This is a genomic window from Hymenobacter edaphi, assembly GCF_003258365.1.
Taxonomy (GTDB): domain Bacteria; phylum Bacteroidota; class Bacteroidia; order Cytophagales; family Hymenobacteraceae; genus Solirubrum; species Solirubrum edaphi.
The window spans coordinates 743,381-801,051 of record NZ_QHKM01000001.1; the positions used below are offsets into that span (position 1 = coordinate 743,381).

Below are 57,671 nucleotides of genomic sequence, written 5' to 3' on the forward strand. Positions count from 1 at the left end.
GGCCACGCGGCGCACGAACTGCCCGCCCAGGGAGCCGTCGACCACGCGGTGGTCGTAGGAGTGCGAGAGGAACATGAAGTGGCGGATACCAATCAAATCACCCTGGGGCGTCTCGATAACGGCGGGCTTCTTCTTGATGGCGCCCACGGCCATGATGGCCACCTGCGGCTGCATGATGATGGGCGTGCCCATCACGTTGCCGAAGGAGCCCACGTTCGACAGCGTGTAGGTGCCGCCTTCCAGGTCCTCGGGCTTGAGCTTGTTGGCCCGGGCGCGGGCGGCCAAATCGTTCACGCGCTTGGTCAGCCCGTTCAGGTTCAGCTGGTCGGCGCCGTGAATCACCGGCACGATGAGGTTGCCGGAGGGCAGGGCCACGGCCACGCCCACGTTGATGTCGCGCTTCTTGATGATGTAGTCCCCGTCGACCGACACGTTGATGTTCGGGAAGTCCTGAATGGCGCGGGCAATGGCCTGCACGAAGATGGGCGTGAAGGTGAGGTTTTCGCCCTCGCGCTTTTTGTAGGCGTCCTTGTGCTTGTTGCGCCAGTTCACGATTTCGGTCACGTCGGCCTCCACGAAGGAGGTCACGTGCGGCGAAATCCGCTTGGAATCGACCATGCGCTGGGCAATCATCTTGCGCATGCGGTCCATTTCAATCAGCTCCTGCCCGCCCGAAACCGAGGGCGCGGGCTTGCTGGCCGGAGCCGCGGCAGGCTTGCTGGCGGGAGCGGCCGGAGCGGCTGCCGGAGCCGCTTGCTGGGGCGCGGGGGCGGCCTGCGGAGCCGGAGCAGCCGCGGCCGGAGCCGGCTGCTGGCCGCGGCCCGCTACGAAGTCGAGAATATCCTTCTTGGTGACGCGGCCGCCCTGGCCGGTGCCGGGCAGGCGCTCCAGGTCGCTCATCGAAATGCCTTCCTCGCGGGCAATGTTGAGCACCAGCGGGGAGTAGAAGCGGCCGGGCTGGGCCTCGCCGAGCTGCGCGCCGCCGGCATTGGCCGCGGCAGCCGCGGCGTTGGGCACGAAGGGCACGGCCTCGGCGGCCTGGGCTTCTTCGGCAGCGGCCGGAGCGGCAGCGGGCGTCTGGCCGTTGGAGGCCGCGGCAGCATCGGTTTCGACGATGGCAATGGGGGCGCCCACGGCTACTACCTGACCTTCCTCCACCAGAATCTGCTGCAGCACGCCGGCGTGAATGGCGGGTACCTCGGTGTCCACTTTGTCGGTGGCCACTTCCAGCACCGATTCATCCTGCTCAATGGTGTCGCCCACCTGTTTGAGCCATTTCAGGACGGTGCCTTCCATGATACTTTCGCCCATTTTGGGCATCACCATTTCCACTCGTGCCATGCGGAGGTTGCTTTGAAGAATTCGGGGGTGGGAAAGGAAGCTTGGTCTGTTCGGGGTGAATATCGGCTGGGGAGGCCGAAATCGGGGCCAAAGGTAGCGGATTTGCCAATTGCGGCGTAATCGGACCCGAACACTTGTTAGGCAAAGGCAAAAAAAACCGGTAGCGCGGGCTTGGCTACGCCTTCCTGCGGTTCAGCCCGCGGCCGTCAGGAGCCAACCGACGATTTCATTCACGCGGACGCGAACCAAAGCCCGCGCTACTTTTGCTCCGGCAGATGGCGCCGCACCATATCCAGCGCCACGGTGCTGATGTAGCTGATATTCAGCTCCCGGCCGCGGTTGATGCTCACTTTGCGGGCCACCGTCCGGTGCTCATCGGCGTAGGCCAGCCAGAACGTGCCCACGGGCTTTTCGTCGGTGCCGCCGCCGGGCCCGGCAATGCCGCTGGTGGCCACCGCCACGTCGACGCCCAAGCTGCGGCGCAGGCCCTCGGCCATTTCGCGCACCGTCTGTTCGCTCACCGCCCCGAACTGCTCCAGCGTATCGGGGCTGACACCGAGCTGGTTGATTTTGACCTGATTGGAATAGGCCACTACCGAGCCCAGGAAATAGGCCGAGGAGCCCGGCACGCTGGTCAGCCGCTGGGCCAGGGTGCCGCCGGTGCAGCTTTCGGCCGTGCCGATGGTCAGGCCGCGCTCCTGCAGCAGCCGGCCCAGGGCCGCTTCCAGCGGGACTTCACCCTCGGCGTAGAGGTAGGGGCCGAGGAGGGCGCGCACGGCCGGCAATTGGGCTTCCAGGCGGCCGCGCAGGTCGGGTTGGCCGTCGTCGGTGGCGGTCAGGCGCAGGCGCACGGCCCCGAACGACGGGAGGTAAGCCAGCTTCATGTTCGGGGGCAGCTGGTTTTCCCAGGCGGCAATCTGCTCGGCCAGAAACGACTCGCCCTGGCCCACCGTCTGCAGCACCGCGTGCTCAATGGGCGGTACCTGGAACTGCTCTTTTAGCTTGGGCAGCACGTGGGTGCTCATCAGGTGCTTCATCTCGAAGGGCACACCGGGCATCGAGACGAACACCACGCCATCCTGGCCGTCGAACCACATGCCGGGGGCAGTGCCCACGGTGTTGCGCAGCGGGGTGCAGGCCGTGGGCAGGTAGGCCTGCTGGCGGTTTACTTCCAGCATGGGCCGGTTGAAGCGGGCAAAAATGGCCTCCACGTCGCGCAGGCTGGGTTCGTAGAGGGCCAGCTCGGAGTTGAAGTACCGGGCCAGCACGTGCTTGGTCAAATCGTCCTTGGTCGGGCCGAGGCCGCCGGTCAGCAGCACCACCTGGGCGCGCCCGCGGGCCTCGTCGAGGGCACGCACGATTTCCGCGGCCTGGTCCGACACGGAGCTGATCTGGCGGATGCGCAGGCCGATCTTGCCCAGCTCCTGGCCCATCCAGGCCGAATTGGTGTCGACGACCTGCCCGTAGAGCAGTTCGTCGCCGATGGTGATGATTTCGACGGCTGGGGTGTGGGGCATAAAGAAAGTGGGAGGGAAGCAAATTCGGCGCAATTTGCGCACGGCGTTTGTAAGACCGCGCCGCGCGGCTTTGGTTTGCCGATTCCCAGCCTTTCCCGCCGCATTCACCCGCCTTTTCTCCACTTTTCCGCATGAACGCACCCCGTCTTTCCACCTTCCTGCTGGCCCTGGGCCTGCTGACCGCCGCTTCGACTGCCGCCGAGGCCCAGACCACCAAGAATACCACGACCACCACGGCCAAGAAGACCACGACGACGGCCAAGAAAACCACGCCCGCCAAAAAGACCACGACCACCAAGCCGGCCACCAAAACCACCACGACCAAGGCCGCCACCACGACCACCAAAACCACCCCGGCCGCGCCGGCAGTGGCCACGCCGCCCCCGCTGACGGCCGACGAAGCCACCGCCGCCGTGAAGGAGGCGTTGAACCTGAGCATCACCCGCGCCCTGGAAGCCGGGGCCGCGGCCGACGGTTTCAACGCCAACTCCGACATCCGCATTCCGTTTCCGCCCGAGGCCGAGCTGGTCAACACCACCCTGCGCAGCCTGCGCATGGGCACGGTTATCGACAAGTTCGAGGTGCAGATGAACCGCGCGGCCGAAGCCGTAGCCGCCAATCCGCAGGCCCAGACCATCCTGGCCGGCGCCGCCCAGCGCTACTCCGTGGCCGACGGGCTGGGCCTGGTCAATACCCGCGAGAGCCGCCAGATTGCCACGCAGTTCAAGACCCAGCAGCTGGCCCAGGTGCAGCAGGAGCTGCGCCCCCTGGTGGACGCCGCCCTGGAGCAGACCGGCGCCAAGCAGGCCTACGGCGAGCTGATGCTGCGCTACAAGAAAGTGCCGCTGATGACGCCCATCACCACCAACCTCACCGACTACACCACCGGCAAGGTAGCCGAAGGCCTGTTCACGCTCGTGGCCGATGAGGAAAGCCGCATCCGCCTGAGCTCCTCGGCCCGCAGCACCGACACGCTCAAGCGGGCTTTCGGCCAGCAGTAGGCGAGAGAACCGCGCCGTTGGTCGATTTTTTGGTCCGGTTTCTGCCTTCGGCCGAACCGAAACCGTGTTTTGGGTTTTACTACTGCTATGAAGAACTTTCGCTCCGTTGCCCTGCTCACCGCCGCCCTGGCCCTGGCCGCCGTTTCGGCCCAGGCCCAGATCAAGCTGCCCGGCCTGGGCACCATCAAGCTGCCCTCGACCACCAAAACCACCACCGGCGGCTCGGTGACGCAGCAGGAAGCCGCCATGGGCCTGAAAGAAGCCCTGACCCAGGGCATCAGCAAGGGCGCCGACCAGGCCTCCAAGCAGGACGGCTTCTACCTCAACAGCCTGATCCGCATTCCCTTCCCGCCCGATGCGCAGCGCGTGGCCACCACCCTGCGCACCATCGGCCTGGGCTCGGAGGTCGACAAGTTTGAGCTGGCGTTGAACCGCGGTGCCGAGCAGGCCGCCATCAAGGCCAAGCCCATCTTCATTTCGGCCATCAAGAGTCTGAGCTTCTCCGACGTGTGGAACATCCTCACCGGGCAGAAGGACGCGGCCACGCAGTACCTGAAGCGCACCACCACCACGCAGCTGGTGTCGGCGTTTTCGCCCATCATGCAGCAGGCCCTCGATCAGACCAGCGCCACCAAGTACTACACCGGCCTGGTGACGCGCTACAACCAGATTCCGCTGGTGAAAAAGGCCAACCCCAACCTGAACGAGTACGCCACCGGCAAGGCCGTCGACGGCTTGTTCACGCTCATTGCGCAGGAGGAAGCCAACATCCGCGAAAATCCGGTGGCCCGCACAACGGAGCTGCTCAAGAAGGTATTCGGCAGCAAGAAAAGCTGAATGTAGTGCCTATTGCCTGGTGCTTGGATCTGGCAACGAAAAAGGCCCGCTGGAATAGTCCAGCGGGCCTTTTTGCTTTCAGAAGCTGCCTGGGGGCTAGGCGCTATGCACTCAGCACCGAGCACTAAATCCTAGAAGTCGTCATCGTCGTCGCGGCCACCGCGGCGGCTGCGGCGCTGGGCTTCGTAGCTGTCCTCGTCGTCGAGGCCCAGGTCGTCGTCATCGTCGTCCAGGGTGCCGTAGCGGTTGGAGCCTTCCGGGTCTTCCTGGGCTTCGGCGGCCGAGAATTCGTCTTCGGTCAGGTTGGCCAAATCCAGCGCCTCGTCGTGCGAGGAGCCGGTGTCGCGCCACATCAGGTAATCGGCGTACTTGGCGCCCAGGGAGTCTTCCGCGGAAGCACCCTTGCGGCCGCCGCTGCGAGCCGACTTGGCGCCGGCCGGGGGAGTATCCAGCTCGTCATCGTCACCGAGCAGGTCGTCGTCGTCGTCGAAGTCGTCGTAGCTTCTCATGTGAGGGGGTAAGGTAAGAAGTTAAAGCAGTGGCAAAAGTAGGCGCTGGAACCGAATCAAGGCCGAATTAAGCCCGCAAACGCAGGCAGTAGGAACGGGGTTACAAGGATTTTTAAGCCAAAATCATGGAATGATTTTTGGGCCGCGGCCGTGCTCAATTGCCCAGATTGAGCAGTCGAATCTTCTCGAATTTAAGCAGAAACCGGCCATGCTCCGCCTAGCGGCGCGGGGCAAAATCCGTCACCGTCAGGCGCTCCTGGCAGAAGGCGTATTCCTCCTCCACGTTGCTCGACACCAGCACCAGCCGGCCCGCCACGGTGGCCGCCACGTGCTCGTGGTACCAGGCCACGCCGGCGCGGTCGAGGTTGGTGGTGGGCTCGTCGAGCAGCAGCAGCGGCGCCTCGGCGTACAGGGCCAGCCCAAGCTTGACGCGCTGCTTCATGCCCGAGGAAAAGTCGCGCAGCAGCTTGTGGCGCGCGTGCGGTAGCTGCAGCCGCTCGATGAACTGCGCCGCCGACAGCCCGGCCCGCAGCGGGCGGAAACGCGCGTGGAACTGCACCAGCTCGGCCAGGCTCAGCTCCTCAATCAGCTCCAGCGCGGGCGCGCACAGGGCCAGGTGCCGGGCCACGTCGTCGGGCCGCACGGCCTGGCCCCCAAGGGCGTAGTGCAGCTCCCCGGCCGAAGGCAGGGTGTAGGCCGCCAGCGTCTGCAGCAGGGTGCTTTTGCCCGAGCCGTTCGGGCCCAGCAGGGCCACGGCCGTGCCGGGACGGAACGTGCGGGTCAGGTCCCGGAAAATCCAGTCGCGGCCGAAGCGTTTGCCCAGCCCCCGGGCCTCAATCTGCACCGTTGCCGTTGCGCGAATAGCCCTTCACGATGCCGCGCGAGGAGTTGCGCACGAAGTTGACCACCTCGTCGCGCTCGGGGGAGGGCGGCAGTTCCAGCTCGATCTTGTCGAGGGCGTCGCTGGTGTTCAGCCCGCTCATGAACAGCAGGCGGAAGCACTGCTGAATCTGCAGGATGGCCGACTCGGAGAAGCCGCGGCGGCGCAGGCCCACCGAGTTGACGCCGGCGTAGGTCAGCGGCTCGCGGCCCACTTTGATGAAGGGCGGCACGTCCTTGCGCACCAGCGAGCCGCCGCCCACGAAGGCGTGCTGCCCGATGTTGACGAACTGGTGCACGGCCGAGGTGCCCCCCAGAATGGCCCAGTCGCCGATGACCACGTGGCCGGCCAGCTGGGTGGTGTTCGACAGGATGCAGTTGTCGCCCACCACGCAGTCGTGGGCAATGTGCACGTAGGCCTGCAGCAGGCAGTTGGCGCCCACCACGGTCTTCATGCGGTCCACGGTGCCGCGGTTAATCGTCACGCACTCCCGAATGACGGTGTTGTCGCCGATGTGGGCGGTGGTTTTTTCCCCCGCGAACTTGAGGTCCTGCGGAATGGCGCTGATAACGGCGCCGGGGAAAATCTTGACGTTTTTGCCGATTCGGGCCCCCGCCATGATGGTGACGTTGGGTCCAATCCAGGTGCCTTCCCCGATTTCGACATCGTGCGCAATGGTGCTGAAGGGCTCCACCACCACGTTCTGGGCAATGCGGGCTTCGGGGTGAATGTAGGCGAGGGGCTGGGTCATTGGGTTGAATTAATAATTAAGAATTAATAATTAAGAATTGCGGCAAACGGCGCCAGCTGGCATATTTGCAGCTAATTGACAGTCAGGGAGAAACCGCCAATTATTCATTCTTGATTATTAATTATTAATTCAAAAACTTAGGCGTCTTTCCGGACGATGCTGGCCGACATTTCGGCCTCCATCACCACTTTACCGTTCACGAAGGCCTGCCCGCGCATCTTGGCTATGCCGCGCTTGATGGGCGACACCAGCTGGCACTTGAAGATGATGGTGTCGCCGGGCTTCACCATGCGGCGGAAGCGGCAGTTCTCGATGCCGAGGAAGTAGGTCCAGTAGTTTTCCGGGTCGGGCACGGTGTGCAGCACCAGGATGCCGCCGGTCTGGGCCATGGCCTCGATCTGCAGCACGCCGGGCATCACCGGGTTGCCGGGAAAGTGGCCGGGGAAGAACGGCTCGTTCATCGTCACGTTCTTCACGCCCGTCACCGTGGTGGCGTCGAGGTGAATGATCTTGTCGATGAGCAGGAAGGGGTAGCGGTGGGGCAGCGTCGCGGCTATCTGGTTGATGTCCAGCACCGGCGGCCGCGAAGGGTCGTAGTGCGGCACCGGGGAGGAGTCCACCTCCAGCATCTTCTTCTTGATCTTCTTGGCGAAGGCCACGTTGGCCGCGTGGCCGGGGCGGGCCGCCAGGATCTGGCCTTTCAGCGGGCGGCCCACCAGGGCCAGGTCGCCCACCACGTCGAGCAGCTTGTGGCGGGCCGGCTCGTTTTTGTGGCGCAAATCCACGTTGTTGAGGATGCCTTCCTTCTTGACGGCCACCTTGGGCTTGCCCAGCATGGTGGCCAGCTCGCCCAGCTCCTCCTCGCTCACCACGCGGTCGACCACCACAATGGCGTTCGACAGGTCGCCGCCCTTGATCAGGTTCGACTTGTAGAGCGCCTCCAGCTCGTGCAGAAAGCAGAAGGTGCGCGAGGCGGCAATATCGTCGGCAAACTGCGTGATGTTCGTGAGCGAGGCGTGCTGCGAGCCGAGCACCGGGGAGTTGTAGTCCACCATCACCGTCACGCGGTAGTCGTTGAGCGGCAGGGCGGCCAGCTCCACGCCGCGCGAGTGGTCGACGAAGCGGATTTCGTTCGGGATTTCGAAGTAGTTGCGCAGCGCGTTCTGCTCCTCCAGGCCCACCGTCTGCAGCGCCTCGATGAAGGGCAGCGACGAGCCGTCCATGATGGGCGGCTCGGGGCCGTCGAGCTGGATCAGCACGTTGTCGATCTGCAGGCCCACCAGGGCGGCCAGCGTGTGCTCCACGGTGTTGACGCGGGCGCCGTTCTGCTCAATCGTAGTGCCCCGCGAGAGGTCCACCACGTTGTCCACGTCGGCGTCGACGGTGGGCTGACCGTCCAGGTCGATGCGCTGGAACTTGAAGCCGTGGCCCACCGGAGCCGGGCAGAAGGTCATGGTGGCCTGAACGCCCGTGTGCAAGCCCACGCCGCTCACGGTGACCGGGGCCTTAATCGTATGCTGTTTGTCGAACATGATGTCAGTAGGGAGTTGCCAGTTGTTAGTTGCCAGTTGCCAGTTCGTGACATCAAGGGCCGCTAAGCCCCGACAACTGACAACCCCCAACTGATAACTGCCAACAATCGGCCCGCAAAGCTATGACTTTTCCGCCGCGTCTGGCTTCTCCTGGGCGCGTTCCAGCTTCAGCAGGCGGCGCTCCAGGTCCGGCAAATGCCGAAATACGGCGTTGGCCCGCAGCGAGTCGCGCAGGTTGAAGGCCGGGGCCCCCTGCAGGAAAGTGCCTTCCTCCTTCACCGATTTGCCCACGCCCGACTGCGCCGTGACGGTGGTGCGGTCGGCCAGGGTGAGGTGCCCGGCCAGGCCCACCTGGCCCGCCAGCACGCAGTAGTTGCCCACTTTGGTGGAGCCCGAAATACCCGACTGCGAGGCCACGACGGTGTGCCGACCGATTTCCACGTTGTGGGCAATCTGCACCAGGTTGTCGATTTTGGAGCCTTCCCGGATGATGGTCGAGCCCATCGTGGCGCAGTCGATGGTGGCGTTGGCGCCGATGCTCACGTTGTCTTCCAGCACCACGTTGCCGATCTGCGGAATGGGCCGGTAGGAGCCATCCGGCTGCGGGGCGAAGCCGAACCCGTCGGAGCCGATGACCGCGCCGGCGTGAATGACGCACCGGGCGCCGATGACGGTGTCGGCGTAGATTTTGGCCCCGGCGTAGATAATGGTGCCCTCGCCGATGCGGCACCGGTCGCCGATGGTGGCGTGGGGGAAGATGAGCACCCCGCGGCCGATCTGGCAGTTGTCGCCCACGTAGCTGAAGGCGCCGCGGTAGCCCTCGTCGCCGATGGCGGAGCCCGGGCCCACGAAGCTGGGCTGCTCCACGCCGCGCTTGCCAGCGCGGGTGAATTGCTGGTAGAACTCCAGCAGGGCGGTGAAGCCCAGGTAGGGGTCGTCGACGCGGATGAGCGCGGCCGTCACTGGCTGCTTCAGCTCCAGCGTGCGGCTCACGATGACGGCCGAGGCGCCCGTGGAGTAGAGGTGGGGCTCGTACTTGGGGTTCGACAAAAACGCAACGGCGCCCGCGCGGGCTTCTTCGATTTTGGCGAGCCGGTCGACGCGCAGGGTGGCGTCGCCCTCCACCGTGCCGTTCAAAACGCCCGCAATCTGGCCTACCGTGAATTCCATAGGCGGCAAAAGTATCTGGTTTTTGGTTGTGGGAGGCTTGGTTTGCGGTTTCACATGGTAAACCGAGCAGGGTGGGCGGCGCGGGTGGCAGTCATTGCGAGGCGCAGCCGAAGCAAGCCGTCCTCCAGTAGCACCGCCAAAAAATACCGGCTAACCAAGAAGCCGCAGAACGCAAACAGTAACTGCAGTTTCGGGCGGTGCTGGTTTCGGGGGCCGCGGGGAAAGATTGACTACGTCTTCCTGCGGTTGCTTCGCTTTGCTCGCCAGGAGCGGCCGGTGCCACCGTCGTTCTTCCGCGCAAGGCCGGCGGAGCAGGCTGCCGCTACGTCCCGGTAATTTCCTTGGGGTAGCAGACGTAGTATTTCTCCACCCGCGTGCTCAGGGAGCTGATATTCGGCAAATCAGATGCCTGGGCCACGTCGATGACGTGGCCGCGCTTGGTGAGCACGTTGATGGCGTCGTCGCCGGAAGTGTCGTAGGCGTGGTTGCTGATGCGGCCGGCAATCATGAGCAGGGCCGCTTCCTCCATCGGCAGACGGAAATGCTCGGCAATCAGCTCGGTGATGCCCAGCTTGAAATCCGCGTCGAGCGGCTGGTTGTCGAGCGTGATTTTGAAGAGGCGGCGCTCCAGCAGGCTGTGGGCCAGAAACGACAGCACGAAATCCGGGTGCGCCGCCCAGCTTTTCACCGCCGACCAGATATCCGTGTCGTCGAGCCGCACGAAGCGCTGGATGATGGCCGGGTCGTCCTCGAAGTCGAGCATGCGCACCGGGTTCAGCAGGAAGTAGCTCAGCTCGGGCGAGGCCGGCACCAGCACGCCCGCGCGGGCCAGGTCGCGGGCCCGCTCCATCAGGCGGATGACCATCTGCTCGGCCGACGTGACGGCCTTGTGCATGTACACCTGCCAGTACATCACGCGGCGGCTCACCAGGAAGTTTTCGATGCTGTACACCGCCTTTTCCTCCAGCACCAGCCGCTCGTCGGGGCTGATGGTGAGCATCTTGATGAGGCGGTCGGCGCCGGGCTGGCCCTCCTTCACGCCCGAGTAGAACGAGTCGCGGTTGAGGTAGTCGAGCCGGTCCATGTCCAGCTGGCTGCTGACCAGCTGGTGGAAGAACGGCCGCGGGTAGGAGCCCTGGAAGATGTCGATGGCCAGCTGCAAACGCCCGCCGAACTCCTGGTTGAGCAGCTCCATCAGGTGCAGCGAAATCCGCTCGTGGGGCACGTCCTCGAACAGGGCGTGCTCCAGGGCGTGGGAAAGGGGGCCGTGGCCGATGTCGTGGAGCAGGATGGCAATCTGGGCCGCCTCGCCTTCCTGGGCGGTGATGCGCACGCCCTTGTCCTTGAGGGTGCGCAGCGCCAAGGACATCAGGTGCATGGCGCCCAGGGCGTGGTGAAAGCGCGTGTGCAGGGCGCCGGGGTACACAAAATCCGTCAGGCCGAGCTGCTTGATGCGCCGCAGCCGCTGAAAGTAGCGGTGCTCGATGAGGTCGAAGATCAGCTCGGTCGGGACGCTGACGAACCCGTAAACCGGGTCGTTCAGGATTTTTCGCTTGTTCAAGGGCGCGGAAAGGAGTTTGGGGGCCGAAAAGTAGTCGGATTCAGTGGTACGGAAAGCACGGGCGCCGGGTGGGGGCGAAAAAAGCCGCGCGGCGCCGTAGCAGCCGGTGTGGGCGAGAAAAGCCCGGCGTTGGTCGATGGATCAGCTACATAGCGCGGGCTCTATGCAACCCTAACCCCCGGTTTGGGGTTAGCTTCTGGCGAAGCCTGACGGCCTTTCGTGCCGGCGCCGCATCATAAATCGGCCCTGATACGTTAGGTTGCGCACCGCTAAACCGGCGGCGCGTGGGGGCTTCGCCTGCCGCAAGTGGCCTTCGCACGCCACACTTCCTCTCAACCCGAACTACACTGCATGCAACGTTACAGCATCCTCTGGGCCGACGACGAAATTGACCTGCTCAAGCCGCACATCCTGTTTCTGAAGGAGCGGGGCTACGACGTGACGGGCGTCAACTCCGGCGCCGACGCCATCGACGAGGTCCAGGAGAAAAACTACGACCTCGTGTTCCTCGACGAGAACATGCCCGGCATCACCGGCCTCGAAGCCCTGGCCGAAATCAAGGCCGCCAAGCCCACGCTGCCGGTGATTATGATTACCAAGAGCGAGGAGGAGCACATCATGGAGGAAGCCATCGGCTCCAAGATTGCCGACTACCTCATCAAGCCCGTCAACCCGAACCAGATTCTGCTGTCGGTGAAGAAGGTGCTCGACAACAAGCGCCTCGTCTCCGAGAAAACCAACAGCTCCTACCAGCGCGACTTTCGGCAGCTGGGCATGCAGCTCTCCGACCGGCTGAGCCCCGCCGAGTGGGCCGACGTGTACAAGAAGCTGACCTACTGGGAGCTGGAAATCAACGAGACGGAGGGCAAGAGCATGGCCGACGTCTTCAACATGCAGAAGGACGAGGCCAACACCTACTTCGGCCGCTTTATCACCGAGAACTACGAGGACTGGGTGAACGGCGACGACAAGGACGCCCCGCTGATGTCGCACCAGCTGTTCAAGGAGCGCGTGTTTCCCTTGATGAAGCAGACCGGCGACACCCCGGTGTACTTCGTGCTCATCGACAACCTGCGCTACGACCAGTGGAAGGTGCTGGAGCCCATCATTGCCGAAATGTTCACGGTGGACACGGAGGAAATGTACTACTCGATCCTGCCCACCACCACGGCCTACGCCCGCAACGCCATCTTCTCGGGCATGATGCCCGGCGAGATTCAGAAGAAGTACCCGAACCTGTGGGTGTGGGACGACGACGACGAAGGCAAGAACCTGCACGAGGCGGAGTTCATGGAAATCAACTTCCAGAAAAACAACCAGAAGCAGAAGTTCAGCTACAACAAGGTCACCAACCTGCAGGCGGGCAAGGACCTGCTGGGCAAAATGCCCAACCTGCACAACAACTACAAGCTGAACGTCATCGTCTACAACTTCGTGGACATGCTCAGCCACGCCCGCACCGACATGGCCATGATCCGGGAGCTGGCCGCCGACGAATCGGCCTATCGCAGCATCACCCGCTCGTGGTTTCTGCACTCCCCGCTCTACGAGATGCTGCAGGTCATTGCCGACAAGAAGGGCAAGCTCATCATCACCACCGACCACGGCACCATCCGCTGCAAGCGGCCCTACAAAATCGTGGGCGACCGGAACACCAACACCAACCTGCGCTACAAGCACGGCAAAAACCTGGGCTTCGACGAGTCGCGCGACGTGTACGTGGTGCGCAAGCCGGAGCGGGTGTTTCTGCCCCGCGAAAACGTGTCGACGGCTTACGTCTTCACCGTGGGCGACTATTTCTTCGCCTACCCCAACAACTACAACTACTACGTGAACTTCTACAAGGACACCTTCCAGCACGGCGGGATTTCCCTGGAGGAGTGCATCATCCCCTACATCACGCTGAGCCCGAAAGGGGCGTAAGCGGAAGTGCAGAAGCGAAAAAGCCGGTCGAAAGACCGGTTTTTTTTGTGCCCGGCGCTGGAGCCTGGAACAGCCAAAGGCCGCCGACGAGGCATGCAGCGCCCCCGATGTGGCCGGCGCCGCTTATGGCATCTGCTTCATGGGCAGCTGCTGCTGCCGCTTGAACAGCTCGGCCTGCTGCTTGCGCGCGGGCTTGGTCGTGATGATGATGGCGCCGTTCAGGGCCTGGCTGCCGTAGAGCGCCGCGGCCTGCGCCGCCGACACGACGTTCACCTTCTCGATGGCGTGCGGGCTCAGGCGGCGCATCTGCTCCGGGGTGGCCGGCGTGCCGTCGATGATGTAAAGCGGCTCCTGCCCCGGCACAACGCTCATGTGGCAGCGCACAACGACCGGCCGGGGAGCCGGCGGCTCCTGGGCCAGGGTAGCCTGTTGCGTGGCCTGGGCGGGCTCCTGGGCCCGGGCGGTGGCAGCCGTCAGGCCGAAAAGCACGGCGGCGAGTAGGGGGTGGCGGAAACGGGGCATAGCGAAGCAGTTGGCGGTGAATAGATCTACGGGCTGGATGCGAACAGGATGCTGATTCCATACGGCTGCCCCCGTGGCGGGCTGTTCGACCTGCCGCGGGGAGCATAGCCGCGGTTCGGCCCGCGCCGCGCCGCGGCCAAGCGGGGACGCTGCGGCCGTCGGGTTTATCGGGGGCGCCGGGGGGCGCGCGGCTGCTTTTGCGTTTCGATCAGCAGGGCCCCGCGGGAGGCCCGGGAGCCAAACCGCGCCACCGCCTCGGCGGGCTCCAGCTCCCGCAGCCCGATGATGTCTTCGGCCGGCGGCAGGTTGGCCGAATCAGGCAGCACGCGGCCGTCGACGACGAGCAGCGGCCCGCGGCGGGGGCGGTGCAGCGAGGTTTCAAGGCCCCATACCACATCGGCCGGAACGCGCCGCACGTCGATGGGCAGGGCTTCGTCGGTGGCCGGGGCGGGCAGCCGGGTCAGCTGGGCGAAGCCCGGGCCCGCCGCCAGCAGCAGCCCGAGCAGCAACAGTCGTTTCATAGCCTGAAGCGCGACGCCGGGAGTCGGAGCGGCCGTCGGTAAATAATAGACACTTCAGATATAGCGCAGGGTTGCAGGCCGAGGCTTGCCGCTGACAGAGAAAATCTTAGGGGGTAAATGTCACGCGGCCCCGGAGTGCGAGGGGCCGCGTGACGTTTGCCGTAGAGAAGTCAGTTTAGCGTGCCACAGCCGGCTTCGCGGCGGCTTTTTTCGGGCGCAGGGCCGGCCGGGGCGTCGTGCGGGAGGCGGGCTGGGGCCGCAGCTCGTACAGCACCACCGTGTTGCGGTTGTACTGGACCTGCTCCACCTTCTGGCCCAGCGTGCCGAAGTGCCCTTGCAGCAGGCCCGGCGGGCTGAAATCTTCCTGGTGGTACCAGGCGGGCAGGGTCACGTAGTCGCCGATGGCGTTGCGGTTCTGGTTGTCGTAGAGCAGCCAGACGCGGCGGGCGCCCCGCAGCTGGTCGAAATCGGGCTGCAGGCGGCGCAGGTAGTCGGCCGGGCCGCTGGCCTCGTTTTTCACGAAGCTGCCCGTCGCGGCCCGGAACTTCAGCGGGTAGGCCAGCTGGTAGTACTCGTAGCTCTGGTTCATGTTCCAGAACACGTACACCGCGTCGCCGGGGCGGTAGTGCTCATTCACGTACATGATGGCCTCGCGGCTGTACTCGGTGTGCATGGCCAGGCGCGGGTCGGCGGCTTCGCGGGCGGCGGTGATGACCGTGGGCGCGAAGAACAGCGCCAGCAGCAGCCCGAACCAGGCCGGGCGGCCGCTCAGGCGCCGCTGCAGGTACTCCACGCCCAGGCTGATGACAATGAGTAGCGCCGGCAGCAGAAACAGCGTGAACCGCTCGTGGAAGGGGTAGACTTTCACGGCGGAAGCCGCTACGGCCAGCAGCATCGGCAGCAGCAGTACGGCAAAGTTCAGCCGGTCTTTGCGAGCAAAGTACACTGCGCCCACGGCCAGGCAGATCAGGTGCAGCCAGCCCATCTTGAAGACGTAGCGCAGCGGATGGCGGTTGAGCGCGTCGAGGTTGCCGTCGAGGTCCAGCATCAGGCTCAGCGGGTGCAGCAGCGTCAGGTACAGTTTGTGCGCCAGCCACTTCGCGCTGGCCACAGAGGGCGGCATCGGCATAAAGGCCTGGTCCATGCGGTCGAAGTAGTCAATCAGCCAGCCCGACTCGTGGTACTTGCTGGTAATGAGCAGGTACTGCGCGCCGAAGCTAACGACCCACAGCCCGAACGGAATAGCGTACAAGAACAACGTGCGCCACTGCCGCCGGGCCACGGCGTGCAGGCTCAGCCCCAGCCCGATGCCGGCCAGCACGAAAATCAGCGAAAACGAAAACCACAGCAGCGCGCTGCCCAGCAGCCCCCAGGCCAGCAGGGAAGCCACGTCGGTGCGGGCCCGGTAGCGGGTGTAGAGCCACACGGCCACCACGGCCGTGAATAGCTCGGTGGCGTATTGCTTGGCCTCGATGGAGTGAAATACGCAGGCCGAGGAAAACGCCATAATGGCCACGGCCACTACCACCGTCCAGGGCTTCAGGAAGTAGCGCGCCACGGGCACCAGCACCAGCAAGGAGCCGATGCCGGCCAGCAGCGACACCAGCCGCAGGGACTTTTCGCCGTAGCCGAACACCAGCGCCACCGTCTTCACCGCCCATAGGTAGCCGATGGGGGCCTTTTGCTGGTAGGCAAACGGCTCGGTCACCAGCGCCCAGTAACCCTTGCGGATCAGGTTGACGCCGAGGTACAGCTCATCGGTGACGAAGGAGCGGCTGTAGAAGAAATGCACCAGCCGCAGCGCAATGCCCACGGCCAGCACCAGGTACAGCAAGCGGTGCCAGGACACACGGCGGGTCCGCGCCGGCCCGGAGTCCGCCACCGGGGTGGTGGGCCGGGGCCGGGCCGGGGCGCTGACCGCGAAGGACAGAACAGACATAGCAGGAAGGGCAGGAGGTGGAGGAAGCGGCGGCCCCGCGGGCTAGCGGCCCAGGTTGTAGTGGTCCTGCAGCAGGTTGTGCAGCGGCGGAATGTTGATGAACATCAGGCCCGTCAGCAGCAGGCAGAAGAGCACCACGTAGGTCATAAACCAGTAGCGGGTGTACAGCTTCTCGGAGCCCTGCACCGGCGAATCCTTGAGCAGGCCGATGCGCAGGTACCACGAAAACAGCAGCGCGAAGAAGGGGAAGCTCACCAGCAGCTCCACGCGGTTCTTGATCAGGAAGATGCCCAGGAAAAACGCGCAGGTGAGGGCGTAGAAGAACATCGAGATGAGCAGGCTGTGCTCGGTGTAGAACTTAAACGAGCGGCGGTACAGCCCGGCGCGCTCCGGGTCGCCGATGAGGCGGTACTCGGCGAAGCGCTTGGTGGCCATCAGGAAGGCCCCGCCCATCCAGTAGGCCACGATGATGCTGCTCGGCGGAAAGCTGTTCAGCAGCTGAAACGAATCCAGATCGGCCAGGGCCACCACCGGCGCCACCGTAAACCAGCCCAGCGCGAAGCGAATCGGGTTGTTCACCGACTCCGACAGCACGTCGATGTAGGCCCGCTCCTTGGTGCGGAAGGGGCGCACGTTGTACATCACGCCCATGAACAGCAAAAACATCGACACCAGCAGAAACTGCATGCTGATCTGGTAGGCAATGGCGAAGCCCAGCAGCGCGAGGCCCAGCCATTCGGCGTATACCAGGGCCGGCCTGACCACCCGCACCACCGAGGTGCGTTTCTTCTTGAGCGGGTGAAACTTGTCGAATTCCGCGTCGAGGTACTCGTTGATGACGTAGTTGGCCGAAGCTACCAGACAGGTGCTGACGATGCCCAGCACCACCTTCACCAGCAGCGCCGCGTCGATGGCGGGGTTGAACACGATGAGGGCGAAGAGCACCCCGGGCATCATAAACACGTTTTTCACCCAGTTGTCGGGGCGGGCAATGGCCACGTAGTCCTTGAGGCCGGCCGGGATAATGGCCTGTGGCGTCTCTTCAGCGTTGGAGAGTACAGGGGTCTGGTTCATGAGAAGTGGTGGTTTTGGTGGCCCGGAGCTGGCGCGTGAGGCCGTGGTAGAAGTCGAATTCCGGCAGGGGTTTCTGCTCGACCAGCAGGAAGGGCATGTGCGCGCGGCGGGCGCACTCGCCATCCAGTTCGGGCCGGTCGCCAATGAACAGGCATTCTTCGGGTGCCAGGCCCAACTCCTCGGCCATGAGCAGCAGGCCCCGTGGGTTGGGCTTCAGGCGGTTGACGGCCGCGTCGGTGGAGCTGATGACAACATCGGCCTTCAGCCCCATGGCCGCCAGCTTGGCGTGGGCGGGGTAGTCGGAGTAGATGCCGATGGGGATGCGGCGGGCCCGCAGCACGGCGAAAAACTCGCCAATGCCGGGATACATGCAGCCGCGCAGGTAGCGGTTAGGGTGCTCAAACATCCAGCGCCCCACTACTTCGCGGATGGCCGGAATGGCCGCCGGGCGGTTGTCGGCGCACCAGGCGTACTGGTCTGCCTCCAGGTCGGGGCCGGCGTAGGCCAGGTTTTTCTCCCGCTCGTGCCGGAAGCGGCGCAGAATCAGCATGTCGCGCAGGCGCCAGGGTCGCAGCGCGTAGTGGCTCAGCAGCGCCACGAGCATCTTCCGGCGGAGTTTGCCCTGCGTGTACAGCGTTCCGTCAACATCGAAGATAACGGCCTTGATATGTTGCCATTCCATGCTGATGTATTAATTGTCCGTCGTAATGTTATAGATTTTATTTGAATTGTTAAATAAAAAACTGGGAAAAATATATTCGGGGTTTTGACCGGTCTCATTTCCTCCAGATGCCCGTGTCATCGTCGGTGTAGCGCGGGCGGAAGCCCGCGTCCGTTAGGTCGAATTCGTTCAACGGGGACGCGGGCGGAAGCCCGTGCTACACCATCCGCCCGGCGCGGTCTGCCAGGTCCCGATCAGGGCTTGGAGCCGGCTGACGGGCCGCTCCGGCGCATTTCGTAGAGGCTGGCGGTGTGCGGCCCCAATTGGAAGAAATCGGTGCGGCGGCCGTGCTGCGCGAAATAGGCCTCCAGCGGCTGGGTGGGTTTGAAGGCGTCCTCGTGGTACCAGGCCGGCTGGTTGGCGTAGTCGCCGATGGGGTCCCGGTTCACGAAGTCGTACACGAACCAGACGCGGCGGGCACCCTGCAGCCGGGTCAGGTCCGGCTGCAGCTTCTGCATGAACTCCGCCGCGTTGCGCGACTCGTTTTTCACGTTGCTGCCCTTTACCGGTGTGAAGCGCAGGCCGTAAGCACCCTGGTAGTATTCGTACACGTGGCGCATGTTCCAGAACAGGTACACCACGTCGCCCGGCTGGTAGTGGGCGTTGGCGTACATGATGACCTCGCGGTTGTATTCGCGGTTTTTGAACCGGGCGGGGTTCAGGGCCTGGGCCGCGGTGTTGTAAAACGGCGGGGCGAAGAAGACGAGCAGCACCAGCGGCGCGGCCCGGAAGCGGGGCGTAAAGGCGTAGAGAAACCGGTCGAGCCCGTAAGCGGCCATCAGCATCAGGGCCGGGGCCAGAAACTGCGTAAACCGCTCGAAAACCGGGTACACGCCCAGGCCCGAGGCCACCAGCATCAGGGCTATGGGCAGGGTGAGCACGAAGAACTTCAGCCGGTTGGCGCGCAGCAGCAGGGCGGCGCCGGCCAGCAGAAAGCCCAGGTGCAGCCAGCCCAGCTTCACCACGTAGCGCCAGGGCGAAAACAGCAGAAACTCGGAGTCTTCCTTGTGCGGCATCAGCCCCAACGGGTGCTGGGTGAGCATGTAGGTTTTGTGCGCCAGCCAGGGCAGCAGCGCCGTCGGCGACCAGGGCATGAAGGCGTCGTACTGCTGGTCGAAGAAGTCCATCAGCCAGGCCGACTGCGGAAACTTGCTGATGTAGAGCGCGTACTGCAGCCCGAAGCTCAGCAGCCAGCAGCTGAAGGGCAGCACGTAGGCCCGCACCTGTGGCCAGTCGCGGCGCAGCAGGGCCGCGCAGCCCAGGGCTACGGCCATGCCGGCCAGCACGAATATCACCGGGAAGGAAAACCACACCAGCAGGGCGCCGAACAAACCCCACTGCAGTTGCCCGCGCCGGCTGGGCACCGGCTGGTAGCGGATGTAGAGCCACAGGGCCAGCAGCGTGGCCAGCAATTCCACGGCGTACTGCTTGGCTTCGAGGGCGTGGTAGATGCAGGAATCGGAGGCGGCCAGCAGGGCCACGGCGGCCACCACGCCCCAGGGCCGCAGAAAATGCCGGGCCACCGGCACCAGCACCAGCAAGGCGGCCAGGCTGCTGAGCAGCGAAAACAGCCGCAGCGCCTGCTGCCCCGGCCCAAACAGCACCGCGAATAATTTCACCGTCCAGAGGTAGCCCAGGGGCGCTTTCTGTTCGTAGAGCAGGGGCTCGGTGGCTAGCTGCCAAAAGCTGCGCCCGACGAAGTTGACGTTCAGGTAAATTTCGTCGATGAAGAAGGACCGGTCGTAGGCAAAGTGAAACACCCTGACCAACATGCCCAGACTCAGCACCGCTATCAGGGCCGGGCCGGAGTAGGGGAGCAGCGCCGCCGCCGACCGTGGCCGGGACGCGCGTGTGGGAGCCACCTGCGTCGGAGCAGTGGAATTGAACAGCAACGGCATGGCAGAGAGGATTATCGGCGGCCGAAGAGCCGCACAAATGGTGGACGAACGGCTGGTAAAACTGAATCCGCACGCACCTCAAAGACTGGCGACCTGTCGTGCGTAGCAACTATTTTAACCAAATAAAACAAATAATTCTTGAATAAGGTAATAATTTTGAGTTATGATAGGATGATCTACGGATACCTGCAGTCGGGGAAGCAATAGGCATGGGGCTGCTTTTGGCACCGGTAAGAGCCGGGGCGCGTATTTTGCCAAAAAGCGGAACCCTGCCGCCCTGCTATTTCCATGAAAGACGTCTTACCCGACCCCGTCACTTTCCGCGTCAACGGCCGCCTCTGGATTGAAGGCCCCGCGGACCGTTTCCTCGGCATCGGGCGGCTGGAGCTGCTGCAGCGTATTCAGCAGCTGGGCTCCATTTCCAAGGCCGCGAAGGCCATGAACATGTCCTACAAGCGGGCCTGGGAGCTGGTCAGCTCGATGAACACCCAGGCGCGGGTGCCGCTGGTGAGCACCCAAACCGGCGGGCAGCGCGGCGGCGGGGCTCACCTAACGGCCGCCGGCGCGCAGGCCGTGGCCGATTTTGAGGCGCTGCAGCTTCGCTTTCAAGCGTTTGTAGAAGCCGAAACGGCCCGCCTGCACGGCTGACGTAACCCCGGGGGCGCAGTGTCGTTATGTTTGGCCGGGAATAGCGCCTCATTGCGGATGCGAACGAAGTGCCCTTTCCCGTCATAGCGGGCGGCTGTAGGCTGCGCCGCCGACTACTTCACCCGGGTTACTACATGAGCGAATTGCTACGCTGGTTGCGGCCCGCCGCCGCGCTTTCCTGCCTGACGGCCTGGCCACTTGGCGCGGCTACGGCCCAAACCGCGCCGACGGCCAGTGCCGCCGCTACGGCCGATACGACCCGCCACCTGCCTATAGCCTTGAGCGAAGTGGTGGTAACGGCCTCGCGGGTGGAGGAAAGCATCCTTCAGTCGCCGGTGACGGTGGAGAAGCTGGGCGCGCGGGCCCTGCGCCTGACGCCGGCGCCCTCGTTTTTCGAGGCCATCGAAGGGGTGAAGGGCGTGCAGGTGCTCACGCCCAGCCTGGGCTTCAAGGTCATCAACGCCCGCGGCTTCGCCAATACCACCAACGTGCGCTTCGCCCAGCTGGTCGACGGCGTCGACAACCAGGCGCCGCATATCGGCGGGCCGATTGGCAACGCTTTGGGCCCGAGCGACCTGGATGTTGCGGCGGTGGAAATCGTGCCGGGCACGGCGGCGGCGCTCTACGGGCTGAACGCCATCAACGGGCTGGCCAACTTCACGACCCGCAGCCCGTTCAGCTCCGAAGGCCTGAGCGCGCAGCAAAAAACCGGCGTCAACCACCTGAATGACCCCAGCAGCGCGGCCCGGCTGTTCAGCGAAACCAGCTTGCGCTACGCCCGGGTGCTGAGTTCGAAATGGGCGTTTAAAGTCAACGGCACCTACACCCGCGGCTACGACTGGGTGGCAGGCGACCCGACGGACCTGTACCCGCAGGGCAATGCCTCGGCCGGGCTGCCCGGCGGGCCCTCGAACCCGGCCTACGACCCGGTGAGCGGCTACGGCAACGAGTCGTCGAACCGCTCCACGTTCACCCTGGGCGGCAAGGACTACACCGTGGCCCGCACCGGCTACCGCGAGCTGGACGTGGTGGACTACCGCCTGCGCAACCTCAAGGCCGACGCCGCCCTGCACTTCCGCCCCGCGGCCCGCACCGAGCTGGCCTACACCTACCGCGTGGCCGGCCTCGACAACGTGTACCAACGCTCCAACCGCTTCCGGCTGGCGGGCTACACCCTGCAGCAGCACGCCCTGGCGCTGACCACCCCGCTGGTGCAGGCCCGGGCCTACTTCACCCACGAAAACACCGGCCGCAGCTACAACCTGCGCTCCGCCGCCGAAAACCTGGACCGCAGCTTCAAGTCGGACGCGCAGTGGAAAACCGACTATACCGCCGCCTGGAACGCCGCCGTGCAGGCCGGGCAGTCGGTCGGGCAGGCCCACGCCGCGGCCCGCCTGGCCGCCGATGCCGGCCGCCTGCCGCCCGGCACGTCGCAGTTTGAGGCCAAGCTGCGGGAGCTGGCCGACATCAACAACTGGGACCAGGGCGCCGCGCTGCGGGTAAAGGCCGACCTGATCCACGCCGAAACTCAGGTAGATGTGGCCCAGGCCCTGCGCGGCGGCCCCTGGGCCGCCCTGCCCGCCCGCTACGACCTGCGCGCCGGCCTCGACCACCGCACCTACGTCATCGTGCCCGACGGCAACTACTTCATCAACCCCCGGCCGGGCCGCGACCAGTTCAGCCCGCTCACCTACGGCAAGACCGGCGGCTTCGTGCAGGCCGGCGCCCGGCTCTGGCGCGAGCGGCTGCGCCTCACCGCCACCCTGCGCGCCGACAAAAACGACTACTTCGCGGTGCGGCTGAACCCGCGGCTGACGGCGGTCCTGTCGCCCACCACGCGGCACCACTTCCGGCTGAGCTACCAGAGCGGCTACCGGTTTCCGAGTTTGTTCGAGGGCTTCTCGAACGTGAACAGCGGGCAGGTCAAGCGCATTGGCGGGCTGCGGGTGATGTCCGACGGCGTGTTCGAGCGCAGCTACCTGCGCAGCAGCATCGACCAGTTCAACGCCGCCGTGACGGCCGAAGTCAACGCCAACACCAGCGGCGCGCCGGCGGCGGACAAGCGCCGCCTCGCCATCGAGCACAACCAGGGCCTGCTGCGCAAGAATCCCTACACCTACCTGCGGCCCGAGCACATCCGCTCCCTGGAGCTGGGCTACAAGGCGGCCCTGCTGCCCGGCGGCCGCCTGCTGCTCGACGTGGATTTCTACTACAACCGCTACCAGGACTTTATTGCCCAGGTGGAAGCCTACGTGCCGCTCGATGCCGCCGGCCAGCCACTCAGCCCCAGCGCCGACCCCAATACCGTGGCCACCGCCCTGAATGCCCGCGCCACCCAGGCCCGCTACCGCCTCTGGACCAACTCCCAGAGCCGCGTGAGCAACTACGGCGGCTCCCTGGGCCTGCGCTACGAGCTGCCCGGCGGCCTGCTGGCCGGGGCCAACGCCACCTACGCCCGCCTGCGCCGCACCGAGTCGGGCGACGGGCTGGAAGACGGCTTCAACACCCCGCGCTGGATCTACAACCTTAGCCTGGGCCACGAGCACGCCTTCCGCGGCCTGGGCTTCGGGCTGAACTACCGCTGGCAGCAGCGCTACTATTCGCAGACCTTCCTGGTCACCGGCTACGTGCCGGCCTACGGCACCCTCGATGCGCAGCTAAGCTACACCGTGCCCAAGCCCGACCTGCGCTTCAAGCTCGGCGCCACCAACGTGCTGAACGATTACTACGTGTCCTTTCTCGGCGGCCCGAGCGTGGGCGGGCTGTACTACCTTACGGTGACGTACGGGCTGAACTGATGCTTATGCTGCGGAGAGTAACGATGGGTACCGGGCTGCTGGTGCTGGCTGCTGCCTGCCAACCAGAGGAAACTACCACGGTAACGAAGAACACGCCGCTCAAAGCGCCTCTACCCTGGGAGAACGTTACGGCATCGGCTACGGCCGTGCTTTCCTACGATTCGATAGGGTATAAGGTGTTTCCTGATGCAAGAGCTGCCCCGCTGAATGCGCAGGAGTTAGGGCAGGTGGAGCGGCTGTTGGCGGCTTGCATCAACACGGACAATCAGCAGCGCAGACGCTTATCCCAAAGCAGATTTGCTCGGGAATCGATTGATCAAGGCTTGCTGATTGATCTGAGAAACTACAACCGCCAGTTGATTCCGGTGCTGAATAAACAAGGCGAGAAGGAAGTGTGGGTGCGATGCTTCTGCAAGGTGCCTCCCTACTGGCGCACTCGATTTGTGATAGTAATGGACGGTGGCAATTGCTATTTCAGCGTCAAACTCAACTTGACCAGAAACAGGTGGTATGAATTAATGATAAATGGGGAAGCGTGATAAATACTTAGGCACTCGTCGGGTCGAGCCCCCCAAAAACATTGCCACCGCGAGGTGCGGGCTTCTCAATTCACTCACCCACGCACTGGCGGCGCTGCGGTGACAATGCTTCTGGTCGGGCGCGGGGAGGCTTAGCCGTTGCTGCCGCCGCCCTGCTTCTGGTCGTCGTTCTGAATGCTCTTCTTCGGGCGGCTCTGGTTGTCCATCTTGCCGAAGCGGTAGAAGAAGCTCACCCGGATCTGCCGGTTGTAGAAGTAGGAGTTGTTTTCGTAGTCGAAGCTGGGCGTGGCCAGGTCGTTGCGAAAGGCCAGGCGGGCGTTGAAGGGGTTGATAACGGCCACCACCACGTTGGCTTTCTTGTCCCAGAACTCCTTTTTGGCCCCCAGGCTGTAGATGCGGTAGCCCGAGTTGCGGCCCTGCAGCGTCACCTGCCGCGAGTTGGCGAAGGCGAAGAACTGCGCGCTCCAGCCCTTCTCGAACTGCCACGACGAGTTCAGGTTCAGGTTGAACATGCCCCCGCTGTTCGACAGCCCCAGCGCCGGGCTGCTCACCTGCCGCCAGTAGAAGTTGGCGTTGCCGCTCAGGCTCCACTTTTCCGTCAGCTTGGTCGAGCCGAAGGCCGAGAGGCCGTAGTTGGCGTTGCGGGCCAGGTTGCGGAAGGTCGTGTAGAGGATGCGGGTCGTGTCGGTGGTGGCCAGCAGCTCGGTGCCGGGCACCAGCCGCGCCACGCTCTCGATGGCGTTGTTGGTCTGCCGCCAGTAGCCCGAAAACGTCACCGAGCTTTTCTTGATAAAGGTGGTGTAGGTCAGCTCGTAGGCGTCGGTCAGCTCCGCGTTCAGGTTGGGGTTGCCCGACGACACGTTGCGCCGGTCGGCGGTGTTGATGTAGGGGTTCAGGTACCAGATGCCCGGCCGCTGAATGCGCCGCGAGTAGCTCAGCTTCAGGGTGTGGTCGGGCGTCAGGGCCCAGGCGGCCATCAGGTTGGGCGCCAGGTTGGTGTAGTTGGTGCGCAGCACCGTGCCGCTGCTGCGAAACTCCCCGCTGATGCGCGTGTGCTCCAGCCGGGCGCCGCCCTTGAAGGTCCACTTCTTGCCCACGCCGAAGCCGTAGGAGGCGTAGCCCGCGTACACGTTCTGGTCGTAGCCGAACTCGTTGGAGCGGGCCGGCACCGGGCGGTAGCTGCGCCCGTCCAGGCTGTCGGCGTCGATGCGGTAGTCGCTGTCGACGTGGCGCAGGATGGTTTTGGCGCCCGTTTCCAGGGTCTGGGTGCTGTCGAGCGGCTGCACGTAGTCGGCCTGCAGGGTGATTTCGCGGTTGCGCGAGTCGTTGCGGCTCTGCTCGCGGTAGTCGGTCAGCTCCCCGCGCTGCTGGTCCAGCTGGTAGCGCTGCCGGCCCAGGTTCAGGCTGTAGAGGCCGAGCACGCTCAGCTCCTGCTTGGGCCGGGCCAGCTGCTTGGTGTAGCCCAGGTTCACGTCCACGTTGCCGTTGGCCTCGCGCGTGTCGATGTCGCGGTTGTAGGCGTCCAGAAACAGCGGCCGCAGCGCTCCGGCCTCGGTGCGAAACAGCCGGTAGTCGGTGTACTGCTGCCGGTCGTTGAGGTAGCCGCGGTAGTTGCCCTGCACGCCCAGACTCAGCACGTCCTTCGGGCTCAGGTCGTAGTCCAGGCCCAGGTTGCCCCACAGGCCCCAGCCCGAGTTGCGGAAGCGCCCGGTTTGCAGCAGCTGGCTCTGGGTGGTGTCGGTGAGGTAGTCGGTGCGGCGGGCTGCGCTGCGGGCGATGTTGAAGAACGGGTTGGTGCCCATTCCCGAGTTCAGCCCCAGCTTGCCGCGGCGCTGGTTGAAGTTGCCACCTACGTAGGCGTTGCGGTTGCTCACGCCGGCCCCGATGTTGCCGCTCTTGCCCTCCAGGTTGTTCTTTTTCAGAATGATGTTGACCACCCCGGCCGTACCCTCCGCGTCGTACTTGGCCGAGGGCGCGGTAATGACCTCCACCGACTTGATCTGGTCGGCCGGAATCTGCTTGAGCGCCTCGGCCAGGTTGGTGGCCAGCAGGGTGGAGGGCTTGCCGTTCACCAGCACCCGAATGTTCGAGGAGCCGCGCAGCTGCAGGTTGCCGTCGAGGTCCACGGTGAGCAGCGGGGCCTTCTGCAGCACGTCGGCGGCGGTGCCGCCGCTGTTGGTCAGGTCCTTGTCGGCGTTGTACACGAGGCGGTCCACCTTGCTTTCCACCAGGGCCCGCTCGCCCGTCACCTGCACCTCGCCCAGCTGGGTGGCGGTGGCCGCCAGCAGCACCGCGGGCAGCTCCAGCACCGCCCGTGCGGCCGTCACCGACACCGGCACCCGCTGCGGCTGGTAGCCCACGAAGCTCACCACCAGCGTGTAATCGCCCACCGGCACGTTGCCGAGCACGAAGGCGCCTTTCTCGTCGCAGGCGCCGGCCAGCACCGCCTTGTCGCTGCCTGCCGCCAGCAGGGCCACCGTGGCAAACTCCACCGGCTGCTTGCTGGCCGCGTTCTGCACCACCCCGCTGATGCGGCCCGCGACGTTGGCCGCCGGGTTGCTGCCGGCAGCGGGGGCGGTTTGGGCCGGCGCCGGCGCCGCGGCCGCCAGCAGCAGGCCCAGGGCCACGGCGCCGGCCGTGCCGGTACCGGCAAGGGCCGGCCGGAGCGTCGCGGCCGGGGAAAGGGAAGTAGCTTTTTTCATAGGAGGTAAGGCAGGAAAGCAGTACGAAAATTTTCGTATAACCTGGTCGACGGGTCGCCCGTGGACACTGACCACCAGCGAAAAGGTTACAAGACGGGGAGGGGGAAATCAGCGGAGCCTGCCAGTGGTGGGCAAGGGCTCAACGCGCATTCCGGGGCAAAGACCACGCAGCATTACCGCCGTTGCATATTGCCAACGAAAAATTTCGTATTGGATTTAAGATATTGATTTTCAGTTAAAAATATCGTGAATGGGCGGAGGGTTAAACATGACGCGGCAGCCAGCGGCGCAGCCGAGCCGCAGGCCAGCATCGACCTGCGGCTCGGCTGCGCCTTGCCGGAGCCGACGCCCGCTAGTTGCCGCCGGCGCGCCGCTTTTCGTCCTCGGCCCCGCCGCCCCGGCGCTTGCTCGGCGCCACCTTGTCGTTGCCAAAGCGGTAGTTCAACGACAGCGTGACCACCCGCGACTCGAAGCGCTGGAAAAACCGCTCCCCGTAGTTGTCAAAGGCCACCGTCGAGCGGGTTTTGTTGGTGAAGAAGATGTCCGTTGCGTTCAGCTTCACCGTGGCCCGGTTGTGCCACAGCCCCTTCTGCACCCCAAACGACACCTGGCCCTGCCCGCGGCCCACGAAGTAGGCGTAGCGGTTGGGCGAGTCGTAGTTGGCGTTCAGGTCGGCCTTCCAGTCGTGGCCCAGCACGAAGGTGCTGTTGCTGCTCAGGTTGTAGGCCGGGCGGCCGGCGTTGAGGGTGGTGCCGGCCAGCTTGCCCTGAAAGCGGCTGTAGTAGAGCACCGCGTTGTTGTACACGCTCCACCACTTGGTAATTTCCACCGGCGCGGTCAGCGTCAGGGCGTAGTTGAACTGCCGGTCCAGGTTTTCGGTGGTCGAAACCACGGTGCGGCCGCCTTCCGGGGCGGGCTGCACCGTGCCCACGATGGGGTTGTTGGTCACGGCGTAGCTCAGCCCCACGCTGTACTTCTGCCGGAAGGTGTGGGTCAGCTCCAGGTTGTAGCTGGTTTGCGGGCGCAGGTCCTGGTTGCCGGCGCCGTAAGTCGTGGGGTTGATGTAGCTGCGGAAGGGGTTCAGCTGCCCGTAGGAAGGCCGGTCGATGCGGCGGCTTAGCGAGAGGCTGGTCTCGTTCTTGTCGGAGAAGGTGTGCTTCACGGCCGCCGAAGGAAACAGCTGGAAGTAGTGCCGGTCGAAGCGGCCCGAGTCGGCTTCCGGCCGGCCGATGGCGTTGGTTTGCTCGCCGCGCAGGCCGGCCTGCAGCGTCCACTGGGGCAGGGTCTGGCTCACGCTCACGTAGCCGGCCAGGATGTTTTCGTCGTAGCGGAAGCGGTTGGAGCGGCTCGGGTCGCGCACCAGTTCGTCGACGGCGCCGGGCCGGACGGGTACTTTGAACAGCAAGTCGTTGTCCGACAGCACCCAGCTGACTTTGCTGCCCGCCTCCAACCGGCTGGTCTTGCTCAGCGGCCGGGTGTAATCGGCCTTCACCGACTGAATAGTCAGGTCGTTGCGCTGGTCGCTGGTCAGGCGGTCCAGGGTTTCCGCGGGCAGGGTGTAACGGGTATCGAGCTGCTGGCCGCGGCGCGAGTCGTAGCGGGCGTAGTCGGCATCGGCGCTCAACTCGTGCTGGCCCAGGGAGTCCTGGAAGGTGTGCCGGAAGTTGGCGTTCAGTGAGTAGTTGGGCAGGTCGCCGTCGCGCAGGTTCACCGACTGGTAACGCTCGGTCACGTTGCCGTTGGGCGCGTAGGAAACGACGTCGTTGCTGCCCCGGCTGTCGGTTTGCAGGGCCAGCCCGTTGGCCACCACGCCCAGCACGGTGCGCTCGGAGAGGTAGTAATCAAGGCCCGCTTTCCAGTTATGGGAGCGGCCGTGGCCCACGCCCTCGTTGTCCAGAAACGAGCGGCCCGTGAGCATCCGCACCCCGTCCTGATTTACAAAAAAGTCGCGGTTGATGGTCAGCGCGTTCCAGTTGCGGCGGTCGGCGAAGGTGTAGGTGCCGAACACGTTCAGGTTCTTGCGCCGGTGGTTCAGCGACAGGCCCGAGGTAAACTTGCCGTAGCGCCCGTAGCCGTAGCTGAGGTTGGCGGAGCCGTTGGTGCCCAGCTTCTGGTCCTTTTTCAGGTTGATGGCAATGATGCCCGCGCCGCCCTGCGCGTCGTACTTGGCCGGCGGGTTGGTTATCAGCTCGATGTTCTTCACCTGGTCGGCCGGCAGGTTGCGCAGGTAGTCGGCCAGCTCGGTGCCCGTCATCGGCTGCCGCTTGCCGTCGATGAGCACCAGCAGCCCCTGCCGCCCGCGCAGCGCCAGGTTGTCGCTGCCGTCCACCGTCACGCCCGGCGAGCGGCGCAGCACGTCCAGCGAGGTATTGCCGGCCGACAGCGGCGAGTTTTCCACGTTGACCACCGTGCGGTCGGCCAGGCGCTCAAACTGCGGCCGCGTGCCCGTCACCTGCACTTCCTTGAGCTGGGTGGCCGCGCTGGCCGCCAGCAGCAGCGCCGGCACGCTCACTTTCTCGCCGCTCACACCAAACGGCCGCGACCATTGCCGCTCGAAGCCCACCTGCGAAGCCGACACGAGGTATTGCCCCGCCGGCGCCTGCTCGAAAGCAAACAGCCCCTTGTCGTCACTAAACTCGGTTTTGACGACGGTCGAGTCCTGGGCCCGGTGCAGCGTCACGGTGGCGTAGTCGATGACGGCGCCGGCTGAGGAGCGCACGGCGCCGCTCACGGTGGCCGCGCTTTGGGCGTAGCTCACCTGCGCCAGCCCGAGGCCGGAGAGCAGCAGCAAGGTGGCGCGGGAGGAAGAGTAGGAGGTTTTCATAGCAAAGAAAGGCTGGAACAGGAAAGGCAGGAAGGAGGGCAGCACCGGCCGCGCACGAGAGCCGGCCGGGAAGAAGTTGTTTTACGAATAGCTTCGTAGCAAACGTACGAATGATTTCGTATTATCAAAATTTTCGACGAAAGTCGGCGGCGGCAAGGGCGGGAGCGGGCCTTAAGCCGGGGGCGCGCAGTTCAGTGCAATGCGGTCGAGCAGGGGGCGCAGCACGGCCAGTTCTTCCTCGGAAATGCCCGCCAGGGCCTTGGTGCGGTTTTGCAGGACGATGGGCTGCACCGCCGCCAGGATGCGGTGGCCGGCCTCGGTCACGCGCAGCTGGGTGCGGCGGCCGTCGTGGGGCAGGGGGACGGCCGAGAGCAGGCCGCGCCGGGTGAGCAGGGCCAGCATGCGCGCCACCGAGGCCTGGTCCTTGAACACGCGCTCGGCAATGTCGTGCTGGGTCAGGTCGTCGTGCTCCAGCAGCACCCGCAGCACCAGCCACTGGTCGATGGTGATGTCGAGGCCGGCGCGGTCGATGGTGGCCTGGGCCATGCGCCGGTAGCTGCGGATGGCTTTGTCGAGGGCGTAAAAAACGATGGAAGAGAGCATGCGGCGCGAGATTGGGGTAAAGACTATGATATATCATAAAGGTTGCAAATGCGGATTTCATTGGGGCGGGGGCGGAGAATGGTGCGCGGGGCTGGTGTCCGGTTTTAGACCGGGATGCCGCTTCGGCCAGGGGATACAGCCAAGGACGATGCCAATTAAGTAATAGCCAATAAATCAGATGATTAATAAAATTAATCTGACAAGGGAGGCTAGAAAATCTGTCCGGAAGCGGACAACCTGTTCGGTAACGTGCCGAGCTGGCCGCCGCCCGCAAACAGCCGCGCCAGGACGGGCCCCGGCCGCCGCCGGGCGGGCGGCGTCAACGACCTGCGGGGCGCCGCGTACTTTTGTCCCGGTCAATTATTTTCTGCCATGCCCGCCCATCCCGACGAAGCCCGCGACGACAACGGTTACCTCATCCGCGAACTGCACGGCGTCAAGCTCGCCGAAATCCTGAACTACCTCGTGCAGCACTACGGCTGGCAGGAGCTGGACCGGCTGATCCGCATCAACTGCTTTGCCAACAACCCCACCATCAAGAGCAGCCTGAACTTTCTGCGCCGCATGCCTTGGGCCCGCGAGAAGGTCGAGCAGCTCTACATCGACACCCGCACCGACGAAGTGCTGCGCCAGCAGCGGGAAGGCACCAAAAAAGCCGCCGGCCCCGAAGGAGCCGGCGGCCAGCAGCGCGTCGGATGACGTGCTGAAGACTACTGCAGCGCGTCCAGCGCGGCTTTCAGGCGGGGCAGCGCGGCCTGAATCGACTCCAGGGAAGCCCCGCCCACCGAGGCGCGGAACCACGGGGCGGTGGGCGCGGTGCCGAAGGCGCTGAAGGGCACCAACGCCAGGCGGGCGGCACCGATCAGGTAGGAGGTCAGCTCCTGCGTGGTGCTGAGCACCTGCCCGGCGGGCGTGGTTTTGCCCAGCACGTCGAGCTTGATGGTGAGGTAAATGGCGCCCATCGGCTCGACGGCCTGCACCGGGTAGCCCTGCTGCTGCAGTTCCTGCAGGCCGTGGTAGAGCGCGTCGAGGCTGGCCTGAATTTTAGCGCGGAAGCCGTCGACGAAGCCATCGACCTGCGCCTGCTGGGGCAGGTAGTGGGCGGTGGCCACCTGCTCGGCCTTGGGCGCCCAGGCGCCGATGTGGCCCAGAATGGCCTTCATCTTGTCGATGATCAGGCTGGGGCCGAAGGCGTAGCCCACGCGCACGCCGGTGGCGGCCAGGGCCTTCGAGATGCCGTCGATGTAGATAACGTACTCGCGCAGCTCGGGGCGCAGGTTGACCGGGTCGAAGTGCTCGGTGTCGCCGAAGGTCAGTAGCCAGTAAATCTGGTCGTACATGATGTAGAGCGGCTTTTCGTCGGGGCCGCGGCGCTGGTTTTCGGCAATGACCAGGTCGCAGATTTCCGCCAGGTCGGCCCGGGAGAAGACCGTGCCGGTGGGGTTCAGCGGCGAGCAGAGGGCCAGCAGGGTGGCGCCTTCGAGGTGCGGGGCTACCTCGGCGGCGGTGGGCATAAACTTGTTTTCGGGCCGGGTTTCCACCAGGCCCTGCCGGGCGCCGGAGAGGTGGCAGTAGTGGTTGTTGTTCCAGGAAGGCACCGGGAAAACCACTTTGTCGCCGGGGTCAATCAGGGCCATGTAGGTGGCGTAGATGAGCGGGCGCGAGCCGCCGGCCACCAGAATGTCGTTGGGCGAGTACTGCAGGCCGAGGCGGGCGTCGAGGAACTGGCTCACCGACTGGCGCAGGTCGAGCACGCCGTTGGCGGGCGGGTAGTTGGTGTTGCCGGCCTGGTAGGCAGCGGTAATTCCGGCCTCCAACTCGCCGGGAATCGGGAAAATGCCGGAGTCGAAGTCGCCGATGGTGAGGTTGCAGATCTGCTCCCCCTTGCGGATCATGTCGTTGACCTCGTTGCCGATTTTGATGATTTCGGAGCCGATGAGGCTGCCGGCCATTTTGGAAACTTGCATGAAAATGGGTGCTGGTACGCGTTGCAAACGCGGCGGCCCCGGCCGGGCCACGGCGCCGCAAGTTAGACGCTCAAACGGTTTTTGGCCGGAAAAGTCGGGCCGGGGGTCGATTCGGCACCAGCGGCGTTTCCCTGATACCTTTGCGTCCATGCTTGCCGATATCGACATTCCGACGCTGGCCGCCCTGCCCGCCGCCGCCCAAGAGCTGAAAGCCGCCCTCGACGCCGCCGGCTGCCCGGTGGTGCTGTTGGAAGGGGAGATGGGCGCGGGCAAAACCACCCTCATCAAGGCCCTGTGCGCTTCTTTAGGCGTGCAAGACGACGTGAGCAGCCCCACCTTCTCGCTGGTCAACGAGTACCGTGACGCCCGCCAGCGCCCCGTCTACCACTTTGACTTCTACCGCATCGACTCCGTCGACGAAGCCCTGCGCATGGGGGCGCAGGAGTACTTCGATTCCGGTTATCTTTGCCTGATCGAATGGCCCAGCCGCGTCGGGCCGCTGCTTCCGCCGGATCGGCTGCTCGTCACCGTGGACGTCACGGGGCCCGAGTCGCGCCGCGTCCGGGTGCAGCGCGAGGCGGACTGACCCCGACCGTTACGCCCGCCCATTTTCGCTTCGACCACCCCTCCACAATGCCCGACCAGCTACCCCCCGGCTTTTCTTCGCTAACCGCGCCCAGCCGGGCCTACGTGCCCCAGGAATCCATGCTGGCCGTCGAAACGCGCAAGCGCCGGCTGTTCATCGGGCTGCCCCGCGAAACCTCGCTGCAGGAAAACCGCGTGGGCCTCACGCCCGAGGCGGTGAAGCACCTCGTCAACGAGGGCCACGAGGTGGTGCTGGAAAGCGGGGCCGGGGAGCCCAGCAAGTACTCCGACCACGACTACTCCGAGGCCGGGGCCAGCATCGTGTACACGCCCAAGGAAGTGTACGAAGCCGACCTCATCCTGAAGATTGCCCCGCCCACGCTGGAGGAAATGGAGCACCTGCACGCGGGCCAGACCTTGATTTCGGCCCTGCAGCTCGGCTCCCTGTCGGTGGAGTACCTGCTGGCCCTGCAGCGCAAAAAGGTCAACGCCATTGCTTTCGAGCTGATCAAGGACCCCTCGGGCGCCAAGCCGGTGGTGCGGGCCATGTCGGAAATTGCCGGCTCCACCGTCATGCTGGTGGCGGCCGAGTACCTGGCCCTGGGCAACGAGGGCAAGGGCATCATTCTGGGCGGTATCACGGGGGTGCCGCCGTCGCAGGTGGTCATTCTGGGCGCCGGCACAGTGGCCGAGTACGCCGCCCGCGCCGCCATCGGGCTGGGGGCCGACGTGAAGGTGTTCGACAACCACCTCTACAAGCTGCGCCGCCTCAAGCAGAACCTGGGCGCCCCGCAGCTGTTCACCAGCACCTTCGACTCGTTTACGCTCAACCAGCAGGTGCGCCGCGCCGACGTGGTTATCGGCGCGCTGAACGCCGAAGAGGGCCGTATTCCGTTTATGGTGGCCGAGGATGTGGTCAGCACCATGTCGCCGGGCTCGGTGATTATCGACGTGAGCATCGACCAGGGCGGCTGCTTTATGACCAGCGAAATGACCTCGCACGCCCGGCCGGTGTACCGCAAGTACGACGTGATTCACTACTGCGTGCCCAACATTGCCTCGCGGGTACCGCGCACCGCGTCCAACGCGCTCAGCAACATCTTCACGCCCATTCTGCAGGAAATCAGTCAGCAGGGCGGCATCAACGAGGCCCTGTTTGCCGACGAGCATTTCCGCTCGGGCGTGTACCTCTACAAAGGCTCGCTGACCAACGCCATGATTGCGCGCAAGTACAACCTGCGCTACAAGGAGCTGGGCCTGATGATTGCCGTGCGCAACTAGCGCCAGGCGTTTGCAGCTAGAAGACGCGGATAAGTGCCACTCGCAGCCCTGAAGGACTGCTCGGGTGAACTAGCCGGCATCACGGGACACGCCGCTGTAGCGAAGATGCCCCTTCTTTGCGAAGTGGTTCATAACAAGCGCTTGAGGTATAGTTCCAGCGCGTGAAGGCGGGCCTTTTGATGCCATTTTTCGCACCGCTTTACCGAACAAGTACTTCACGACAGCGCCCGCGCAACGCAGGTAGTACGGCGCGCTATCCAGCGTAATCAGGAAAGCCTGGCTCAGCGCCGCGGCATCAATGCCAAGACCGTGGCCAAGTGGCGCAAGCGCCGCTCTGGGGGCTACACCAGCTTCTGCGGCGCTCAGCCCAGCGGAGGCGGCTTTCGGACAGCACACGCAACTGCCGCTGGACGACGGCCTCGACGCCCTGCAGGTCACGATTCCACGCCTGACGCGCTCGGCCCTGCTTCCCTTGTTCCAGCGGCACGGCATCAGCCGCTTGCCCCAACAGAGGAAGGCCAAAGCCCGGCCAAAAAGAAGTTTAAAACAGCTCCACGAGCCCCTGGAGGTCTTGCTGCTGGCCTAAAACCACGCCAGGCGCCGGAAGACCTTGCGTGGCCTTACTCCGCACGAGTTCGTCTGCGTGCAACACCAGAAAAACCCGGCTATTCTCACTCGGGACCCGACCCAGCTCCCCTGAGACTATGCACTACCTACGTGCCAACCAAAAGCCCCAATGGAGCAACTCCATTGGGGCTTTTGAGTGAGGTCCACGCAGTGCGGGTGGTGCTTGCTGACGCTGGTTATGGCATCGAAATGCCCCAGCCGTTACTCTACGATTACGCTACGGACGGCTGTTGCTTTTCCCGCTAGTATGCGCAGTACGTATACCCCCGGCGCAAGCCCGCGGGTGGAAACCCGCAAGCTCGCTCCCGCCTGAGCCAACGGCTGAGCGGGCTCCTGCCTTAGCTGCTGACCCAGGCTATTGTAGAGGATAGCGCTTACTTGGTGGGCACCCGCTACAGCCGGCACTAGTACCGTAAGGTCGGTGCCAGCCTTGGCCGGGGCAGGGTAGATTTCCACGTTGAAAGCGCCAAGGGCCTTGGCAGTTTCCAACGGCGTGGCACTCGGCTCCCAGTTTAAGTAGAAGCGGTTGCGCCAGGTGCTGGCGCTGTTGGCGACGAGGGCAAGGGCCCCGCCGGTATTGGTTAGCAGCACCTGCTGGCCGGTTTGGCCATCCACCAGCGTCAGGCGCGTACCGGTTAGCACGTTCAGCGGCTCGGCTTGCAGCAGGTAAGTGCCGGCCGAGGGCACCCGGACAACCAGCGGGATGACCGTGGGCTGTGTAAACAAGGGCAGCCCATTGATGCTCAACTCCTCAGTAGCCGCCAGACTGCTTAGCTCAAGCCCGTTCGGGTTGTGCAGCTTGCGGGCGTCGTAGCGGGCATCAAGGCCTAAACCAGCTCCAGCTTCTTCGTACACGTAGGCGAAGTCACGCTCGGCAACCGGGCTTCCGGACTGGCCCAGGCTGAGCTGTAGCTGAGGCCGAGTATCGGAAGTACCCCGGGAAAATGGATTTGACGATGTTACCGAAGGTAGAGCTGGCGGCAAAAGAGCCCGCTATGTACACGTTGCCGGCGGCATCGGTAGCCGTGGCCGAAACGTCACTGTCGAAGGGAACCAGCGTCTCCCAGCTGGGGGCCGCCGCCGCCGCATGCACCACAAAGCCGCTGGCCGAGGTGGTGCCACCGGTGGTCGTTACCGTCACGGGGAAGGTGCCGGCCGTGGCCACGGCCGAGGCGGGCACCGCGGCCGTCAGCTGCGAGTCCGAAAGGTAGGTCGTGGGCGGGCTGCTGCCATTGAAGCTGACGCTGGCTGAGCTGGTAAAATTGCTGCCCGTCAGCGTGAGGATAAAGGCCCCCGCGCCGGCCGTAGCGGAACCGGGGCTGAGGCTGCTCAGCGTGGGGGCCGGAGCCGTTACGTTGCCGCTGACTGCGGCCGAGCGGCTGGTAGCTCCCGGGCTGCTCGCCGTCACGTTGCCGGTGAAGGCGCCGGCCGTGGTGCCCAGCAGGCGCACGTATACCGGCGTCGTATTGACCGTGCCGCCGCCGGGTGTCAGGTTCACGCTGCTGGCATAGCCGCTGCCGCTGCTCAGGCTCACCTCGTAGCCGGCGGGCGCCGCCACGCTAAGGGCTGCTGCAAGGTTGCTGCCACTCACGTTTAGCGTCTGGGGAACCGAGGGCGTGCCCGTAGTGGTGCTAAAGGTGGATAGCGCAGCGGGCGACAGGTTCAGCGCGGGCGTAGTAGAGGGGGCTGCATAGTCGCTGATGCTGATGTCGTCGATGTTGATGCGCTGACCCGCTACCTGGTTGATATTGCTGATGCGCACCCGCACGTTGCCAGCCATGTTTGCGCTGAACGTGAACGTTTGCAGCGCCGACGTCAGGCCCACGGCCGGGCTGATGGTGCTGGTAACGTTGGTGTAGCTGGCGCCCCCGTTGTCGGATACCTCCACCTTAAGCGCTCCGCCGGTATCAAGGTTGAACAATGCCGCTTTCAGGCTGATGGTGCCCGCGCCGTCCGGCTTATCGAAATTCATGGCAATGGAGCCGTCCCGGACCCGGGCCGCCCGGGTGCCGTTGAACTTGTCCTGCGCGGTGTTGGTACCGATCAGGGCATCGGTGAAAAGCCACGTGCCGTTGGTCAGCGTCACCAGGCCAGCGGGGGTGTAACCGGTCCGAACACCGGCTTCCATGTCTTCCACCACGCTCGTAGTCGAGGCCGCCGTGAAGGCCATGCCGCTGCCGGAGGCGCCTGGCGTGGCTGCCCTCCTCGCGGTGCCGACCGAAGCCCCGTGCGTGGCTTTGGTGACGGTGGCCGAAGCCGGCCGGGTTGGCGTTTGTGCGTGGGCCAGGGAGGCCCACAGCCAAACAGCAAAAAGCCAGGGTAGTTTTTCATGCAGTTAGGAAAGATGATCGAAATGCGGGGCAATTCAGCACTGGTGCGCCGGGCGGTGATGCCACAGCCGCTACCGGCAGCAGGGAGGGGCGGCTGACTGCGGCCTCATGCGCCGGCGCCAGGTTTGCAGAAGGACAATCATTGCCTGGTCAGGCAATTAGCCGTGGCAATAACTGCCAAAGTTCGCCGCGTGGTGCGCAGCCAAGCAATACCTGGATTCAGGTAATTTGTCAGTGCCCGATGGGTCAGAACAGCCAAAGGGGGTTGGTCGCTCAGGAACGGGCTGCCTTGCTGCCCCGGTCCGGTTTGCGCACCCTTGGCCCTTATTGCAGCCGTGGCAGAACATCAAGCCTGCCGCGCTGAATGGCACCGGCGAGGCAAGGTGTTTTCGGGCGAGGACATGGATGGGGTAGGCTACCGTTGACCGAGCGCCGGTTGGCAGCCGGCGTCGGCAAGCGCAACGGGCGCCTGCGAAGAAGGAGCAGGCGCCCGGCGGCCCGGTAAGGGCCGCCGGGCGAGGGTAACTACTCGATGATCAGGCGTTTGGTGACCGGGCCCCGGGAAGAGGTAATGCATACCGTGTACACGCCCTTGGCTAAGCCGGACAGCGGCAGCGTCAGCGCGTTGGCCGGACGGGCAGTGGGCAGCACGCGCGTCAGCACCTGCTGACCCAGGGCGTTGAGCACCGCCACGGTTACTGGCTGCTGCTGCATAGCATCGGGCAGCTGCAGCGTCACTTGGGTATGGGCCGGGTTCGGGTAAAGACCCACTTGCTGGCCATGGGCGTTCTGCGTGGTAGCCGTCACGCGGTTCTGCGTCAGCAGCAGGGCGAAACGATTAGTGGGCGCCAGCGGCGCCAGCGTAAACGCGTAACGGGGTTGGGCCTGCAGGTCGATGAGGGCGCCCGTTTCAGTATCTCGGAGGTAGGCGTACGTGCCCGTGGGAAGGCGCAGCAGTTCGGAAGCGCGCAGCGAGTAGCTACCGGCCGCTGCCCGCAGGTAAAGCGGAACGGTGACGTCAGCCAGACTCAACGTGGGTAGTGCATTGACCGAGAGCAGCAGGTGACTCCCGAATTCGCTGGCCAGAACCGGCCCGTTGCCGGCTTGCAGCTTGTACGCATCCAGGCTCGCCTCGAAGCCGGAGGTGCCTCCGGACTCAAAGTATACGACGGCTTCGTCGGCCGCGCCACCGGAGCTGCTCACCTCCAACCGCACAAGCGGGGCGGTAGCGGCACCGCGCTGGAACACGGGACTCGTCGTGGTCAGCCGGGCCGCGTTGGTGAAACTAATGGCGCCGGAACCGGGGGTGCTCACCCGCACGAAGAAGCCCTGACCCGAGCCGATGACGTTGGTGCCGCCGTTGGTGCCGGTGCCGTTGGCTACGTAGCTGGCGTAGGTACCGGCGTACTGGCCGGTGGAGCGGTACACGTACACGGCCGCGTCCACGTTGGTGCGGCCCACCGCGTCCCAGCTCAGGGGCGAGGGATAAGGGTTGCCCAGCAACTGCCAGCCCGATTCGGCCTGGGTGCCGCGCAGCAGGCCCGTGCGGCTGATCGGGCCATGGTTGAGTGTCCCTACGAAGTCCACCGTCTGCGGGGCAGCGATGTTAACGGTGTAGCCGCGGCCTACTTCCAGCGCGTCGCTCAGTGCGCTAGGCGAAAAGTACCCCCGGTCAAAGTCCTGAGGGGCGGGGTTGCCGCTGCTGGTCACGCGGGTTTGGTCGTAGCCAAACACCGTGGGGAAGGGCGTTGCACTGTTGCCCTGCGTGTTGTAGAGCGGGTTCACCACCGGGGTATACCCCGCGGTGCCCAGGTCGGCCACGGTCGTGTTAGCAACGGGCGCCGAGAAGTGGCGGTAGCCCGGACCGGCGTTGCGCGAGGGGTCGATGTAGCGCTGCACCGTGGCGTTGCCGGTGACCACCCCGCTGCCGCTGTTCACGACAAAGGCCGTGCCCGTAGCGGTGGAGAGCAGCGTGAGGTGACCGTCCGAGGCCAGGTCGCCGTTCTGCAACAGCAACGAAGTGCTAACCTCTACCGGGCTCGTCAGCGTCACGGCAGCGTTGCCCACGGCAAGCTGGCTGAGTTGCGCCGTGCCGCTGCCGCCCCAGCGCTGGGGAGTCCCGGTCGAGGCAAACCGCAGCAAGCTGCCGGCTGCTGCGCTCAGCGTGCCGTTGTTGACCACGTCGCCCTGTACTTCCAGCGGGCCGGTGCCCAAGCTGAACGCGCCCGCGTTGGTGAGTACGCCCTGGACGTTGATCAGGCCGTTGATGTGGGTGATAGTTCCGGCGTTGGTCAACGGGCCTTGCACCAGCAGTTGCCCGCCGTTTTGCACCGTCAGGGTGGCGCCGTTGCTCAATTGCAGGCTACGCACCGGTTGCACCACCCCGTTCAGTACCGGATAGCGGGCTAGGCCGCTGCCGATAACCACGTCGCTGTTGGCATTGGGTACCTGGGCCGGTGACCAGTTGCCGGCAATAGACCAAATTGACGACGTAGCCCCCGTCCACACGTGCGTAATGGTGGGCTGCGTTACCGCAAAACTCTGCGTCGTAGAGGTCGTGCCGCACGGCGTCGTGGCGGAAAGCGGGCCGCTGGCAGCGCCGGTAGGCACCACTACGGTCAGCTGGCTTCCATCCGCGGCCACCGAGGCCACGGCGGCCGTTACACCGCCGCCAAAACCCACTTGCGTCACCTCGGCCAAGTTGGTGCCGGTGAGCGTGAGCGTGGTGCCCACCGGGCCGCTGCCCGGGGAAATGCCGGTCAAGGTGGGGGCGGCCCCGGCCGGAGCCGTGTACAAAGCGGCCACGTCGCTGTCGCTAAGCGCGGCGCTGAACACGCGCACCTCGTCGAGGCTGCCGCGGAAGAACGTGTAAGGGTTGCCGCTGGAAAAGTTGTACGTGCCCAGCAGCAGGGGCTGCGAGCTGGCCGCGGAGTGGTAGGTAACGGTGCCGCTGGCCAGCAGCGTGCCGTTGCGGAAAATCTTGGTGTTGCCCGCGCCGGCCTTCATTACGAAGGTGAATTGCTGCCACTGGCCGTCCACCGTGCCCGCCGGCAGGGTCACATCCAGGACGTCGGTGCCCTGGCCGGTGAGGCGCAGCTTGTACACGCCGTTCAGCTTAAACAACGACGCGTAGTAGTTGGACTGGGCCGGCGTGTAGCCCAGGTACTTGGAGAACAGCAAGTTGGCGCTGTCCCGGGGGTTGAGCGTCTCCGGTACCCGCAGGGGTTTGGCCCACAGCGAAATGGTCAGCTCCCGACTCGAGGTCATGGCAAACTGGGCATTGGTTCCCAGGTTGATGAGGTCATTGACCCCGTCGAAGCGGTAGGCTTGCTGGGCCCCGCAGTTGCGGTCGGCGGCCAGCACGGCGCCGCTCACCGTGCCGTTATTGCCGTTGCCCGAGGCATCGGTGGCATTGCCGGTGAAGGGGTAGTAAGCAACCGGCGCCGGCGCCGTTACGGTGAACGGCGTGGGGCTGGGGCTGCTGGTGCCGTTAGCGGCCGAAATCAAGGTGATGGGCCCGGTAGTGGCGCCGGCCGGAACCGTGACGGCCAGGGCCTGCCCGGTGGGCGAGTTGTTGTTGAAGGTAAAGCTGGTCGTGGTGGTCGTGCCGTTGAAAATCACCTGCGTCACCCCGGCCAGGTTAAAGCCTTCCAGGCTCAAAACGCTGCCCGCCGGGCCGCTGCTGGGCGTGATGCGGGTGATGGTGGGCGTGGTCACCTGAAAGCACTGCACCTCGGCGCCCGTGCCTGCGGGCGTGACTACCGAGATGCACAAGGCCGGTCCGCTCACCCGGCTGTCGATGGCTGGCACGATGGCCCGGATCTGCGTGTCGCTGAGTACCTGGTACGCCGCGTCGTAGATGCCAAACCGGACGGCGGTAGCTCCGGTGAAACCCGCACCGGACACAAATACGGTCTGGCCCATGGAGCCTTGGCGGGGGCTGGTGGTGCTGATGGTTGGGGCGGGCGCCGTGACCGTGACACTTACGGGCGTCGGCGCGCTGCTGCAGGGCCCGGGGCCACTGGCCACGACGCTGTACTGCGCCGTGCCTTGCGCGGTCGGTACGGCCGTGACGCTGCTGCCGGTGGTGCTCTGCAGGCCGGGGCCGCTCCAGGTGTAGGTGAGGCCGGCCAGCGGGCTGGTTACGCTGAGCGTGGTGCTCTGCCCGAGCGGAATGCTGCCCGGCGTGGCCGCGGCCGGGGGGGCGGCCGGCACGGCGTTAATCGTTGCGGTAACCGGCACGCGGGCGCTTTCGCAGCCGGTGTTGGCCCCGCCCGACAGCTCCTGGTAACTCACGTAGTAGGTGGTCGTGGCGTTCAGAGCGGGCGTGGTAAAGCTCGGGCCGCTGCCCAGGGCCTGCGCGGCAAAACCGCCCGTGCTTTGTGCATACCAGTAATACTGGGCCCCGAGCGGCGCGCCGCTGGCCATGAGCGTCACGCTGCCCGCTCCGCAGCGCCCGGCGCTGGTCACCGTCGGGCTGGGTGTCAGGAAGGTGGCGTGGTGCTGAATGGTTTGGGAAAGGCTGCACGTCCCGTTGCTGGCCGTAACGGTGTAGATGGTGGCCCCACCGTTGCCGCTGCTGGCCCCAACGCCCCAGTACCGGCTGTTGTTGCTCCCCGACTGGCCGCCAACGCCCCCGAGGTACGTGCCGCTCCCGCTCCCGATGGCAATGGTGTAGGTGTAAGCCTCGCCGCCCACCGGAGTGGCCGTCAACTGGCTGCTCAAATTGGAGCAGGCCGACGGCGTGGATAAGCTCAGCGTGAAGGCCGGCGCTGCCAGCGCCGTCACGCGGGCGCTGCTGCTGGTCGCGCAAGCACCGTTGCTCACCGTCAGGGTAAAGGTGTACACCGTGGAGGCGCTGGTGGCGGGCAGCGTCACGGTGGGCTGGGCCTGGGAACTGGCAAAGCCCGCAATGGCCGGACTTACCGACCACGTATAAGTCAAGCCACTTTGCGCCGAAGCGCCGCCCACCGTCACCTGGCTGCCGCCGCAGGCCTGCTGATCCGCCCCGGCATTGGCCGTCGGCGGCGAATCAACCGTGATGGACAGGGTTCGTGTCTCCGTACACGGGCCGTTGTGGGCCGTGATGGTGTAGGTGGTCGATTGCGTCGGGCTGATGCGCCACTGGTACGAGCTGCCGCTTGCCGGCAACGCCGTCACGCCCGTGGTCGGGCTGATGTCGTAGGTATACGCCGCTCCGGTGTTGGGCGAGGCCGTGACCGTGGTGCTTTGGCCCGGGCATACACTGGCGGCGGTGGCCGCTACCGAGAAGTTGGGGTAGGCCAGTACGCCCACGGTGACCTGGTCGGTAGCGGTGCAGGTGGCATTACCGGCCTCCGTGGCCGTGAGCGTGAAGACGTACTGGGTACTGGTAGTGCTGCTCGGCAGCGGCACCGTGGGCTGGGCCTGCGTGCTGCTGAACCCCGGAATGGCTGGGTTCACCGACCAACTGTAGTTGATACCCGGCTGGGCCGGCGCGCCACCCAGCGTAACGGTGGTGCCGGAACAGGCCTGCTGGTCGGCGCCCGCATTGGCCGTGGGCGGGGTGCAGAGGGTACTGAGCTTGGCCAGGAACAGGCCTTGCACGTTGGACAAGACCGTTGATCCAAAGGTTAACGTGACGCCGCTACCATCACCGCCGATGTAGGCGTTGCCCTGACCATCAAGGCCGACGGCGTTAGGCAGTACCTGATTGTTGCTCTGAGAAGTATCGAGAATGGGAAATACGTCGACAAGGCTGCCAAGAGCGTTGTACCTAGCTGCGTAGCCACTGCCGCGGAAGCTTCCCGTAATCGACTGTGTACCAATAGTGGTAGCGCTGTTGAAATAGCCAACGGCTACGGCCGTGCCGTCGCTGTGGCCGACTACCGCGGAGGCGTTATCGTAATTAGCCCCTCCCAACTGACGAACCCACTGGACGTTTCCTCCAATGCCAAGACTGATTAAGTAACTGTCCTGGCCACCGGCGCTTGTCAGGGTAGTACTGCCGCAGATGCCGGTACCCGTAAAATTGTCGATGATGCGCAAATTGCCTGCTCCATCCGTTGAGATGCCTTGGAAAGGACCGCTGACGCCTAATGGCCCGGTTTCGCGGGCCCACATAGCGGCACCGCCCAGCGTGAAGCCTACAACGAACTTACCGCCCCGAGCTGTCGAATTGGGCTGTGTATTGAGGGCGACCGGCAAAACGATATTGTCGAATCGTATTTGCGGCGTCGTTTCAAAGCCGCCGTAATACCCCGTTGCGTACACCCCGGCTGCATCCGCCACAATGTTGCTGCTTCCGCAACCGCCGCGGCCCGAGCCGGGCACTACGTCCTGAGCATAATTAAACCACACCTGGCTGCCATTGCCATCGTACTTCACTACGAACAAGCGGGGGTTGACCACCCCGTAGTTTGTTCCGGCGTATCTCCCGCCAAAATCCCCCACCGCGTAAACGCCCCCGTTGGGGTCGGTGGCAATGTCCGTAAAAGTGGTGGTTCCTAGTCCCGGGGTCGTGCCTCCCGGATTGATGGCCCATTGTACGTTGCCCGCAGCAGTGTACTTGGCCAAAAATGTATTCGGATAACCGGTAGCAGCAGAGGTGAGGGCTAGACTACCAAAAGAAATGCCCTCGTAGAACGTACCGCCCACGTAGGCGTTGCCGTTGGCATCAACAGCAAGGTGGATGCTTGAAGTGCTGTTGGTTGCAACGTCGATCAACTGCGCCCACAGGACGGCTCCCGCCGGGTTGTACTTAGCAATGTAAAGATCAGTAGACGGCGAGGGACCCGTGCGGGTTAGCGTGATGCTACCGAAGGTGGCACTCCCTCCAATTCCCCCCACAACATAGGAATTGCCGGCCGCGTCGGTTGCTATATCCACCACACCGGCGCCGGGTGCTTGGCTTGCCCACTCCCAACTCTGCGCAGTTGCCGCCGTGCTGCTGAGCAACAGCAAAAGCGCTACAATCCAGCGAGTAAGTCTCAAGTAAGACTTTTTTCTTGTAGAAATGTACATAAGCAAGGGCGTGTGACTTTGGAAAGAGTGCCTAAACTACACGCAGCTACTAATGCGCATAGCAAGAACCTGCAAATATATGGTATTTTATCAGGATTGCAAATAGTCATAAACTGGTATGTGGAGCCGCGTAAGTAGACATTGGGGCTATTAGTTATTGGTTTAAACTTGTTGTATGCCTGGCGGCCCTGGGGTGCCAAGCTGCCGTGGGCGGTAGGTAACTGATGGTAACACCCCGATGCAGGGTTTGTGGCGGCCAAACACCCGAATCCTGCCGGTGAGGCCCCTTGTTCCAGCAACGCGTAGTTGGCCCCACTGGCATATGCGGCGTCGGCCAACACGCCGTGCAAATGCCGGCCCTGGCCGTCGAGCCGGTCGGCGCTGGCGCGGACAATACCGCGGCGGCTGCTACGGCATCAGCGCGTGTATCCTGCAAGCTTTCCAGCGCGGCATTGGCTTTCACTGAGACTGAGCCGATGGGCTGCGTGTCGGCGGCTACCAACCCCGGCGCCAAGCCCAGGGCGAAGACGCGGCCAACCAGCTGCCCGAAGAGCTCTGCTGGGTACGGCTGCCAGGTGCTACGGTCGAGTGCCGGGGCAACTCCTCGTCCAGGCCATAGTCCAGGAAGAGTAGAATTGCAGGCGCAGTACTTGAGCAGGCACTGGTCGCTGACCAAGGTCGCCAGCCGGCTGGCCTGAATCGGCGCCACGGCTGCGGCCGGCTGGGAGAATTGCGCCACCTTCGCGCTCATGACTTTCTCCGCCGACCGCCTTACGTCCCGCACCCTGCTGGAGTGCTCCGCCGCCGAGCAGGCCGCGGCCATGAACCGCTCGTTCGAGCAGTATATCGTGCCCCTGCGCTTCGACGTGGCCAGCTTTCAGCGGCGCTTTCGCGGGGAGCACCTCGATGCCGAAGCCAGCCGCCTCTGGTACTGCGACGGGGAGCTGGTGGGCGTGGTCTACATAGCCCGGCGGGGCTGGACGAGCCGGGTAGCCGCCATGGGCCTGGTAGTGGAGGCCCGCGGGCAGGGCCTGGGCCGGCCCATGCTGCAGGCGGCCGTTGAGGAAGCCCGGCAGCGCGGCGACCGGCGCATCATGCTCGAAGTGTTTACGGCCAACGAGCCGGCCATTCGGCTGTACCAGCGGCTGGGCTTCGGCATCACCCGCACCCTGAGCGGCTTCGGCGCTCCGGCCACCAGCGCCGCGGCCCCGACTGCGGTGCTGGCCGCCGCGGACCCGGCGGAAGTGGCGCGGCAAATCGGCCGGCACGGCGACGACGTGCTGCCCTGGATGCTGACCGCCGAAACGCTGGCGGCCACCACCGCGCCCTACGTGCAGGCCTGGCGGCTGGGCGAGCAGGCCTACGCCCTGGTGCGCCCCGAGGCCGATAAAACCGTGCTGCTGAGCCTGGTGGTGCCGCCCGCGCACCGCCGGCAGGGCTGGGGCACGCGCCTGGTGCGCGCCCTCGAAGCGCGCTACGCCGGCAAGCCGCTGCTGATGCCCTGCCTGCTGCCGCCCGGTGCGGGGCAGGCGCTGCTGCAGCGCTGCGGCTGGGTGCCGACGGCCCTGGCGCTGTACGAGATGGAGCGGGCGCTGTAAGTGACTATACTTGTAGCCGGTCCGCCCGGCGGCCTTGACAACACCGCCGGGCGGCTTCTTTTTCGGCGGCCGCCTGCCCGGCGGCGGTGCGCGGGCGCCGGTAACTTTGTGGCCCCGGTTATTTTTCGTTATGGATTTCCTCCTTGATGCCCACCGGCGGGCTGTGTCGGTGCTGCTGCTCGGGCTGGCCGCCTGCCAGTCGGGGCCTACCGCGGCGGAGCTGGGGCGGCTGCAGCAGCTCGATGCGACCCTGCAGGAGCGCAATGGCCGCTCGGCGCGGTCGGCCCGTACAGTGGTGGCCGCGCTGCAGGAGCAGGTAGCGCGCAACCGCATGCAACGGCAGGACGTGGCCGTGCTCACCATGGCCAAAGAAGTGCGGGCCCAAACCGATTCGTTGACCCGCTACCTGCACGAGCTGCGCCGGCAGCTGCGGCCCGCCCCGGATAATGCCCGGCTGGCCGAGACCCGGCCCGTAGAAGCCGCGCTGCTGGGCCCCGCGGCCGATACGCTGCAGCAGCGCCTGAGCCGCTACGCCCGCTTTCTGCACCAGCTGGTGCCCGACGAGGGCGGCTTGCTGGCGGCCAGTCCCACAGAAGACCCGCGCATCCATGAAGCGGTGGGCAACGACCTCGACGGCCTGAGCTTTGGGGAGTTTTACTTTCGGGGCGCTTCCGTGGCATCGGCGCTGACGACGCTCGGCCAGAAAGAAGCCGAGGTGCGTCGACTGGAAGGCGAAGCGCTTAAGCGGCTCAGCATGAAGGTTGGCAGCCACCGGGGCTTTGAGCGAATCGGGGCGCAGGCCCTGCCCAAATTCGCCCAGGTGCCGGAAGGTGAAACCTACGAAGCGGCCCTGCTGCTGACCTCCTCGCACAGCGAGGCGTATGGCCTGACCATGCAGGCCAACGGCCGGGCCGTACCGCTGCGCCCCGGGGGAGTCGGCCGGGTGGAGCTGGCCGTGCCGGCCGATGCCCCCGCCGGGCCGGCCTCCTGGGCGGCTACCATCAAGGCAACCTACCGCGGGCAGGACACCACCTACCGCCTGCGCGTGCCCTACACCGTGCAGCGGCCTTAGAGCCGCGCCCGCTCTGTCTTACTCCTCGTTTCCAAGCTTCCTTTTCGCATGCCGCATTTCTCGCCGCCGGTCCGCCGCTTCGCCCTGCTCGCTGCCCTGGCCGCCGCGGGGCTGAGCACGCCCGCCTGCCAGTCGGGGGCCGACTCCGACGTTGCCCTGCTGCGGCTGCGGTTGGTAGATGACGCGCTGCTGGCCGGCAACAACGAAGCGCTGCACGCCAACGAAGGCACCGTCAAGCTGCTCCACGCCCTCACCGAGCGCAACCGCAACGCGCCCGCCGATGTGGTCCTGCTGGGGCAGGCCGAAGCCGTGCACGACAGCACCCGGGCCTTGGTCGGCCACCTGCGCGACGTGCGGGAGCAGTTGCTGCGCCGCACCGACAACCACGTTCATTTCAAGCACCTGAATGAGCTCCGCGCCGTGGCCAGCCTGCTGCCGGGCGGGGAGCAGGGCGCGGCCGGCGGCCTGCAGCGGCGCCTGACGCGGCACGCCCGCTTGCTCGGGCAGGTGGTGCCAGACCGCCGGGCCGCCGCGAAGCCGCTGCACGCCGACTTCGCGGCGGCCTCCGTGGCCTCGGCCCTGGCGGCGCTGGCGCGGCTGGAAGCGGGCGTGCTGCTGCGGGAAACGGAGGCCCTGGCGTCGTTGCAGGCCCGGGTCGGCCCCACCGACCTGCCCGTGACGGCGCGGGCCTGGGCCACTGCCGAGGCCCGCACGGTGGCGCCCGGCAGCACCTACAAGGCCGAGCTGTACCTGGCGCAGGCCCTGTACCGCCCCGGCCACCTCACCATGACGGCCAACGGCCAGCCCGTCAGCATCGACGCCGGCGGGTTTGGCCGAGTGGCCTTTACGGCGCCCGCGCTGGGCGGGGCGCTCCGGCGGCAGCTTGCGTGGGAGGGCACGGTGCGGGTGCGCCTCGCCGGCCACGACACCACGTTCCGCGTGCGGGTGCCCTATACCGTTGTGCGGCGCCGCTAGCTTACGCGGCCAGCAGCAGCACCTTCCAGGCGTCGAGCAGGCGGCCTTCCTCCAGCAGCTGCTGGCCCAGCCGGTGCAGCTGCCGGCGTAGCGCCGCTTCGTCGTGCTGGTACTTGTGCAGCGTGTAGGCCACCAGCGGCTCGTCGCGGTAGGCCTGCGCGTCGGCGGCCGTGGGCAGGGCTGCGCGCTCGATGTTGCCCAGGCGGCCCAGGTTGTTGCCCGTCAACACTTCGCTGTGGCGGATGTGAACGGGCAGCTCGTCGATGCCGATGCCCTGGTGGCGGTTGGGCTTGGGCACTTCGAAGAGGCTGTCGGGCGTGACGCGGCTGTACCAGTCGCCGCCGAGGCGGGCCACCGCGTCGAACTTGTGCGGGTCGATGCCGGGGCCGTTGGCGAGCAGGATGTCTTCCCGGAAATGGCTCTGCACCACCCGGCACACGACCAGGTTGCCGCCGCCGTTGGAGTCGCCGATGGCAATGACCTGCTCCACCACGCACTCAAACGACACCGGGCACTCGGCCACGCGCGGCGGGCGCACCTTGTCGGCGGCCAGTTCGGTGAGGCCGGCCTTGCGAAATTCGTTGACCTCGCGGCCGTACTCGGTCGAGGCCAGCGACATCTGCTCCACCAGCGGGTAGTCGCAGATGTTGATGACGCACTCGGGCACCTCGTCGCGCACGTTGTAGAGGGTGTGCTTCTGGGTGTTGTCGCGCACGCGGTTGGCCGGCGAGAAGATGAGTGTGGCGGGGTTGGAGCTGAACACGTTGAAAAACGAGAACGGGCTCAGGTTCACGTTGCCGGCGCGGTCGATGGTGCTGACGAAGGCAATGGGCCGCGGGGCCACGGCGCCGAGCATGAACTGGTGCCACTCGGGGCCGGGCAGGGTACCGGGCGTGATGGTGCGAAACGCGGAAGCGGTGGGAGCGGGCAGGGGCATACGGATGGGCTGATTCGGGACCGAAGTTCTGGGTTTTGGCCGGAATCAGTCGTCGGAATGCCAGCTGCCGGCCGGGCCGTGGTAAAACGACTGCACCAGCAGCCCCTCGTCGTAGCCCAGCTGGTAGCCGTCGGCCCGCGCCGTATCGGCGGCATCGGGGCGGTAATAGAAGGTGTACTGTCCCAGAGCGTAGGCCGTGCGCGGCTCGGCTGGCAGGTACGCCGGGACCAGCTGCGCCAAGGAATCGGGGTAGTGGCCCTGCCGGGCGCGGTACTGCTCCAGCACCTGAATCAGCGCGGTGGCGCGGCGGCGGGAAACGTCGGCCTGCCAACCGGCCAGCACGAACGGCAGCACCACGGCCAGAGCCAGCACGGCCGTGGTGGTCAGCAGGTAGGCCCGCAGCGGCTGCCGGTTGTAAATGAACGTCAGCGGGGCCAGCAGCACGGCGCCGAGCAGCAGGACGACCGAGCTAATGACGAACTGGATGCCGGGAAACAGCTGCAATTGCAGCACCAGCAGGCCCAGCAGCAGCAACAGGCCGGCCAGCAGCGGGAACAGGATGGATTGGCCAGGACGACGCACGAATGATAGCAGGCAGGGCGGACGAGAAGTGCTAAAGTACACTCCCGTCAACACTCAGCCGGCCAAAGTAGCTGCCTTACCGCGCCAGACTCAGCGTGCTGGCCCCGGCGGCCACGCGCTTGCCGGCCTTGCGCGGGCCGTGCTGTTCCTTGAAGTACGCCTCGGCGTCGGAGGCCATTTCGGAGTAGGGCTCGGCCTGCGCCTTCACCAGCGCGAAGTAGCGCGTAGCGGCCGACCAATCCTGCTGCTGCTGGGCCAGCTTGGCCAGGTTCCAGTACGCGTTCAGGTAGTAGCCGCCGCGGGTGTCGCCGGTGGTTTCGGCGAAGACCAGGCAGCGCTGGTACAGCTCCCGGGCCTGGGCCGGGTTCTTGTAGCGGTACTGCTGCAGGTAGGCCAGAAAGTAGCTGGCGTAGCGCCCGCTCACGGCCTCGTAGCCCGCCTGCCCGCGGCCCAGCTTGTCGAGGATTTCCTGGCTGACCCGCTCACACTCGCGGATCTGGCCCTGGCTGAAGCACAGCTGGGCGTAAGTGCGCTGGAAGTAGGGGTTGTCGGGGTATTTGGCGGCCAGCGCGCGGGCCAGGGGCAGGGCCTCGTGGGGGCGGTGCTCCTCGTACTGCAGAATCTGCAGCAGGAAATATTGCGTTTCGGGCGCGGTGTAGAAGCCGTTGGCGGCCACGTGGCGCAGCTGCTGCAGGCCCAGCTGCCGGTTGCCCTTGGGGAAAAACAGCAGCACCGGCTTCAGCAGCGGGTAGTTGTCCGCAATCCAGGGCGCGTAGTAGTTCAGCAGGCCCTGGCCGAACAGAAACTCCGGGCTGAGGTGGTTGGCTTCCTGGCTTTTGGCGAGGTAGTCGAGGGCGTGCTTGCTGCTGACGGTGGCCCGGCGCCAGTTGCGGCGCAGCGCGTTCAGGCGGGCATCGAAGCCGTAGGCGGCCGAGAGGAAAAAGCAAGCCTCGTAGTTGTGCGCGTCCTGGGCGTACAGCGCCTCGGCCTTGGTAATGGCCGTGTCCATGTACGCCAGGAAGGGCCGGTCGTGGCTGGTGGTCTGCAGCTGCGAGGGCACCATCTGCCACCACTGCGCCAAGCCCATCAGAAAGTAGGGCATGGGGTGCTGGGGGTAGCGGCGGCGCAGCGAGCGAAACTGCCGCTGGGCCTTGTCGTGCTTGAAGTTGTAAAGGTTGTCGACGGCGCCCTCCAGCTCCAGCCGGATGTCGGGGTTGACGAGCAGCCAGCCCTGCACCGCTTCGGGGTTCACGTCCACGTTGGCCAGCTGCACCACGCGCAGCGTGTCGGCGGCCGATTGGGCCCGGGCCACCGGGGCGACCAGCAGCAGGCTCACGACGGCCAGCAGGCCCGCGGTGGAGCGGCGGAGCCGCAGAGTAAGCAGGAAGAAGCAGAAGTAGAGTTTACCCATGCAACGGCGGCTGGCAGGCTGAAGGCAATCCGTAACGCGGCTGCCGGCTAATAGTACTTATTCGATGTCGATTCGGTCGGGCGACAAGCAAAGCTGGCAAAAAAGTCTAATTGCCACGCCGGATTTGCCTGGGCCCGTCGAACCCCGTGCAAATCTAAGAAGCTTGCTGCCTTGTTGATACGGGGTGCTTTTACTTTGTGCGTCGAAAATTCAAAATAGGAGAAGCTTGTTTAAGTGTATATTGTGATTGTGCAAAATATCAGTTAAGGTGCCGCGCCGGGAGCTGATTTGTAAAATTCACATAGCCTAATATTGATCCGGATAAAATGTACTGGTGCCTTCCCCGGGGTCGTTGTCTGCTCTTCTCTATGCGTCTGCCCCTCATCATAGCCCTCCTCAGCCTGCTGATTGCCGGCCGCCACCCGGCCGCAGCCGCCGCCGCCGATTCCGCCCGCCTGCGCCGGCACCTGCAGTACCTCGTCGCGACTCCGCAGCCGCGCAACCACCAGCACGTCGCCGTGCTCGACTCGGTGGCCCGCTACCTCGGTCGGCAGCTGGGCCGCAGCGGCGGCCGCGTTTCGGAGCAGCCCTACCAGGCCGGCGGCCAGACTTACCGCAACGTCATTGCCAGCTTCGGGCCCAAAACCGGCCCGCGCCTCATTGTGGGGGCGCACTACGACGTGTGCGGCGAGCAGCCCGGCGCCGACGACAACGGCTCGGGCGTGGCCGCGCTGCTGGAGCTGGCCCGCCTGCTCGGCCAGCAACCCGCGCTCCGGCAGCGCATCGACCTGGTGGCCTACACCCTGGAAGAGCCACCCTACTTCCGCACCCGGCAGATGGGTAGCTACGTGCACGCCAAGAGCCTGCACGACGAAAAGGCGGCCGTGACGGGTATGGTGGCCCTGGAAATGCTCGGCTACTACGACGACCGGCCCGGCTCCCAGCACTATCCTTTCGGCCCGCTGAAGCTGCTCTACGGCGGGCGCGGCAACTACGTCACGGCCGTGCGCAAGCTGGGTGGCGGCCGCTTCGCCCGGCACTTCAGCCGCCACTACGACCGCGGCGCCCAACTGCCCGTCAAGCGCTTCATCGGGCCCGCCTGGCTGCCCGGCGTCGACTTCTCCGACCACCTCAACTACTGGCAGTTCGGCTACTCGGCCCTGCTGCTCACCGACACCGCGTTTTACCGCAACCGCAACTACCACCACGCCACCGACTCGCTGGAAAAGCTGGACCTCCGCCGCCTGGCCCTGGCCACCGATGCCGTGCTGGCCGCCCTGCTGCGGCTGTAGCGCGGGCTTCAGCCCGCGTCCGGCCGCGCCGTATGCGGGTTTCGCGCTGGAGATGCCGCCGGCTCAGCCTTGTCACCCTGCAGTTCTGCCCGTGGCCGTCTGGTTCCGGCCCCCGAACGGCGTACGGCAACCCGAAATCGGTAACGCAAAACCGGCGGGCAAGCGCGGACGGACGCGGGCTTCAGCCCGCGCTTGCCCGCCGGGCGAAACCGTTTCTGATAGGTTTTGGCGGCCGGAATAGGAGGGTACAGGCAGGTTTGGGCCCGGGGGCGTGTACATTGGCAGCCGCGTCCTTTCCACCACCAGCCGATTCCCATGCCTTCCCAGCTCCCGCACCGCGCCCCGGCCACCGAAACCCGGGCCGCGGGTGCCGCCTCCGCCCCGGCGGCCCACGACAACAACGACGTGCCCGTCGGCAAGATCTGGCAGGTTATTTCGGCCTCCTCGGTGGGCACCGTCATCGAGTGGTACGACTTCTACATCTTCGGCTCGCTGGCCGCCATCATCGGACCGGTGTTGTTCGGTTCCGAAGGCAAGCCCGAGGATACCCTGCTCGGGGCGCTGGCCGTGTTCGGGGCGGGCTTCGTGGTGCGGCCCTTCGGGGCGGTGTTCTTTGGCCGCATCGGCGACATGATCGGGCGCAAGTACACCTTCCTGCTCACCCTGCTCATCATGGGTGGCGCTACCGTCGTCACGGGCCTGATTCCGAGCTACGACAGCATCGGCGTGGCGGCCCCGCTTATCGTGCTGGTGCTGCGGCTGCTGCAGGGGCTGGCCCTGGGCGGGGAGTACGGCGGCGCGGCCACCTACGTGGCCGAGTATTCGCCCGACAAAAAGCGCGGCTACTTCACCAGCTACATCCAGATTACGGCCACCGCCGGCCTGATCCTGAGCATCCTGGTGATTGTGCTGACCAAGAAGTCCATGTCCGACGCGGCGTTTAAAGACTGGGGCTGGCGAGTGCCCTTCCTGCTCTCCTCGGCCCTGATTGTGGCCTCGTACTACATCCGCCGCCGCCTGCACGAGTCGCCGCTCTTCGCCAAGGCCAAGGCCGAGGGGCGCACCAGCCAGCACCCGCTGCGCGAGTCGTTTCTGAACCCGGTGAACCGCCGCCTGGTGCTCATTGCCCTGTTCGGCGCCACCATGGGGCAGGGCGTGGTGTTCTACACCTCGCAGTTCTACGCCTACTCCTTCATGCAGAACACGCTGAAGCTCGACCTCATCGACGCCAGCATCGTGCTGGTGGTGGCCATGGTGCTGGCCACCCCGCTGTTCGTGTACTTCGGCGCCCTTTCGGACCGCATCGGCCGCAAGCGCATCATCATGACCGGCATGCTCTGCGCGGCCCTGTTCACCGTGCCCTTGTTCTACGGCCTGCAGGCCTACGCCGGCCCGCTGACGGAAGTCACGCCCGCCACCGTGGATGCGGCCGGCAACACGGTGGCGGGCGTGCAGAAGGCCCTCACGCCCAACCTGCCGATGATGACCGCGCTGACCTTCTGCCTGGTGCTGTTCGTCACGATGGTCTACGGCCCCATTGCCGCCTACCTGGTGGAGCTGTTCCCGACGAAAGTGCGCTACACCTCCCTCTCCGTGCCCTACCACATCGGCAACGGCGTGTTCGGCGGCTTCGTGCCGCTGGTCGCCACCTGGATTGCGGTGTGGGCCAAGGCCCAGCCCGAAGGCTCGTTTTTTCAGCAGCACGCCGCCTTGTCGGGCTTGCTCTACCCGGTCATCATCGCGCTGGCCTGCTGGATTATCGGCACGGCGCTGATGAAGGACGTGCGGGGCGTGAAGCTGATCCAGGAATAAACATCGGCCTGCTAGGGTCTGTGGACAGTAACCAAAAAGGAGGTTCTGTGCTCCCCAGGCCGTCATGCTCATCTGGCGTCCGCCTGTCGAAGCATCTCTACCGCTTCGTCTGGGCTCGTTCAACGAAGCGGTAGAGATGCTTCGACAGGCGGACGCCAGATGAGCATGACGTTCTTTTGGCTTACTGTCCACAGACCCTAGCTCTCTAACGTCTGTGAGTAGCTTCTACGTCGGTTCAAACCGTGTAAATCCGTTTAGAAGCGACGGAAACGGACGTAGAAGCAGCGGAAACCTTCTTAGAAGAGCCGCAACGAACGTAGAAGCACCGGAAACGGACGTAGAAGCGCCCGCAACGGATAAAGAAGCACCCGCAACGGATAAAGAAGCACCCGCAACGGATAAAGAAGCACCCGCAACGGATAAAGAGGCGCCCGCAACCAACAAAGAAGCCGTTTAACGGACGTAGAAGCGGCCGAAACCAACGCAAAGGCTGTTCGACGCACAAAGAAGCACGCGCACCGGACGTAGTGGCGCGCAGTACCGACGCAGAAGCTGTTGTACAAATAACGGAGCGCCCCGAACCACCTGAGCAGCAAGCTGGCAGCGAAGGGGGTAGGGGATATGGCGCGGACGTTCCGGGCGCGTCGCGCAGCACGACTTCCGTCCAGGCGTCAGCAGCGCGACGCGCACGGAACGTTCAGGCTACGTCTTGTTCTGCGACTCCTGCGCCACATTCTGCGACAATCCGACAACGCGGGCGCAGCCGCTTTTTCGTAAACTGCCGCTCCTACCTACCAGTCACCTCCTCATGCCTCAGCACCCCCGCATTCGTTCCGTTGAAGAGTACCAGCAGGCCTACCAGCGCAGCGTCCAGGACCCCGACGCGTTCTGGGCCGAGGTGGCCGAGCCCTTCACCTGGCGCCGCAAGTGGACCTCGGTGCGCGGCGGCGCGTTTTCGCCCGAAGGCCGCAGCACCTGGTTCGACGGCGCCCGCCTCAACATCACCGAGAACTGCCTGGACCGTCACCTCGCCCAGCGCGGCAACAAGCTGGCCCTGATCTGGGAGCCCAACGACCCCAAGCAGCGCCACCTGCGCCTGACCTACCGCGAGCTGCACCAGGAAGTGTGCCGCTTCGCCAACGTGCTCCACAACCTCGGCGTGGAGAAGGGCGACCGGGTGTGCCTCTACATGCCCATGATTCCGCAGCTGGCCATTGCCGTGCTGGCCTGCGCCCGCGTCGGGGCCATTCACTCGGTGGTCTTCGCCGGCTTCAGCAGCACCGCCATTGCCGACCGCGTCAACGACGCGGAAGCCGTCTTCGTCATCACCGCCGACGGGCTGAACCGCGGCCCCAAACAGATTCCGGTGAAGCGCGTGGTGGATGAGGCCCTGGCCCACTGCCCCTCGGTGCGCAAGGTGCTGGTGGTGGAGCACCTGGGCTGGCCGGTGTACATGCACGAGGGCCGCGACGTGTGGTACCACGAGGAAGCCGAGGGCGTGGCCAAAACCTGCCCGGCCGAGGAAATGGAAGCCGAAGACCCGCTGTTCATCCTCTACACCTCCGGCAGCACCGGCAAGCCCAAGGGCGTGGTGCACAGCACCGCCGGCTACATGGTGTGGGCCGATTACACCTTCCGCAACGTGTTTCAGGTGGAGGAAAACGACGTGTACTGGTGCACCGCCGACGTGGGCTGGGTTACCGGCCACTCGTATTTGCTCTACGGCCCGCTGCTGGCCGGTAGCACCTCCCTCATGTTCGAAGGCGTGCCGACCTACCCCGACGCCGGCCGCTTCTGGGAAGTCATCGACAAGCACTCGGTGAGCATCTTCTACACCGCGCCCACCGCCATCCGAAGCCTGATGGCCGCCCCGCTCGACAACGTGCTCAGCTACTCGCTCGACTCCCTGCGGGTGCTCGGCTCGGTGGGGGAGCCCATCAACGAAGAGGCCTGGCACTGGTACCACACCCACGTGGGCAAGGAGCGCTGCCCCATCGTGGATACCTGGTGGCAGACGGAAACGGGCGGCATCATGCTCTCGGCCCTGGCCGGCATCACGCCCTCGAAGCCCGCCCACGCCGGCCTGCCACTGCCCGGCGTCGAGCCGGTGCTGCTCACCCAGGAAGGCCAGGAAATCGAGGGCAACGACCAGGAAGGCTACCTGGCCATCAAGGCCTCCTGGCCGGCCGTCATCCGCACCACCTGGGGCGACCATGAACGGGCCGAGCAGACTTACTTCAAGCCCTACCCCGGCTACTACTTCACCGGCGACGGCGCCCGCCGCGACCCGGACGGCCTCTACCGCATCATCGGCCGCGTCGACGACGTCATCAACGTGTCGGGCCACCGCTTCGGCACGGCCGAAATCGAAAACGCCATCAACCAGAACCCCCACGTGGTGGAGTCGGCCGTAGTGGGCTTCCCGCACGACGTGAAGGGGCAGGGCATCTACGCCTACGTCATTCTGCAGGGCGGCGTGACCGCCAAGGACACCGACAAGGCCCACATCGAAGCCAGCGTCATCGAAACCGTCGTGGCCGAAATCGGCAAAATCGCCCGCCCCGATAAGATCCAAATCGTGTCGGGCCTGCCCAAGACGCGCTCCGGCAAGATCATGCGCCGCATCCTGCGCAAAGTGGCCGAAGGCGAAACCAGCAACCTGGGCGACACCACCACCCTGCTCGACCCGGCCGTGGTCGACGAGATTATCGGCGGGCGGAAGTAGGCCGCAAGCGACGGTTCACCCCGCCGTCATTGCGAGCGAAGCGCGGCAATCGTTCCTCTCGCGGCACAAACGGCCCAGTTGGCAGAAGCCAAAACAGCACCGCCCGAAACCTCGCATCTGCAGGTTTGGACGGTGCTGTTTTTGGTTGACGCGTAGTGTCCCGTCTCTGCTACTAGCGGAAAGATTGCGTCGCTTCGCTCGCAATGACGGCGGGTGAGCCGGCGCTACCGCAACAGTGCGCTCAATACGGTCAGGGCGCTTAGTGCGTCACCACCACGCGCTGCTGGTATAGGCCCGCGCTGCCCACGACCTGCACCAGGTACAGCCCGGTGGGTACCGCCGTCAGATGCAGCGCGGCCGCCGTCTGGCGGGCGGGCACCCGATGTAGCTGCACCAGGCGACCCTGCAAATCGAGCAGGCGCAGCTGCTCCGCGCCGGCGGGCAGCTGCACCGTTACCTGCTGCCGGGCCGGGTTGGGGTAGAGCGTGAGCGGCTGGGGCCGCTTGCCGGCCGGCTGGGTAGCTAAGGGGGCGTTGGTGAGGCGGGCCAGGCCGATGCGCGGCTGCCCGGCCACGTAGCGGAACGAGCCGGAGAGCAACAGTTTGCCGTCGGCGGGCTGCGGCGTGACCTGGGCGAGGTGGTCGTCGCCACCGAAGATGCTGGCGGGAATGGGCACGGGCGCGAAGCTGGCGTCGGGGCTGCCATCCGGGTGCAGGCGCACCAGGGTACTGGCCGGGCCGGCCCCCAGCGTATTGCCGGTGATGTTGCCCGTGGTGGCCAGAATGCTTCCGTCGGCCTGCACGTAGCGCGGAAAATAGTAGTCGGAGAGGCCGGTAAACGTCGGGTCGACGGCGCCGGTGGTGGTCAGGCGCGTCATCCCGTAGGGCGTGGGCTGACCGTTGAAGCTGGTGAAGCGCCCGCCCCAGACGAGGAGGCGGCCGTCGGGCTGGGGCAGCACGCCCAGGGTCCAGCCGGCGCCGGTGGCCGGGTTCGGGCCGGTACCGGTGCTGAACGTGTTGTCGACGGTGCCGTCGGCGTTGAGCTGGGTCAGGATTTCCTGGTTACTACCCAAGTAGCCGGCCCATTTGTAGAGGATCTTGCCGCTGTTGAGCACGAAGACGGCCCGCACGGTGCGGATGCCCTGTGTATTACTGGGCAGGCTGGCGCTGGCCGGCGGGGTAAACGAAGCGTCCAGCGTGCCATCGGGCAGCAGGCGGGCCAGCCCGTTGCGGGGCACCCCGTTGTACGACGTGAACACGCCGTACACCAGCACCTTGCCATCGGGCTGCACCACCGCCCCGTTCAGCCCCCCGCCGATGTCGGTGCCGTTGCCGGTGCGGCCGGCCGTTGGCAGGAGCGTAAAGCCGTTGTCGAGGGCGCCGCCGGGCAGCAGGCGCCGCAGCGGGTTGGGCGCGTAATCGAGCACGTAGAGGCTGCCGTTGGGCAGCACCGCCTGCACGCTGCCGCCCGCGCCGGCCGCGTAGCTCGGGTCCAGGCTGCCGTCGGCGTTGAGGCGGCGCGGCAGGCCGGCCGACCCCGGCAGCGCGGTGCCGTTGAACGTGCTGAAGTAGCCGGTCACCAGCAGCTGCCCGTTGCTCAGCGGAAAGGCCTGGTAAATCGTGCCGCGGGATTCGAGCACGGGCGCAAACGCCGCGTCGAGGGTG

41 protein-coding genes and 1 pseudogene (2 of these 42 running past the window's edge) are annotated in these 57,671 nt (G+C 65.3%); 17 read left to right on the forward strand and 25 right to left on the reverse strand.

Features of this window, described 5'->3' with window-relative positions; genetic code table 11:
- Positions 1–1,341, reverse strand: partial view of a dihydrolipoamide acetyltransferase family protein gene (locus tag DLM85_RS03010; RefSeq protein WP_111476576.1) — the 5' portion only. 39 nt of this gene lie to the left of the window's left edge; 1,341 of the gene's 1,380 nt are visible here — the first part of the coding sequence; it begins with the start codon at positions 1,339–1,341; its stop codon lies beyond the left edge, outside the window.
- A 257-nt stretch (positions 1,342–1,598) separates the two neighbouring features.
- Positions 1,599–2,858, reverse strand: coding sequence for a competence/damage-inducible protein A (locus DLM85_RS03015; RefSeq protein WP_111476577.1), 1,260 nt, complete (start codon positions 2,856–2,858; stop codon positions 1,599–1,601).
- Positions 2,859–2,989: 131 nt separating this feature from the next.
- Here DLM85_RS03015 and DLM85_RS03020 point away from each other — a divergent pair, with 131 nt between their 5' ends.
- Both DLM85_RS03020 and DLM85_RS03025 read left to right on the forward strand, forming a co-directional pair.
- The gene (locus DLM85_RS03020) at positions 2,990–3,859 is read left to right on the forward strand and encodes a DUF4197 domain-containing protein (RefSeq protein ID WP_111476578.1); all 870 of its coding nucleotides are present in this window, start codon (positions 2,990–2,992) and stop codon (positions 3,857–3,859) included.
- Positions 3,860–3,946: 87 nt separating this feature from the next.
- Positions 3,947–4,696, forward strand: coding sequence for a DUF4197 domain-containing protein (locus tag DLM85_RS03025; protein WP_111476579.1), 750 nt, complete (start codon positions 3,947–3,949; stop codon positions 4,694–4,696).
- Positions 4,697–4,827: 131 nt separating this feature from the next.
- Here the strand turns inward: DLM85_RS03025 and DLM85_RS03030 are convergent, their stop codons facing one another.
- The 6 genes from DLM85_RS03030 to DLM85_RS03055 all read right to left on the reverse strand — a co-directional run bounded on the left by DLM85_RS03030 (position 4,828) and on the right by DLM85_RS03055 (position 11,099).
- Positions 4,828–5,205, reverse strand: coding sequence for a hypothetical protein (locus DLM85_RS03030; protein ID WP_111476580.1), 378 nt, complete (start codon positions 5,203–5,205; stop codon positions 4,828–4,830).
- Between the two features lie 217 nt (positions 5,206–5,422).
- A complete protein-coding gene (locus tag DLM85_RS03035; protein ID WP_111476581.1) occupies positions 5,423–6,049 on the reverse strand; it encodes an ABC transporter ATP-binding protein in 627 nt (208 codons plus the stop codon).
- The gene (gene lpxA / locus DLM85_RS03040) at positions 6,039–6,836 is read right to left on the reverse strand and encodes an acyl-ACP--UDP-N-acetylglucosamine O-acyltransferase (protein ID WP_111476582.1); all 798 of its coding nucleotides are present in this window, start codon (positions 6,834–6,836) and stop codon (positions 6,039–6,041) included. The genes DLM85_RS03035 and lpxA overlap by 11 nt, the downstream gene beginning before the upstream one ends.
- Before the next feature lie 137 nt (positions 6,837–6,973).
- Positions 6,974–8,368 carry a bifunctional UDP-3-O-[3-hydroxymyristoyl] N-acetylglucosamine deacetylase/3-hydroxyacyl-ACP dehydratase gene (locus DLM85_RS03045; RefSeq protein WP_111476583.1) on the reverse strand — a complete coding sequence of 465 codons (1,395 nt, stop codon included), beginning with the start codon at positions 8,366–8,368 and terminating at the stop codon, positions 6,974–6,976.
- Positions 8,369–8,488: 120 nt separating this feature from the next.
- On the reverse strand, positions 8,489–9,538 hold the full coding sequence (gene lpxD, locus DLM85_RS03050; protein ID WP_111476584.1) for a UDP-3-O-(3-hydroxymyristoyl)glucosamine N-acyltransferase: 1,050 nt from the start codon (positions 9,536–9,538) through the stop codon (positions 8,489–8,491).
- A 322-nt stretch (positions 9,539–9,860) separates the two neighbouring features.
- Positions 9,861–11,099 carry an HD domain-containing protein gene (locus DLM85_RS03055; RefSeq protein WP_111476585.1) on the reverse strand — a complete coding sequence of 413 codons (1,239 nt, stop codon included), beginning with the start codon at positions 11,097–11,099 and terminating at the stop codon, positions 9,861–9,863.
- Between the two features lie 351 nt (positions 11,100–11,450).
- On the opposite strand from DLM85_RS03055, the gene porX reads away from it, so the two are divergent.
- Positions 11,451–13,022 (forward strand): T9SS response regulator signal transducer PorX, encoded by a 1,572-nt coding sequence (porX, locus tag DLM85_RS03060; protein ID WP_111476586.1) that lies wholly within the window; start codon positions 11,451–11,453, stop codon positions 13,020–13,022.
- A 123-nt stretch (positions 13,023–13,145) separates the two neighbouring features.
- Here the strand turns inward: porX and DLM85_RS03065 are convergent, their stop codons facing one another.
- The 6 genes from DLM85_RS03065 to DLM85_RS03090 form a co-directional block, all read right to left on the reverse strand.
- Positions 13,146–13,544, reverse strand: coding sequence for a TonB-dependent receptor plug domain-containing protein (locus tag DLM85_RS03065; protein WP_111476587.1), 399 nt, complete (start codon positions 13,542–13,544; stop codon positions 13,146–13,148).
- A 164-nt stretch (positions 13,545–13,708) separates the two neighbouring features.
- A complete protein-coding gene (locus tag DLM85_RS03070; RefSeq protein WP_133256859.1) occupies positions 13,709–14,065 on the reverse strand; it encodes a hypothetical protein in 357 nt (118 codons plus the stop codon).
- 175 nt (positions 14,066–14,240) lie between these two features.
- Positions 14,241–16,004 (reverse strand): glycosyltransferase family 39 protein, encoded by a 1,764-nt coding sequence (locus DLM85_RS03075; protein ID WP_111476589.1) that lies wholly within the window; start codon positions 16,002–16,004, stop codon positions 14,241–14,243.
- Between the two features lie 42 nt (positions 16,005–16,046).
- Positions 16,047–17,078: a UbiA family prenyltransferase gene (locus DLM85_RS03080; RefSeq protein ID WP_111476590.1), complete on the reverse strand. Its 1,032-nt coding sequence runs from the start codon at positions 17,076–17,078 to the stop codon at positions 16,047–16,049.
- The gene (locus DLM85_RS03085) at positions 17,047–17,760 is read right to left on the reverse strand and encodes an HAD family hydrolase (RefSeq protein ID WP_111476591.1); all 714 of its coding nucleotides are present in this window, start codon (positions 17,758–17,760) and stop codon (positions 17,047–17,049) included. Before DLM85_RS03085 ends, DLM85_RS03080 begins: the two co-directional genes overlap by 32 nt.
- 233 nt (positions 17,761–17,993) lie before the next feature.
- The gene (locus DLM85_RS03090; protein WP_111476592.1) at positions 17,994–19,697 is read right to left on the reverse strand and encodes a glycosyltransferase family 39 protein; all 1,704 of its coding nucleotides are present in this window, start codon (positions 19,695–19,697) and stop codon (positions 17,994–17,996) included.
- A 288-nt stretch (positions 19,698–19,985) separates the two neighbouring features.
- Here DLM85_RS03090 and DLM85_RS03095 point away from each other — a divergent pair, with 288 nt between their 5' ends.
- The 3 genes from DLM85_RS03095 (at position 19,986) to DLM85_RS03105 (ending at position 23,682) form a co-directional block, all read left to right on the forward strand.
- A complete protein-coding gene (locus tag DLM85_RS03095; protein WP_111476593.1) occupies positions 19,986–20,345 on the forward strand; it encodes a winged helix-turn-helix domain-containing protein in 360 nt (119 codons plus the stop codon).
- A 134-nt stretch (positions 20,346–20,479) separates the two neighbouring features.
- On the forward strand, positions 20,480–23,143 hold the full coding sequence (locus DLM85_RS03100; protein WP_111476594.1) for a TonB-dependent receptor: 2,664 nt from the start codon (positions 20,480–20,482) through the stop codon (positions 23,141–23,143).
- A gap of 23 nt (positions 23,144–23,166) precedes the next feature.
- Positions 23,167–23,682 (forward strand): hypothetical protein, encoded by a 516-nt coding sequence (locus DLM85_RS03105; RefSeq protein ID WP_133256860.1) that lies wholly within the window; start codon positions 23,167–23,169, stop codon positions 23,680–23,682.
- A 131-nt stretch (positions 23,683–23,813) separates the two neighbouring features.
- On the opposite strand, the gene DLM85_RS03110 is transcribed toward DLM85_RS03105, so the two are convergent.
- The 3 genes from DLM85_RS03110 to DLM85_RS03120 form a co-directional block, all read right to left on the reverse strand.
- Complete coding sequence (locus DLM85_RS03110) at positions 23,814–26,384, reverse strand: TonB-dependent receptor (RefSeq protein WP_111476596.1); 2,571 nt, start codon at positions 26,382–26,384, stop codon at positions 23,814–23,816.
- A 352-nt stretch (positions 26,385–26,736) separates the two neighbouring features.
- Positions 26,737–29,208 carry a TonB-dependent receptor gene (locus tag DLM85_RS03115; protein WP_111477484.1) on the reverse strand — a complete coding sequence of 824 codons (2,472 nt, stop codon included), beginning with the start codon at positions 29,206–29,208 and terminating at the stop codon, positions 26,737–26,739.
- A gap of 171 nt (positions 29,209–29,379) precedes the next feature.
- Positions 29,380–29,811, reverse strand: coding sequence for a MarR family winged helix-turn-helix transcriptional regulator (locus DLM85_RS03120; RefSeq protein ID WP_111476597.1), 432 nt, complete (start codon positions 29,809–29,811; stop codon positions 29,380–29,382).
- A 372-nt stretch (positions 29,812–30,183) separates the two neighbouring features.
- Here DLM85_RS03120 and DLM85_RS03125 point away from each other — a divergent pair, with 372 nt between their 5' ends.
- Positions 30,184–30,510 (forward strand): VF530 family protein, encoded by a 327-nt coding sequence (locus DLM85_RS03125; protein WP_111476598.1) that lies wholly within the window; start codon positions 30,184–30,186, stop codon positions 30,508–30,510.
- A gap of 11 nt (positions 30,511–30,521) precedes the next feature.
- Here the strand turns inward: DLM85_RS03125 and DLM85_RS03130 are convergent, their stop codons facing one another.
- Positions 30,522–31,778 carry a pyridoxal phosphate-dependent aminotransferase gene (locus DLM85_RS03130; protein ID WP_111476599.1) on the reverse strand — a complete coding sequence of 419 codons (1,257 nt, stop codon included), beginning with the start codon at positions 31,776–31,778 and terminating at the stop codon, positions 30,522–30,524.
- A 148-nt stretch (positions 31,779–31,926) separates the two neighbouring features.
- On the opposite strand from DLM85_RS03130, the gene tsaE reads away from it, so the two are divergent.
- The 3 genes and pseudogenes from tsaE to DLM85_RS25890 all read left to right on the forward strand — a co-directional run.
- Positions 31,927–32,364, forward strand: coding sequence for a tRNA (adenosine(37)-N6)-threonylcarbamoyltransferase complex ATPase subunit type 1 TsaE (gene tsaE / locus DLM85_RS03135; RefSeq protein WP_111476600.1), 438 nt, complete (start codon positions 31,927–31,929; stop codon positions 32,362–32,364).
- A gap of 47 nt (positions 32,365–32,411) precedes the next feature.
- Positions 32,412–33,644: an alanine dehydrogenase gene (locus DLM85_RS03140; RefSeq protein ID WP_111476601.1), complete on the forward strand. Its 1,233-nt coding sequence runs from the start codon at positions 32,412–32,414 to the stop codon at positions 33,642–33,644.
- Between the two features lie 255 nt (positions 33,645–33,899).
- Positions 33,900–34,199: pseudogene (locus DLM85_RS25890) on the forward strand (IS481 family transposase); the annotation flags it as partial.
- Between the two features lie 273 nt (positions 34,200–34,472).
- Here DLM85_RS25890 and DLM85_RS03145 read toward each other — a convergent pair.
- From DLM85_RS03145 to DLM85_RS03155, 3 genes are all read right to left on the reverse strand, one after another.
- Positions 34,473–35,126 (reverse strand): T9SS type A sorting domain-containing protein, encoded by a 654-nt coding sequence (locus tag DLM85_RS03145; RefSeq protein ID WP_165821986.1) that lies wholly within the window; start codon positions 35,124–35,126, stop codon positions 34,473–34,475.
- Positions 35,127–35,136: 10 nt separating this feature from the next.
- A complete protein-coding gene (locus DLM85_RS03150) occupies positions 35,137–36,441 on the reverse strand; it encodes an IPT/TIG domain-containing protein (RefSeq protein WP_111476603.1) in 1,305 nt (434 codons plus the stop codon).
- 685 nt (positions 36,442–37,126) lie between these two features.
- Complete coding sequence (locus DLM85_RS03155) at positions 37,127–42,187, reverse strand: Ig-like domain-containing protein (RefSeq protein WP_243635886.1); 5,061 nt, start codon at positions 42,185–42,187, stop codon at positions 37,127–37,129.
- A 2,165-nt stretch (positions 42,188–44,352) separates the two neighbouring features.
- On the opposite strand from DLM85_RS03155, the gene DLM85_RS03160 reads away from it, so the two are divergent.
- The 3 genes from DLM85_RS03160 (at position 44,353) to DLM85_RS03170 (ending at position 47,248) form a co-directional block, all read left to right on the forward strand.
- Positions 44,353–45,201 (forward strand): GNAT family N-acetyltransferase, encoded by an 849-nt coding sequence (locus tag DLM85_RS03160; RefSeq protein WP_111476605.1) that lies wholly within the window; start codon positions 44,353–44,355, stop codon positions 45,199–45,201.
- Positions 45,202–45,331: 130 nt separating this feature from the next.
- A complete protein-coding gene (locus DLM85_RS03165; RefSeq protein WP_111476606.1) occupies positions 45,332–46,273 on the forward strand; it encodes a hypothetical protein in 942 nt (313 codons plus the stop codon).
- A 48-nt stretch (positions 46,274–46,321) separates the two neighbouring features.
- Positions 46,322–47,248 carry a hypothetical protein gene (locus tag DLM85_RS03170; RefSeq protein ID WP_111476607.1) on the forward strand — a complete coding sequence of 309 codons (927 nt, stop codon included), beginning with the start codon at positions 46,322–46,324 and terminating at the stop codon, positions 47,246–47,248.
- Between the two features lies 1 nt (position 47,249).
- Here the strand turns inward: DLM85_RS03170 and DLM85_RS03175 are convergent, their stop codons facing one another.
- From DLM85_RS03175 to DLM85_RS03185, 3 genes are all read right to left on the reverse strand, one after another.
- Positions 47,250–48,185 (reverse strand): flavin reductase family protein, encoded by a 936-nt coding sequence (locus DLM85_RS03175; protein WP_111476608.1) that lies wholly within the window; start codon positions 48,183–48,185, stop codon positions 47,250–47,252.
- Positions 48,186–48,230: 45 nt separating this feature from the next.
- Complete coding sequence (locus DLM85_RS03180; protein WP_111476609.1) at positions 48,231–48,767, reverse strand: hypothetical protein; 537 nt, start codon at positions 48,765–48,767, stop codon at positions 48,231–48,233.
- A 76-nt stretch (positions 48,768–48,843) separates the two neighbouring features.
- Positions 48,844–50,178 (reverse strand): tetratricopeptide repeat protein, encoded by a 1,335-nt coding sequence (locus DLM85_RS03185; protein WP_111476610.1) that lies wholly within the window; start codon positions 50,176–50,178, stop codon positions 48,844–48,846.
- 368 nt (positions 50,179–50,546) lie between these two features.
- On the opposite strand from DLM85_RS03185, the gene DLM85_RS03190 reads away from it, so the two are divergent.
- The 4 genes from DLM85_RS03190 to acs all read left to right on the forward strand — a co-directional run bounded on the left by DLM85_RS03190 (position 50,547) and on the right by acs (position 56,007).
- The gene (locus DLM85_RS03190) at positions 50,547–51,470 is read left to right on the forward strand and encodes a M28 family peptidase (protein ID WP_111476611.1); all 924 of its coding nucleotides are present in this window, start codon (positions 50,547–50,549) and stop codon (positions 51,468–51,470) included.
- Positions 51,471–51,785: 315 nt separating this feature from the next.
- A complete protein-coding gene (locus DLM85_RS03195; protein ID WP_111476612.1) occupies positions 51,786–53,282 on the forward strand; it encodes an MFS transporter in 1,497 nt (498 codons plus the stop codon).
- A 214-nt stretch (positions 53,283–53,496) separates the two neighbouring features.
- Positions 53,497–53,739, forward strand: a complete 243-nt coding sequence (locus tag DLM85_RS24880) for a hypothetical protein (protein WP_133256861.1) — start codon at positions 53,497–53,499, stop codon at positions 53,737–53,739.
- 351 nt (positions 53,740–54,090) lie between these two features.
- Positions 54,091–56,007: an acetate--CoA ligase gene (acs, locus tag DLM85_RS03200; protein WP_111476613.1), complete on the forward strand. Its 1,917-nt coding sequence runs from the start codon at positions 54,091–54,093 to the stop codon at positions 56,005–56,007.
- Positions 56,008–56,266: 259 nt separating this feature from the next.
- Here the strand turns inward: acs and DLM85_RS03205 are convergent, their stop codons facing one another.
- A protein-coding gene (locus tag DLM85_RS03205; RefSeq protein WP_111476614.1) for a T9SS type A sorting domain-containing protein crosses the window boundary here: on the reverse strand, positions 56,267–57,671 show its 3' portion. Its footprint extends 1,178 nt past the window's final position; the window shows 1,405 of its 2,583 coding nt (coding positions 1,179–2,583); its start codon lies beyond the right edge, outside the window — the gene reads right to left on this strand; the stop codon is at positions 56,267–56,269.

Excerpts from the sequence above, each read along its gene's own strand:
- DLM85_RS03065 (WP_111476587.1), bottom strand. The coding sequence starts at position 13,544 with ATGCCCCGTTTCCGCCACCCCCTACTCGCCGCCGTGCTTTTCGGCCTG.
- DLM85_RS03190 (WP_111476611.1), top strand. The coding sequence starts at position 50,547 with ATGCGTCTGCCCCTCATCATAGCCCTCCTCAGCCTGCTGATTGCCGGC.
- DLM85_RS03015 (WP_111476577.1), bottom strand. The coding sequence starts at position 2,858 with ATGCCCCACACCCCAGCCGTCGAAATCATCACCATCGGCGACGAACTG.
- DLM85_RS03105 (WP_133256860.1), top strand. The coding sequence starts at position 23,167 with ATGGGTACCGGGCTGCTGGTGCTGGCTGCTGCCTGCCAACCAGAGGAA.
- DLM85_RS03120 (WP_111476597.1), bottom strand. The coding sequence starts at position 29,811 with ATGCTCTCTTCCATCGTTTTTTACGCCCTCGACAAAGCCATCCGCAGC.
- DLM85_RS03185 (WP_111476610.1), bottom strand. The coding sequence starts at position 50,178 with ATGGGTAAACTCTACTTCTGCTTCTTCCTGCTTACTCTGCGGCTCCGC.
- DLM85_RS03130 (WP_111476599.1), bottom strand. The coding sequence starts at position 31,778 with ATGCAAGTTTCCAAAATGGCCGGCAGCCTCATCGGCTCCGAAATCATC.
- DLM85_RS03045 (WP_111476583.1), bottom strand. The coding sequence starts at position 8,368 with ATGTTCGACAAACAGCATACGATTAAGGCCCCGGTCACCGTGAGCGGC.
- DLM85_RS03030 (WP_111476580.1), bottom strand. The coding sequence starts at position 5,205 with ATGAGAAGCTACGACGACTTCGACGACGACGACGACCTGCTCGGTGAC.
- DLM85_RS03165 (WP_111476606.1), top strand. The coding sequence starts at position 45,332 with ATGGATTTCCTCCTTGATGCCCACCGGCGGGCTGTGTCGGTGCTGCTG.
- DLM85_RS03090 (WP_111476592.1), bottom strand. The coding sequence starts at position 19,697 with ATGCCGTTGCTGTTCAATTCCACTGCTCCGACGCAGGTGGCTCCCACA.
- DLM85_RS03140 (WP_111476601.1), top strand. The coding sequence starts at position 32,412 with ATGCCCGACCAGCTACCCCCCGGCTTTTCTTCGCTAACCGCGCCCAGC.
- DLM85_RS03025 (WP_111476579.1), top strand. The coding sequence starts at position 3,947 with ATGAAGAACTTTCGCTCCGTTGCCCTGCTCACCGCCGCCCTGGCCCTG.
- DLM85_RS03150 (WP_111476603.1), bottom strand. The coding sequence starts at position 36,441 with ATGGCCTTCACGGCGGCCTCGACTACGAGCGTGGTGGAAGACATGGAA.
- DLM85_RS03080 (WP_111476590.1), bottom strand. The coding sequence starts at position 17,078 with ATGAACCAGACCCCTGTACTCTCCAACGCTGAAGAGACGCCACAGGCC.
- lpxA (WP_111476582.1), bottom strand. The coding sequence starts at position 6,836 with ATGACCCAGCCCCTCGCCTACATTCACCCCGAAGCCCGCATTGCCCAG.
- DLM85_RS03175 (WP_111476608.1), bottom strand. The coding sequence starts at position 48,185 with ATGCCCCTGCCCGCTCCCACCGCTTCCGCGTTTCGCACCATCACGCCC.
- lpxD (WP_111476584.1), bottom strand. The coding sequence starts at position 9,538 with ATGGAATTCACGGTAGGCCAGATTGCGGGCGTTTTGAACGGCACGGTG.
- DLM85_RS03075 (WP_111476589.1), bottom strand. The coding sequence starts at position 16,004 with ATGTCTGTTCTGTCCTTCGCGGTCAGCGCCCCGGCCCGGCCCCGGCCC.
- DLM85_RS03110 (WP_111476596.1), bottom strand. The coding sequence starts at position 26,384 with ATGAAAAAAGCTACTTCCCTTTCCCCGGCCGCGACGCTCCGGCCGGCC.
- DLM85_RS03160 (WP_111476605.1), top strand. The coding sequence starts at position 44,353 with ATGACTTTCTCCGCCGACCGCCTTACGTCCCGCACCCTGCTGGAGTGC.
- DLM85_RS03125 (WP_111476598.1), top strand. The coding sequence starts at position 30,184 with ATGCCCGCCCATCCCGACGAAGCCCGCGACGACAACGGTTACCTCATC.
- DLM85_RS03100 (WP_111476594.1), top strand. The coding sequence starts at position 20,480 with ATGAGCGAATTGCTACGCTGGTTGCGGCCCGCCGCCGCGCTTTCCTGC.
- DLM85_RS03170 (WP_111476607.1), top strand. The coding sequence starts at position 46,322 with ATGCCGCATTTCTCGCCGCCGGTCCGCCGCTTCGCCCTGCTCGCTGCC.
- acs (WP_111476613.1), top strand. The coding sequence starts at position 54,091 with ATGCCTCAGCACCCCCGCATTCGTTCCGTTGAAGAGTACCAGCAGGCC.
- DLM85_RS03095 (WP_111476593.1), top strand. The coding sequence starts at position 19,986 with ATGAAAGACGTCTTACCCGACCCCGTCACTTTCCGCGTCAACGGCCGC.
- tsaE (WP_111476600.1), top strand. The coding sequence starts at position 31,927 with ATGCTTGCCGATATCGACATTCCGACGCTGGCCGCCCTGCCCGCCGCC.
- DLM85_RS03195 (WP_111476612.1), top strand. The coding sequence starts at position 51,786 with ATGCCTTCCCAGCTCCCGCACCGCGCCCCGGCCACCGAAACCCGGGCC.
- DLM85_RS03085 (WP_111476591.1), bottom strand. The coding sequence starts at position 17,760 with ATGGAATGGCAACATATCAAGGCCGTTATCTTCGATGTTGACGGAACG.
- porX (WP_111476586.1), top strand. The coding sequence starts at position 11,451 with ATGCAACGTTACAGCATCCTCTGGGCCGACGACGAAATTGACCTGCTC.
- DLM85_RS03020 (WP_111476578.1), top strand. The coding sequence starts at position 2,990 with ATGAACGCACCCCGTCTTTCCACCTTCCTGCTGGCCCTGGGCCTGCTG.
- DLM85_RS03070 (WP_133256859.1), bottom strand. The coding sequence starts at position 14,065 with ATGAAACGACTGTTGCTGCTCGGGCTGCTGCTGGCGGCGGGCCCGGGC.
- DLM85_RS03115 (WP_111477484.1), bottom strand. The coding sequence starts at position 29,208 with ATGAAAACCTCCTACTCTTCCTCCCGCGCCACCTTGCTGCTGCTCTCC.